The organism is Pauljensenia sp. UMB3104 (genome assembly GCF_030217285.1).
Lineage (GTDB): Bacteria > Actinomycetota > Actinomycetes > Actinomycetales > Actinomycetaceae > Pauljensenia.
In genome coordinates this window covers 1-57,671 of the sequence record NZ_JASONN010000012.1, presented here as the reverse complement: position 1 = coordinate 57,671, position 57,671 = coordinate 1, and the positions used below count along the sequence as shown (strand labels likewise).

At 64.9% G+C, this 57,671-nt stretch carries 53 protein-coding genes and 2 tRNA genes (1 of these 55 running past the window's edge); 45 read left to right on the top strand and 10 right to left on the bottom strand.

Features of this window, described 5'->3' with window-relative positions; genetic code table 11:
- The 5 genes from QP415_RS07180 to QP415_RS07160 all read left to right on the top strand — a co-directional run.
- A protein-coding gene (locus QP415_RS07180; protein ID WP_285099556.1) for an aminopeptidase C crosses the window boundary here: on the top strand, nt 1-1,182 show its 3' portion. The gene continues 150 nt to the left of window position 1, outside the view; the window shows 1,182 of its 1,332 coding nt (coding positions 151-1,332); the start codon falls outside the window, past its left edge; its stop codon occupies nt 1,180-1,182.
- A 127-nt stretch (nt 1,183-1,309) separates the two neighbouring features.
- Nucleotides 1,310-2,326: an adenosine deaminase gene (gene add / locus QP415_RS07175; RefSeq protein ID WP_285099555.1), complete on the top strand. Its 1,017-nt coding sequence runs from the start codon at nt 1,310-1,312 to the stop codon at nt 2,324-2,326.
- A 177-nt stretch (nt 2,327-2,503) separates the two neighbouring features.
- The gene (locus tag QP415_RS07170) at nt 2,504-3,286 is read left to right on the top strand and encodes a gamma-glutamyl-gamma-aminobutyrate hydrolase family protein (protein WP_285099554.1); all 783 of its coding nucleotides are present in this window, start codon (nt 2,504-2,506) and stop codon (nt 3,284-3,286) included.
- Nucleotides 3,283-3,960 (top strand): sugar O-acetyltransferase, encoded by a 678-nt coding sequence (locus QP415_RS07165; RefSeq protein ID WP_285099553.1) that lies wholly within the window; start codon nt 3,283-3,285, stop codon nt 3,958-3,960. Before QP415_RS07170 ends, QP415_RS07165 begins: the two co-directional genes overlap by 4 nt.
- Nucleotides 3,957-4,589 carry a peptide deformylase gene (locus QP415_RS07160; RefSeq protein WP_285099552.1) on the top strand — a complete coding sequence of 211 codons (633 nt, stop codon included), beginning with the start codon at nt 3,957-3,959 and terminating at the stop codon, nt 4,587-4,589. The genes QP415_RS07165 and QP415_RS07160 overlap by 4 nt, the downstream gene beginning before the upstream one ends.
- A 37-nt stretch (nt 4,590-4,626) precedes the next feature.
- Here QP415_RS07160 and pflA read toward each other — a convergent pair whose 3' ends face one another.
- From pflA to pflB, 3 genes are all read right to left on the bottom strand, one after another.
- On the bottom strand, nt 4,627-5,505 hold the full coding sequence (gene pflA / locus QP415_RS07155) for a pyruvate formate-lyase-activating protein (protein WP_016461179.1): 879 nt from the start codon (nt 5,503-5,505) through the stop codon (nt 4,627-4,629).
- Between the two features lie 135 nt (nt 5,506-5,640).
- Nucleotides 5,641-5,892 (bottom strand): autonomous glycyl radical cofactor GrcA2, encoded by a 252-nt coding sequence (gene grcA2, locus QP415_RS07150; protein WP_009056454.1) that lies wholly within the window; start codon nt 5,890-5,892, stop codon nt 5,641-5,643.
- 122 nt (nt 5,893-6,014) lie between these two features.
- On the bottom strand, nt 6,015-8,120 hold the full coding sequence (gene pflB, locus QP415_RS07145) for a formate C-acetyltransferase (protein WP_016461178.1): 2,106 nt from the start codon (nt 8,118-8,120) through the stop codon (nt 6,015-6,017).
- 275 nt (nt 8,121-8,395) lie between these two features.
- On the opposite strand from pflB, the gene QP415_RS07140 reads away from it, so the two are divergent.
- From QP415_RS07140 to QP415_RS07000, 29 genes are all read left to right on the top strand, one after another.
- Nucleotides 8,396-9,703, top strand: a complete 1,308-nt coding sequence (locus QP415_RS07140) for a homoserine dehydrogenase (protein WP_048674746.1) — start codon at nt 8,396-8,398, stop codon at nt 9,701-9,703.
- A 1-nt stretch (nt 9,704) separates the two neighbouring features.
- The gene (gene thrB, locus QP415_RS07135) at nt 9,705-10,655 is read left to right on the top strand and encodes a homoserine kinase (protein WP_016461176.1); all 951 of its coding nucleotides are present in this window, start codon (nt 9,705-9,707) and stop codon (nt 10,653-10,655) included.
- A 219-nt stretch (nt 10,656-10,874) separates the two neighbouring features.
- Nucleotides 10,875-12,608 carry a transcription termination factor Rho gene (gene rho, locus QP415_RS07130; protein ID WP_285099551.1) on the top strand — a complete coding sequence of 578 codons (1,734 nt, stop codon included), beginning with the start codon at nt 10,875-10,877 and terminating at the stop codon, nt 12,606-12,608.
- Between the two features lie 191 nt (nt 12,609-12,799).
- Complete coding sequence (locus tag QP415_RS07125) at nt 12,800-13,891, top strand: DUF5129 domain-containing protein (protein WP_285099565.1); 1,092 nt, start codon at nt 12,800-12,802, stop codon at nt 13,889-13,891.
- Nucleotides 13,892-14,075: 184 nt separating this feature from the next.
- Entirely contained in the window at nt 14,076-15,650 is a 1,575-nt protein-coding gene (locus QP415_RS07120; protein ID WP_285099550.1) for a DUF5129 domain-containing protein, read from the top strand.
- Nucleotides 15,651-15,701: 51 nt separating this feature from the next.
- Nucleotides 15,702-16,901 carry a DUF5129 domain-containing protein gene (locus QP415_RS07115; protein WP_285099549.1) on the top strand — a complete coding sequence of 400 codons (1,200 nt, stop codon included), beginning with the start codon at nt 15,702-15,704 and terminating at the stop codon, nt 16,899-16,901.
- A gap of 259 nt (nt 16,902-17,160) precedes the next feature.
- Nucleotides 17,161-17,382, top strand: a complete 222-nt coding sequence (gene rpmE / locus QP415_RS07110; RefSeq protein ID WP_016461171.1) for a 50S ribosomal protein L31 — start codon at nt 17,161-17,163, stop codon at nt 17,380-17,382.
- Between the two features lie 94 nt (nt 17,383-17,476).
- Nucleotides 17,477-18,571, top strand: a complete 1,095-nt coding sequence (prfA, locus tag QP415_RS07105; protein WP_016461170.1) for a peptide chain release factor 1 — start codon at nt 17,477-17,479, stop codon at nt 18,569-18,571.
- 11 nt (nt 18,572-18,582) lie between these two features.
- Nucleotides 18,583-19,479, top strand: a complete 897-nt coding sequence (locus QP415_RS07100) for a N5-glutamine methyltransferase family protein (protein ID WP_285099548.1) — start codon at nt 18,583-18,585, stop codon at nt 19,477-19,479.
- Entirely contained in the window at nt 19,476-20,150 is a 675-nt protein-coding gene (locus QP415_RS07095; protein WP_285099547.1) for an L-threonylcarbamoyladenylate synthase, read from the top strand. Before QP415_RS07100 ends, QP415_RS07095 begins: the two co-directional genes overlap by 4 nt.
- Nucleotides 20,147-21,253, top strand: coding sequence for an MraY family glycosyltransferase (locus QP415_RS07090; protein WP_285099546.1), 1,107 nt, complete (start codon nt 20,147-20,149; stop codon nt 21,251-21,253). The genes QP415_RS07095 and QP415_RS07090 overlap by 4 nt, the downstream gene beginning before the upstream one ends.
- Nucleotides 21,250-21,543, top strand: coding sequence for a hypothetical protein (locus tag QP415_RS07085; protein WP_048776536.1), 294 nt, complete (start codon nt 21,250-21,252; stop codon nt 21,541-21,543). Before QP415_RS07090 ends, QP415_RS07085 begins: the two co-directional genes overlap by 4 nt.
- Nucleotides 21,544-21,626: 83 nt before the next feature.
- Nucleotides 21,627-22,517 carry a F0F1 ATP synthase subunit A gene (gene atpB / locus QP415_RS07080; RefSeq protein ID WP_193389154.1) on the top strand — a complete coding sequence of 297 codons (891 nt, stop codon included), beginning with the start codon at nt 21,627-21,629 and terminating at the stop codon, nt 22,515-22,517.
- A gap of 41 nt (nt 22,518-22,558) precedes the next feature.
- Nucleotides 22,559-22,768: an ATP synthase F0 subunit C gene (atpE, locus tag QP415_RS07075; protein WP_285099545.1), complete on the top strand. Its 210-nt coding sequence runs from the start codon at nt 22,559-22,561 to the stop codon at nt 22,766-22,768.
- A 5-nt stretch (nt 22,769-22,773) separates the two neighbouring features.
- A complete protein-coding gene (gene atpF / locus QP415_RS07070) occupies nt 22,774-23,334 on the top strand; it encodes a F0F1 ATP synthase subunit B (protein WP_021610561.1) in 561 nt (186 codons plus the stop codon).
- Complete coding sequence (locus tag QP415_RS07065) at nt 23,331-24,149, top strand: F0F1 ATP synthase subunit delta (RefSeq protein WP_285099544.1); 819 nt, start codon at nt 23,331-23,333, stop codon at nt 24,147-24,149. Before atpF ends, QP415_RS07065 begins: the two co-directional genes overlap by 4 nt.
- 46 nt (nt 24,150-24,195) lie before the next feature.
- Nucleotides 24,196-25,833, top strand: coding sequence for a F0F1 ATP synthase subunit alpha (gene atpA, locus QP415_RS07060; RefSeq protein WP_016461162.1), 1,638 nt, complete (start codon nt 24,196-24,198; stop codon nt 25,831-25,833).
- A 3-nt stretch (nt 25,834-25,836) separates the two neighbouring features.
- Entirely contained in the window at nt 25,837-26,766 is a 930-nt protein-coding gene (locus tag QP415_RS07055) for a F0F1 ATP synthase subunit gamma (RefSeq protein ID WP_048674776.1), read from the top strand.
- A 25-nt stretch (nt 26,767-26,791) separates the two neighbouring features.
- On the top strand, nt 26,792-28,240 hold the full coding sequence (gene atpD, locus QP415_RS07050; protein WP_048674779.1) for a F0F1 ATP synthase subunit beta: 1,449 nt from the start codon (nt 26,792-26,794) through the stop codon (nt 28,238-28,240).
- Nucleotides 28,240-28,512, top strand: a complete 273-nt coding sequence (locus tag QP415_RS07045) for a F0F1 ATP synthase subunit epsilon (RefSeq protein ID WP_048674782.1) — start codon at nt 28,240-28,242, stop codon at nt 28,510-28,512. The genes atpD and QP415_RS07045 overlap by 1 nt, the downstream gene beginning before the upstream one ends.
- Nucleotides 28,513-28,537: 25 nt before the next feature.
- Nucleotides 28,538-28,942 carry a DUF2550 family protein gene (locus tag QP415_RS07040; protein ID WP_016461158.1) on the top strand — a complete coding sequence of 135 codons (405 nt, stop codon included), beginning with the start codon at nt 28,538-28,540 and terminating at the stop codon, nt 28,940-28,942.
- Between the two features lie 22 nt (nt 28,943-28,964).
- Nucleotides 28,965-29,657: an endonuclease NucS gene (nucS, locus tag QP415_RS07035; protein ID WP_285099543.1), complete on the top strand. Its 693-nt coding sequence runs from the start codon at nt 28,965-28,967 to the stop codon at nt 29,655-29,657.
- Nucleotides 29,657-30,763 (top strand): DNA glycosylase AlkZ-like family protein, encoded by a 1,107-nt coding sequence (locus QP415_RS07030; protein WP_285099542.1) that lies wholly within the window; start codon nt 29,657-29,659, stop codon nt 30,761-30,763. The genes nucS and QP415_RS07030 overlap by 1 nt, the downstream gene beginning before the upstream one ends.
- 26 nt (nt 30,764-30,789) lie before the next feature.
- A complete protein-coding gene (locus tag QP415_RS07025) occupies nt 30,790-31,980 on the top strand; it encodes an N-acetylglucosamine-6-phosphate deacetylase (RefSeq protein WP_285099541.1) in 1,191 nt (396 codons plus the stop codon).
- A 50-nt stretch (nt 31,981-32,030) separates the two neighbouring features.
- Nucleotides 32,031-32,273, top strand: coding sequence for a hypothetical protein (locus tag QP415_RS07020; RefSeq protein ID WP_285099564.1), 243 nt, complete (start codon nt 32,031-32,033; stop codon nt 32,271-32,273).
- Between the two features lie 152 nt (nt 32,274-32,425).
- Nucleotides 32,426-33,889, top strand: a complete 1,464-nt coding sequence (locus QP415_RS07015; protein ID WP_285099563.1) for a hypothetical protein — start codon at nt 32,426-32,428, stop codon at nt 33,887-33,889.
- Nucleotides 33,889-34,887 carry a hypothetical protein gene (locus QP415_RS07010; protein WP_016461153.1) on the top strand — a complete coding sequence of 333 codons (999 nt, stop codon included), beginning with the start codon at nt 33,889-33,891 and terminating at the stop codon, nt 34,885-34,887. Before QP415_RS07015 ends, QP415_RS07010 begins: the two co-directional genes overlap by 1 nt.
- A gap of 99 nt (nt 34,888-34,986) precedes the next feature.
- Complete coding sequence (locus QP415_RS07005) at nt 34,987-35,889, top strand: tetratricopeptide repeat protein (RefSeq protein WP_285099540.1); 903 nt, start codon at nt 34,987-34,989, stop codon at nt 35,887-35,889.
- 42 nt (nt 35,890-35,931) lie between these two features.
- Entirely contained in the window at nt 35,932-36,105 is a 174-nt protein-coding gene (locus QP415_RS07000) for a hypothetical protein (RefSeq protein WP_048674800.1), read from the top strand.
- A gap of 105 nt (nt 36,106-36,210) precedes the next feature.
- On the opposite strand, the gene glgB is transcribed toward QP415_RS07000, so the two are convergent.
- From glgB to glgX, 5 genes are all read right to left on the bottom strand, one after another.
- Entirely contained in the window at nt 36,211-38,406 is a 2,196-nt protein-coding gene (gene glgB, locus QP415_RS06995; RefSeq protein WP_285099539.1) for a 1,4-alpha-glucan branching protein GlgB, read from the bottom strand.
- A 164-nt stretch (nt 38,407-38,570) separates the two neighbouring features.
- Nucleotides 38,571-40,613, bottom strand: coding sequence for a maltotransferase domain-containing protein (locus QP415_RS06990; protein WP_285099538.1), 2,043 nt, complete (start codon nt 40,611-40,613; stop codon nt 38,571-38,573).
- A gap of 182 nt (nt 40,614-40,795) precedes the next feature.
- Nucleotides 40,796-41,053 (bottom strand): hypothetical protein, encoded by a 258-nt coding sequence (locus QP415_RS06985; protein ID WP_048674806.1) that lies wholly within the window; start codon nt 41,051-41,053, stop codon nt 40,796-40,798.
- Between the two features lie 29 nt (nt 41,054-41,082).
- Nucleotides 41,083-42,183, bottom strand: a complete 1,101-nt coding sequence (gene trpS / locus QP415_RS06980; protein ID WP_016461147.1) for a tryptophan--tRNA ligase — start codon at nt 42,181-42,183, stop codon at nt 41,083-41,085.
- 47 nt (nt 42,184-42,230) lie between these two features.
- Nucleotides 42,231-44,519 (bottom strand): glycogen debranching protein GlgX, encoded by a 2,289-nt coding sequence (glgX, locus tag QP415_RS06975; RefSeq protein WP_048674809.1) that lies wholly within the window; start codon nt 44,517-44,519, stop codon nt 42,231-42,233.
- 192 nt (nt 44,520-44,711) lie between these two features.
- On the opposite strand from glgX, the gene QP415_RS06970 reads away from it, so the two are divergent.
- The 11 genes from QP415_RS06970 to QP415_RS06920 all read left to right on the top strand — a co-directional run bounded on the left by QP415_RS06970 (nt 44,712) and on the right by QP415_RS06920 (nt 55,201).
- Nucleotides 44,712-45,515, top strand: a complete 804-nt coding sequence (locus tag QP415_RS06970) for an electron transfer flavoprotein subunit beta/FixA family protein (RefSeq protein ID WP_048674812.1) — start codon at nt 44,712-44,714, stop codon at nt 45,513-45,515.
- A gap of 1 nt (nt 45,516) precedes the next feature.
- On the top strand, nt 45,517-46,494 hold the full coding sequence (locus QP415_RS06965) for an electron transfer flavoprotein subunit alpha/FixB family protein (RefSeq protein ID WP_285099537.1): 978 nt from the start codon (nt 45,517-45,519) through the stop codon (nt 46,492-46,494).
- Nucleotides 46,491-47,696, top strand: a complete 1,206-nt coding sequence (locus QP415_RS06960) for a cysteine desulfurase family protein (RefSeq protein ID WP_285099536.1) — start codon at nt 46,491-46,493, stop codon at nt 47,694-47,696. The genes QP415_RS06965 and QP415_RS06960 overlap by 4 nt, the downstream gene beginning before the upstream one ends.
- Nucleotides 47,697-48,788 carry a tRNA 2-thiouridine(34) synthase MnmA gene (gene mnmA, locus QP415_RS06955; protein WP_285099535.1) on the top strand — a complete coding sequence of 364 codons (1,092 nt, stop codon included), beginning with the start codon at nt 47,697-47,699 and terminating at the stop codon, nt 48,786-48,788.
- Between the two features lie 78 nt (nt 48,789-48,866).
- Nucleotides 48,867-48,947 (top strand) — tRNA-Leu (locus QP415_RS06950).
- Nucleotides 48,948-49,000: 53 nt separating this feature from the next.
- A complete protein-coding gene (locus QP415_RS06945; RefSeq protein ID WP_016461141.1) occupies nt 49,001-49,474 on the top strand; it encodes a peroxiredoxin in 474 nt (157 codons plus the stop codon).
- Between the two features lie 71 nt (nt 49,475-49,545).
- Nucleotides 49,546-50,340, top strand: a complete 795-nt coding sequence (locus QP415_RS06940; RefSeq protein ID WP_285099534.1) for a hypothetical protein — start codon at nt 49,546-49,548, stop codon at nt 50,338-50,340.
- A gap of 347 nt (nt 50,341-50,687) precedes the next feature.
- Nucleotides 50,688-51,434, top strand: coding sequence for a hypothetical protein (locus tag QP415_RS06935; protein WP_285099533.1), 747 nt, complete (start codon nt 50,688-50,690; stop codon nt 51,432-51,434).
- A gap of 104 nt (nt 51,435-51,538) precedes the next feature.
- Nucleotides 51,539-52,342, top strand: coding sequence for an ABC transporter ATP-binding protein (locus QP415_RS06930; protein ID WP_285099532.1), 804 nt, complete (start codon nt 51,539-51,541; stop codon nt 52,340-52,342).
- The gene (locus tag QP415_RS06925) at nt 52,327-54,021 is read left to right on the top strand and encodes a hypothetical protein (RefSeq protein ID WP_285099531.1); all 1,695 of its coding nucleotides are present in this window, start codon (nt 52,327-52,329) and stop codon (nt 54,019-54,021) included. Before QP415_RS06930 ends, QP415_RS06925 begins: the two co-directional genes overlap by 16 nt.
- 259 nt (nt 54,022-54,280) lie before the next feature.
- Entirely contained in the window at nt 54,281-55,201 is a 921-nt protein-coding gene (locus QP415_RS06920; protein ID WP_285099530.1) for a hypothetical protein, read from the top strand.
- A gap of 236 nt (nt 55,202-55,437) precedes the next feature.
- Here the strand turns inward: QP415_RS06920 and QP415_RS06915 are convergent, their stop codons facing one another.
- A complete protein-coding gene (locus tag QP415_RS06915) occupies nt 55,438-57,153 on the bottom strand; it encodes a cell wall protein (protein WP_285099529.1) in 1,716 nt (571 codons plus the stop codon).
- Between the two features lie 444 nt (nt 57,154-57,597).
- Nucleotides 57,598-57,670, bottom strand: a tRNA-Lys gene (locus tag QP415_RS06910).
- Nucleotide 57,671: the final 1 nt, after the last annotated feature.

The window sequence follows — 57,671 nt, the reverse complement described above, 5'->3', positions numbered from 1 at the left end:
TCCCACAAGGTGGACGACTGGAAGGTGACGTCACAGAAGAAGTCCGGCCGCTGCTGGCTCTTCTCCTCCCTCAACCTGCTGCGTTCGACGACGCGCACCCACCTTGGCCTCAAGGACTTTGAGTTCTCGCAGAACTACGTGCTCTTCTGGGACAAGTTCGAACGCGCCAACTTCTTCCTGACCGACATCATCGCCACCGCGAAGACCGAAGAGCTTGACGGTCGTCTCCTGCAGTTCCTGCTCGGCGACGTGCTCTCCGACGGCGGTCAGTGGGACATGGCGGTCTCCCTCTATCTCAAGCACGGCCTCGTCCCCAAGGTCGCGATGCCCGAGACCGAGTCCTCCAGTCACACCGCCCCCATGAACGCCCGCCTGAAGGTCGTCCTGCGTCGCACTGCCCTCGAGCTGCGCTCCCTCGTCGAGGCCGGTGCCTCCGAGGAAGAGATCAACGAGGTGAAGGAAGCCGCTCTGGCCGACGTGTGGCGCATCCTCGTCATCTGCCTGGGCGAGCCCCCGGCCTCCTTCGAGTGGGAGTGGCGTGACGATAACGGCGAGTTCCACCGCGACGGCGTCCTCACCCCACGCGAGTTCTACCAGCGCTACGTGGACGTGGACCTCACGCAGTACGTGTGCCTTGTCGACGACCCGCGCGCCGAGCACCCGAAGGGCCACACCCTCACGGTCGATCACATGGGCAACGTCGTCGGCGGCCGCCCGATCCTCTACGTGAATACCCCGGTTGAGCAGATCCGCGAGATCACGGCTTCCGTCCTGGCTTCGGGTCGCGCCGTGTGGTTCGGCGCCGACTGTGGTCAGCAGTCCGACCGCGCCTCCGGCCTCTTCGTTGATGGCCTGTACGACTACGACAACCTCTTCGGCGTGGACTTCTCCACCTCGAAGGAGCAGCGCGTCAACACCGGCGAGTCCGCGATGAACCACGCGATGCTCTTCACCGGCGTCGACATCGACGAGGACGGCAACGCTCGCCGCTTCCGCGTGGAGAACTCCTGGGGCGAGGAGCCCGGCGAGAAGGGCTTCTTCACGATGGACGCCGCATGGTTCGACGCCAACGTCTTTGAGGTGGCCGTGCACGTGGACGACCTGCCCGAGGACCTGCGCGCCGCTATCACTGAGGAACCGCTGCACCTGCCTGCATGGGACCCGATGGGTGCGTTGGCCTGAGTCGAGCCTGACACACTGAACGGGGCATGAACATCATCCCCGTTCGATATATGGCCTCCCTGAGCGCGGGGCGGGTGGAGTGGGACAATTGTTCCGCGATACCCGCCCCGTTATCTGTGGAGGACACATGAGCACTGACGTGACCCGCGACTTTGCGTTCGGCCTGCCCAAGGCCGAGCTGCACCTGCACCTGGAAGGTACCCTCGAGCCCGATCTCAAGCTGGCACTCGCTCGCAAGAACGGCGTCGACATCGGCCAGAGCACGGTCGAGGAGGTCCAGGCCACCTACCAGTTCAATGACCTCACGTCCTTCCTGGCCGTCTACTACCCGGCCATGGACGTCCTCCAGGACGAGGATGATTTCCACGATCTGGCTGCCGCCTACTTTGAGCGTGCCCGCGCTAACGGTGTCGTGCGTGCCGAGTGCTTCTTCGATCCGCAGGCCCACACCTCTCGCGGCATTGCGATCGAGACGGTCATCCGCGGTTACTACCGCGCTGTCGTCGAGGCGCGCGAGGGGGGCCTGTCCGCCGACCTGATCCTGTGCTTCCTGCGCGATATGAGCGCCGAGTCTGCCCTCGAGACGCTGCAGGCAGCGCTGCCCTACAAGGACATGTTCATCGGCGTGGGCCTGGACTCCGACGAGCGCGATAACCCGCCCACCAAGTTCGCCGACGTCTTTGCCCTGGCCCGCGAGGCCGGCCTGCACGTGACGATGCACTGCGACATTGATCAGATCGGCTCGATCGATAACATCCGTGCGGCCCTCACCGAGCTGGGCGCCGAGCGCCTCGACCACGGCACGAACATCGTCGAAGACCCCGAGCTGGTCGCCTACGCGCGCGATCACGGCATCGGCCTGACCTCGTGCCCGCTGTCCAATTCCTTCGTCACCGAGGAAATGAAGGGCAAGGAAATCATCGAGCTGACTGCCGCCGGCGTGAAGGTCAGCCTCAACTCCGACGATCCTGCCTACTTCGGCGGCTACATTGGCGACAACTACCTGGCGTTCGCCGAGCGCTTCGACCGCAGCCGCGCCGACCTGGAGCGCATCGCCCGCAACTCCATCGAGATCGCGTGGATCTCGGAGGAGGAGAAGGCCGAGCTGCTCGCCCGCGTGGATCGCTTCGTGTCTGAAAACTGAGCACAGATGAACGAGGCCGGGGCACTGGGAGCGCACGCGCGCGGACCAGCCCCGGCCTCGTCGTTCGTGGGCGAGCGCTATTCTCAAGCCGTTGCGAGAGTGGACGCCCGCTGTCACAATTGGCCACCCCGTGAACGCGCCGAGCACCGTGCCGACGAGACTGCCATGATAGGAACCATGACGAACCACACGAAGCCGACGTTGTTGATTTCCAACGTCCTGCCGGCACGCCCGGGGGACGAGGCATACAACAACATCTGCATGCGCCTGTGGGATCGTCTCCTTGAGGCCGCGCTGCCGAACTGGAACGTCATCCGCGAGTACGCGCAGGAAGACGGCGCCGAGGGTGCAGCCCTGCGCGCACAGCACGCCGACGCGATCATCATCATGGGCGGCGAGGACGTCCACCCCAGCCTGTACGGTGCCTCGCAGGGATATCAGGCCGAGGGACGCCACTGGTACCGCGCCGATCGCGGACAGATCGCCCTCGTCGACTACGCCGTGCGCACGGGCACGCCGCTCCTGGGGATCTGCCGCGGCATGCAGATCATCAATACGGCCCTGGGCGGCACGCTCGAGCAGCACATCGAGGGCGCTGACGGCACGCACACGAACAGCCGGATCCTGTCCGACCACCGCTTCATCCGTCACAGCGTGCGCGTCGGTGGGGGAACGAACCTTGAGCGTGCCCTGGCTCCCGTCCTCACCAACTCTGAGCTGATCATCTCCTCCGCCCACCACCAGCGCGTGGCACGCGTGGGCGAGGGCCTGCAGGTGAGCGCCTATGCCCCGGACGGCACCATCGAAGCCATTGAGACGATCGATGCACCCGTCCTCGGCGTGCAGTGGCACCCCGAGGATCCCGCCGCCGACATTTCCCAGCTGCGCGCCCTCTTCGGCCACCTCGACGCGCGCCGCGCCCCCCGCCTCGAGAGGGCCTCGACTACCCTGGTCGCATGACCATTTCCCCGGGAACGAATTTCGACGATCCCCGATTCTGCGACGACGAGCGCACCCCCGTGCAGCGCATGCGTGATGGCGACTATTACATCGCGGATGATGAGCTCTCGGCACTCACGAGGCGCGCGGTTCGCCTCCTGTCCCTCTACGAGCAGGCGCATCCCACCGATCCGGATATCGCCCGCTACCTGCTCTCCCAGGTCCTCGGCGAGGTGGGGGAGAATGTCGACATTCGACCGCCCCTGCGCGTTGACTACGGGTACAACATCTCCATTGGGAATGGTTCCTGGGTCAACTACGGCCTGACAGTGCTCGACGTTGCCCAGGTCGTCATCGGCAAGGACGTCCTCATCGGCCCCAATTGCTCACTCTACACGGCGATCCATCCGACCGAGCCCGGGCCTCGTCGAGCAAAATGGGAGTCCGCAGCACCGATCACCCTCGAGGACAACGTGTGGCTGGGCGGCTCCGTCGTCGTGTGCCCGGGAGTGACCATCGGCGAGAACTCGATCATCGGCGCGGGCGCCGTCGTCACCCGATCGATCCCAGCCAACTCCATCGCGGTCGGCAATCCGGCCCGCGTCATCAAATACCTGGACCCGACCACCCCACGCGCCCTCGAAGCGGCGGGCGTCGGTGTTATTCCGCACGGACACACGGGAGAAGAAGCATGAGCATCCTGCCGATCTGCATCACGGGCGAGCCGGTCCTGCATCGGGTCGCGGATCCCGTCGACTCCTTCGACTCCGAGCTGAGCGACCTTGTCGCCGACATGATCGAGACGATGCACGCCGCGCCCGGGGTCGGCCTCGCGGCACCGCAGGTCGGTGTTGGATCGCAAATCTTCGTGTGGCGCTACGCCGGGGGCGGCGCGTTCGACAGCCGCTACCGCGATGTCCTCCAGCTCGACGAGGGACCCCAACGCGGCTTCAACACCATGCTGAGCGGTGTCGTCGTCAACCCGACCCTCGACCTCGTCTGGGATGACGAGGGCGCGGGAGCAATCCTGCCCACCCACCCCGATGCCACCTGCGAGTCCGAGGGATGCCTCTCCGTGCCTGGGTGCGGCTACCCGCTGCGTCGCGCACTCGGCGCCGTCCTACGCGGATACGACGTGTCGGGCACGCCCATCGAGGTCGCCGCCCGCGGCTGGCTCGCGCGCATCTTCCAGCACGAATACGACCACCTGCGCGGAACCCTCTACGTCGACCGCCTCGCGCAGCCCTACTCGGACGAAGCCCAGCAGGTCATTCGTGAGCGCGGGTGGGGGACCAGCGGATATACGTGGACCCCGGGGGAGTGAGCCTCACTCACGTCCTCCCGGGGCCGCGACGTGAGCGTCAGTGGACCTCGAAGCCCAGCGACCGGAAGTAGTTGCGCACTTCCTCCGTGGCCTCGGGCGTGGGAGCCTTCGTGTCCTCCAGCTGGTAGTCCAGACCCAGCGAATGCCACTTGTCCTTGCCCAGCTGGTGGAAGGGCAGGACCTCGATACGATCGATGACGTCCTTCCAACGCGAGACGATCTCGCCAACCTGACGGACGTTCTCCGGATCATCGGTCAGGCCCGGAACGAGGACGAAACGAATCCAGATGCGCGTCGCGCCACCGCGCGCGGCAATGCGATCACCGAACTCGATCGTGGGTGCCAGGGCGCGTCCCGTTGCCTTCTTGTAGGTCTCCTCGTTGCCGCTCTTGACGTCCAGGAGCACCAAGTCGATCGCGTCGAGCATCTCGTCATCGCAGTTCGCACCCAGGAACCCGGAGGTATCGATGCAGGTGTGCACGCCCATCTCCTTGGCGCCCATCAGGATGCGCTTGGCGAACTGGGGCTGCATGAGGACCTCGCCGCCGGACAGCGTGATACCGCCCTTCGTCGTGCGGAAAATACGGCGGTAGCGCGCGATGCGGGAGAGGAGCTCCGTGTCAGACACGGGAGCGCCGTCCTTCATGAGGAACGTGTCGGGGTTGTGGCAGTACAGGCAACGCAGCGGGCAGCCGTTGAGGAACACCGTCATGCGCGTACCGGGGCCGTCAACGGCGGTGACGAGCTCCCAGGAGTGAATGGACCCCAGCGTGCCCTCACGCATGCGGCGCAGGCGCTCGGAGCGCTCCAGATCCGTGATCTCCTCCAGGCCCTCGACGCCAGCGCCGACGGTACGTGATTGGGGAGCTTGGAAGTCCTGCTCGCGGAACGTGGGGAGAGCGAGGGTCTGCGACATGTTTCCTTCTTCGCGGTTGAGTGGGAGGTGTCCGTGATGGGAACGAGGCCGGGGATCGTCAGCGTAGATCGCCGACGAACGCAGGCATAGCAGTGGGGCGCCGAGCGTTGCCCGACGCCCCACTCCAATCAGCGATCAGGCCGAGTGGTGGAAGGTGCGGGACAGAACGTCCAGCTGCTGCTCACGGGTGAGCTTGACGAAGTTGACGGCGTAGCCGGAAACGCGAACGGTCAGGTTCGGGTACTTCTCGGGGTGCTCCATGGCGTCCTTCAGCGTGGACTCCTCGAGAACGTTGATGTTCGCGTGGTAGAGGCCATCCTTGTCGCCGCGCTCTTCGCGGGCGGCCTTCATGTCGGCGAGGCGCTCTTCGTAGGTCTTGGTTGCCATAACATTTCTCCTTTTGTGAAACTCCGGGGGTACCGGATTGGGTGGGTCGCGGTGCGGCACACCCACGTGTGTGGTGGGCGGGGATCAATACGGGTGACGCATCGATCCCCGCCGATGGTGGATCAGTAGCCCTTGGTGCCGTCGTAGGCGCAGGAATCGTCCGGAACGAAGCCAGCGTCGAGGATGCCGACCAGGTTCTGGATCTGCTCTTCCTTGGAGCGGCCCAGGCCCTGCGGGGTGATCGTGTTCGTCAGCGAGATGCCGTCGAGTGCGTCGTTGTAGTCCAGCTTGCCGACCGACAGCATGGAGGCAACCATGCCGTGCGTGTCGATGCCGTTCTCCGGGTTCGCGCCGGGGGCGAAGGGGGTGCCCTTCTGGTGGCCCGACGGGAAGGAACCGGTGGCCTTGCCGTAGACGACGTTCGAGGTGATCGTCAGGACCGACTGGGTCGGGATCGCGTCGCGGTACATGGGGATCGCGCGGATCTTGTCCATGACGGTGTGGACGACGGTCGCGGCGATGTCGTCGGCGCGGTCATCGTCGTTGCCGTAGGTCGGGAAGTCGCCCTCGGTTCGGTAGTCGACGACCAGGCCGGTCTCGTCGCGGATCGGGTAAACCTTCGCGTACTTGATGGCGGCCAGCGAGTCGGCAACGATGGACAGGCCTGCGATGCCGCAGCCCATGGTGCGGACGATCTCAGCGTCGTGCAGAGCCATTTCGATGGCCTCGTACGCGTAGCGATCGTGGCAGTAGTGGATGATGTTGAGGGCCTCGACGTAGGTGCCAACGACCCAGTCCAGCATCTCCTCGTAGCGCTTCCACACGTCATCGAAGTCGAGCGGGCCGTCACCCTGGACGGGCTCGTAGCCTTCCATGACCTGCTTGCCGCTCATCTCGTCGCGGCCACCGTTGATGGCGTAGAGCAGGGCCTTGGCGGCGTTCACACGCGCGCCGAAGAACTGCATCTGCTTGCCGACCTTCATGGGGGAGACGCAGCATGCGATGGCGGCGTCGTCACCCCAGTGGGCGCGGATCTGCGGATCGGACTCGTACTGGATCGAGGAGGTCTCGATCGAGATACGGGCGCAGAACTCCTTGTAGCCGCGGGGCAGGTTCTCGTCCCAGAAGATGGTGATGTTCGGCTCGGGGGCCGGGCCGAGGTTCACCAGCGTCTGGAGCAGGCGGAAGGAGGTCTTGGTGACCAGCGTACGGCCGTCGTCGCCGAAGCCGGCGTCCGACCAGGTGGCCCAGTAGGGGTCGCCCGAGAAGATCTGGTCGTAAGCGATGGTGCGCAGGAAGCGGGTGATGCGCAGCTTGATGACGAGGGCGTCGATGATCTCCTGTGCGCCGGACTCATCCAGCGTGCCGTTCTTCAGATCGCGCTCGAAGTAGCAGTCGAAGAAGCCCGACAGGCGGCCGATCGACATGGCGGCGCCGTCCTGAGACTTCACGGAGGCCAGGTAGCCGAAGTAGGTCCACTGCACGGCCTCGTGCGCGTTGGTGGCGGGGCCGGAGATGTCGTAGCCGTACGAGGCAGCGAGGTTCTTCAGCTTCTTGAGGGCCTTGATCTGCTCGGAGTGCTCCTCGCGGTAGCGTGCCCAGTGCTCGGAGAAGGGCTGGTCGGCGTAGCGATCCTTGTCCTTTTCCTTCTCGGCGATGAGGTGGTCAACGCCGTAGAGCGCCACACGGCGGTAGTCGCCGATGATGCGGCCACGGCCGTAGGCGTCCGGCAGGCCGGTGATGATGTGGGAAGAACGAGCTGCGCGGATGCGCGGCGTGTAGATATCGAAGACAGCGTCGTTGTGGGTCTTGCGGTACTTGGTGAAGATCTTCTTCACCTCGGGGTTGTATTCCTTGCCGGCCTCGTGGATGGCCGTCTCGACCATGCGCCAGCCGCCGTTCGGCATCATCGCGCGCTTCAGGGGGGCATCGGTCTGCAGGCCGACGATCACGTTGTCGTCCTCGCAGATGTAGCCGGGCTTGAAAGCATCGATGTCGGCGGGGGTGTCGGTGTCAACGTCGAGGATGCGCACCTTGCGCTCTTCGGAGAGGTACTTCTCTTCGAGAGTGTTCCACACGCGCAGGGTCTTCTCGGTCGGCCCTGCCAGGAACGAGGCATCGCCCTCGTACGGGGTGTAGTTCAGCTGGATGAAATCACGAACGTCGATTTCATCGCACCAGTTACCCTTTACGAAACCTTCCCAGGCCTTCTGGTCTGCTGTCGTCATTCTTCCTCTTCTCGGATGTCCGTATCCCGTTGTGGGGACGGTGTGTTAGGAGCGGAGCTCCACAGTGCGTCGGATTCCAACGCTTAGGCCTATTGTCCTACGGCTTGGGGGGTCTCCACAACCCATATCAACCGACAGTCTATGTTCTGCGTCTCAGGATATGGAGCCAAAGTCTCTAGCGGGTAAATTGTGGGACCAAGGTCCTTAGGAGAAGAGAGCTGGCTTGACCCCCTACACTGGTACCAGTGCCCGTCCCACAAAGGAGAAAAATCCTAATGTCTGCACCCCGCCCCGTCCTTGGAGTTGGCGTTCTTGGAGCCGGAACCGTCGGTAGCCAGGTCATTCGTATCCTTCAGTCGAGCCGCGAGGATTTCGCGGCTCGCTCGGGCGCGGAGATGGAGGTGCGCAAGGTCCTCGTCCGCAATGTGGATGCTCCCCGAGACGCTCCGATTGATCGTGAGCTGCTGACGACCGACCCCGCTGAAGCGATCGACAACATGGACCTCGTCGTCGAGCTGATCGGCGGCATTGAGCCCGCCCGCACCCTCGTGCTGCGTGCGCTCAACCAGGGCATCTCGGTTGTCACGGGTAACAAGGCCCTCCTGGCCGCCCACGGTCCCGAGCTCTACGAGGCCGCCGCAGCCAATGGCGCTGACCTTTACTACGAGGCCGCTGTGGCGGGTGCTGTTCCTGTCGTTTACGGCCTACGCGAGTCCCTCGCCGGCGACCGCATCACGACGGTCATGGGCATCGTGAATGGCACGACCAACTTCATCCTCGATGCGATGAGCACGAAGGGCCTGAGCTACGAGGAGGCGCTCAAGCAGGCGCAGGATCTCGGTTTTGCCGAGGCCGACCCGACCGCAGACGTCGAGGGCTTCGACGCGGCCGCCAAGTGCTCCATTCTTGCCTCGCTCGCCTTCCACACCCGCGTCGGTATCGACGATGTTGCGGTTGAGGGCATCACGAGCATCACGAAGGAGGATATGGAGGAGGCAGCGCGCATCAACCATACGATCAAGCTCCTCGCTATCGCTGAGCGCCGCATCGGCGAGGATGGGCGTGAAGGCGTCGCGATGCGTGTGCATCCGGCGCAGGTTCCCGCCGATCACCCGCTTGCGTCCGTTGACGGCGCCTATAACGCGATTCTTGTCGAGGGCGAGGCCGCGGGCCGCCTGATGTTCTACGGTCAGGGCGCGGGTGGCGCGCCCACGGCCTCGGCCGTTCTGTCCGACCTTGTCGCGGCCGCGCACCACCGCGCCTTCGGTGGTCACGCCCCGCGCGAGTCGGTCTACGCGCACCTGCCGATCCTCGATCCCGGCTCGACGCACACTCGGTACCAGATTCGCCTGCAGGTGGAGGACCGCCTCGGCGTCCTGTCCGATGTTGCCGGCATCTTTGCCCGCCACGGTGTCTCGATCCAGTCCGTCCATCAGCGTAACGACGAGGTTCCCGGCGCCTGCGTCATCGTCGTGACCAGCCACCGCGCCCGCGAGGCCGACCTGCGCGCCGTTGCCCGCGCGCTCGCCGTGTCCGACGCCGTGCGTGAGGTGACCTCCACGATCCGCGTTGAGGGTGAGTGACGTGCGGCTGCGAGATGATTTTGTCGCGGTGAAGGTCCCCGCGACCAGCGCGAACCTGGGTCCGGGATTCGACTGCATGGGCCTGGCCCTCGACCTGTGGGACGAGGTCTCGGTTCACGCGACGACTGGGCCCACCTCGGTCGTCGTTGAGGGGGAAGGTGCCGGAAACGTCGAGCAGGGCGAGGACAACCTCGTCGTGCGTGCCCTGCGCCTTGCGCTCGACCGCGTGGGTGCCCCTCAGGTGGGCGTGCGCATGCACTGCACGAACCGCATCCCTCATTCCCGAGGCCTGGGTTCCTCTGCGAGTGCGATCGTCGCCGGCGTGACGCTGGCACGTGCCCTCATCGGTGACGCCGATGTGCTCGGCCGCCAGGAGATCCTCGAGATCGGATCCCACATGGAGGGGCATCCCGACAACGTGGCTCCCGCCGTTTTTGGCGGCGCGACCGTGTCCTGGATGAACGAGGAGACCTCCGAAGTGGGCAGCGTGCGCCTCACCCCGCCCGAGGGCATCAACCCCGTCGCGTTCATCCCCGACTTCGAGCTGCGCACCGCCGCCGCGCGAGCCGCCCTGCCTGCAACCGTTCCCCACGGTGATGCGAGCTTCAATGTGGCGCGCGGTGCCCTGCTGGCCGCCATCCTGTCGGGTGGTGCCCAGGCGAGTGGGGGAGTGAACCTGCATGCGCTCCTCATGGAAGCCACGCGCGACCGCCTCCATCAGGAACAGCGCCGGGCCGCGATGGAACCCTCACTGGCACTCGTTGACTGGCTGCGCGGTGCCGGTTTTGCTGCCGTTGTCTCCGGTGCGGGGCCGACCGTTCTGTCTCTGGAGAAGGTGGGGGCGGATATTCGCCGCGACGCAGCTGGTGCGGGCTGGCGTGTCGTGCCGCTGGCCGTGGCCGCATCGGGCGTGCAGATTACCCGCGGAAGCCTTGCGAAAGTTGAGTTTTAGTCGCTCGGCTTCGCTGTGAGTTTGTTGGCAACTACCGCCAGCCTCGCCGTCTAAGTGACAGCGGGCTGGCGATCTTGCTATATTTTTTTCAGGTCCGAGCCGATTGCTCGACTCCGACCGTTGCGGTGCGCCTCTGTCGCGCATCTTCCTGATCAAGCTTTTTGTTGTGCTTGAGTAATCACCTCGCCCGCTGTGGCGCATTCCAGTAAGGATCACTTCGTGAGCAACGAAACCTCCGCCGAGACGACCGCGTCGCTGTCGGCGATGAAGCTGCCCGAGCTGAAGGCTCTGGCCGCCTTTCGCGGCCTGAAGGGCATTTCCCAGCTTCGTAAGCCCCAGTTGATCGAGCTGCTGAGCAACGGCGCCGGCGCCTCGACCCCGCAGGAAACCGCTCCCCGTGAGGACGCTCCTGCCTCGTCCAAGAAGAAAGCCGACAAGCCGGCCGCCGAGAAGTCGGCAGAGGAGGCTCCTGCGGCTGAGAAGTCGGCTTCTGAGGCTCCTGCCGAGGCGCCGCGCCGCTCCCGTCGCCGTCGCGCGGTGAGCCAGGGCGCCGTTGAGCCCGCGCATGTCACTCTTGACCTGCCCCTGCCCGCCGCAGAGCGCGCCGAGGCCGCCCCGGAGTCCGATACGACCGTCGTCGAAACCGTCCTCAACATCGAACTGCCCGACGGTGATGACACCGAGGCTCGTCGCCCTCGCCGTGAACGTGGCCGCCGGGGCCGACGTGACCGCGAGAACCGTGAGAACCGCGAGAATCGTGAGGGTCGTGAGAACCGCGAGGGCCGCGAGAATCGCGAGGGCCGTAACCAGCGCGGCGGCGAGGAGAACCTCGCCCCGATCGCCGGCATCCTCGACATCCAGGAAAACCACGCCTTCGTGCGTACCTCGGGATACCTGCCCGGCCCGAACGACGTCTACGTGACGCTGGGCAACGTGCGCCGCTGGGGCCTGCGCGCCGGTGACGCGGTCGCCGGTGCCGTTCGCCTGCCCCGCGAGGGCGAGCGCCAGCGCCAGAAGTACAACGCCCTCGTGCGCGTTGACTCCGTGAATGGCATGACGATCGAGCAGGCTCAGGCGCGCCGCGAATTCGGCAAGCTGACCCCGGTCTACCCCTCGGAGCAGCTGCGCATGGAGACCTCGCCGAAGGCCTACACGCCGCGCGTCATCGACCTGGTCGCCCCCGTGGGCAAGGGTCAGCGTGGCCTCATTGTCTCCCCGCCCAAGGCAGGCAAGACCATGGTCATCCAGCAGATGGCCAAGGCGATTGAGCTGAATAACCCCGAGGTGCACCTCATGGTCGTCCTGGTGGACGAGCGCCCTGAAGAGGTCACCGACATGCGTTCGATCGTCAAGGGTGAGGTCATCGCCTCGACCTTCGACCGTCCCGCCTCGGATCACACGACGGTTGCCGAGCTCGCAATCGAACGCGCCAAGCGCCTCGTCGAGCTGGGCCAGGATGTCGTCGTCCTCCTCGATTCACTCACGCGTCTGTCGCGCGCCTACAACCTGGCTGCACCGGCCTCGGGCCGTATCCTCTCCGGTGGTGTCGATGCATCCGCCCTGTACCCGCCCAAGAAGTTCTTCGGCGCCGCCCGCAACATTTCCGAGGGCGGCTCGCTGACGATCATCGCCTCCGCGCTGGTGGAGACGGGCTCGAAGATGGACGAGGTCATCTTCGAGGAGTTCAAGGGCACCGGCAACATGGAGCTGCGCCTGTCGCGCCAGCTCGCCGAGCGCCGCATCTTCCCCGCGATCGACCTCAACGCGTCGGGTACCCGTCGCGAGGAGCTGCTCTTCAAGCCCGAGGAGCTGCGCATCATGTGGAGGCTCCGCCGCGTCCTGGGTACCCTCGACCAGCAGCAGGGCCTCGAGCTGGTCCTCGACAAGCTCAAGGAAACCCAGTCCAACGCTGAGTTCCTCATGCTCATCCAAAAGACCACGCCCTCCGAGTGATCGGCGGGTAGGCGCGGGGCGAGTGGCGAGAGCCGCTCGCCCCGTTTTCTGTTGAGACGTACGTGCGAGTACCGGACAACTGATAAGGCCTGTGCCAGAATTGGCGCATGGTGAACATGACACCGAATGCGGCCAATTCGCGGGCGCCACGGGGTACCTCGCGCCGATCCTGGAGTGCTGCGCGCGGATTTCTGCGCCTCGTTATCGGTCTCTTTCTCTCGCTGACGGCTCCCCTTCAGCTGCTAATCGCGATCTACGAGCAGGCCCATCATGGGATGGGGGAGGCGGTTGACTGGCCGAATTGGACCGGCTGGGTTATGGCGCTGTGCGGAATCGGTGTGCTGTGGGGAGGGGTCAGTTGTCGGCGCTCGAGGCGTCGGAAAATGACGACGATCGCGCAGACGTGGGCATCCTTGGAACAGCAGCGGGCGCAGGTTGAGCGCGTGTTCTCCGCGCTCGTCGGCGCCGGGCACTACGAGAGCGGGCTCATGGCCCGCTATGAGTGTGCCCGAGCCGAACGCGTCAGGGTTGGCGCTCGAATCGAGGAGTACAGGTCGCCCGGTTTCTTCGCATCGCTCAGCGAGGCATCGGGAGGGGCAGAGGATGAGATCCTTGCGCAGATGGCCGGCCTGGCGGATGCGGATACCGCGATCATGGCGGCGCGCGACTTGTTTGACCTAGCGCCCGGCTGGCGCAATGTGTGGAACAACGAGATTGGCCCGATCATCGCAGACTTGGACGTCCTCGATGACGTCGCAGACAGCCTCGAAGCAATCTGCACGGATCCGCACATCCTGACGGACATTGAGGCGTTCCGAGAACATCTGGGGGATGACAAGGACACGGTGATCAGCCTGGGAGAACGCCTCGAGGGCAGGCAGCTCGGTCCTGCCCAGGCGCTGGAAGAACTCGACCGGATAGCCAACGAGGCGCGAGCGCGCACCGCCGAGCTCATCGAGGCGACTCTCGCCACCGATGCCTCGTCGCAGGGACGCGCACGCTACGCGCGGTGGAAGGGCACGGGAATCAGCCTGACCGCGGCTAACGCTGAGTACGACGGGGTCTACTGGAGCGAGGACGCAGACACTGACGTCGAGTACAATCCGGCAGCCACGATCCGACTGATTGCAAACTCCGCAGGCGTCGACCTGAACGGGCTGCCAGCACCGGCGACCGGTGTCCTGACGGCTGGCCGCGCATCCATCTATCTACTGCCGATGTATCTTGATCGATACGTGACTGGCGACGTGGATACGGCAGGCGACGGCTCATCCTCGGACTGAGTGGGTGGTGGGGGCCGGTTGCGCCGTTGCTGCGTCTCGAAAATGCTGGTGCCACCGTGCGTGAGCCTGACCGTCATGTCAGAGTGAAGGTATGACGTCTTCGACGAGCGATGCAATGAACTCAGATCCCACGAGCCAGAATTCCCGGAATACTCGGCTGGATGTACGCGGTCTCCTGCGTATCGTGCTGGGGGCTATTCTGGTCCTCTTCACGCCCGCTTGGTTGGCGGTGGCAGCATACGAATACTCGCAGCCGACCGCCTCGGCGACGAGCCTCGTCTCACCCGTTGTGGAGGTCCGCGACGAAACCAGCAGCTTCCAGAGCGTCGACGGCCGCCCGCTCAGCGTCGCCCTGGAGGGGATCGGCTTTCTGCGCCCCATCCACCTCGTCGTCTTGTCCACGGACAACCTGACTGATGATAACTTGGACGAGGCGACCCTGAAGTATGCGCGCGCGAAGCATCCCGAGTGGATTGCGCGCAACGGCTACAAATGGGCCGACGGCTACTTCATCCTCGCGGTGTCTCCCACGCACCGACAGGTCGGCACCTATTTCGGTGAAGATATTGCGCCGGTTCTGTCGATCCAGAGCGAGATTCAGGACGCCGCGAAGGATGATTTCCGCGAGGGGCGCTGGAGCCAAGGTGTGGTTGCGGCGGTCAGCACGGCGGCGTCCATCATGCCCAACGAGGCCGGGATGAGCCTGGAGAACCGGCCGGTGTGGCCCGACTGGAAGGGCGCGCTCGCCACCCTCGCGGGAATCGGCATTCTCGCGCGTGGAAACAGCCTGCACCGTAAGACGCGCGAGAACGCGAGCAAAGTGGCCGAGGAGTGGCAGGCTTTGGAGAGGCGCCGCGGTGAGGTCGAGCGCGCGTTCGTCGCTCTCCTCGAAGCCGGGGACTACACGAGCGGTCTGTCCGCGCGCTACGAATCTGCGCGCGCCGAATACGAGAGGGTTCGGGAGCGGATTGCGCAGACGCAATCGACGCATTTCCTGGGAACGCTGAGCGCGCAGGCGTCGGACGAGACGGATGAGATCCTTGAGGATCTACGCGCACTAGCGGACGCGGACCATGCGATCATGGCGGCAGGTGATTTCTTCGCGCTGAGGCCCGGCTGGCGCGCCATCTGGGACAACGAGGTTGGTCCGATCTTCGAGGATCTGCAAGCAGTCGATAACGTCGGGGTCACGGTGCGCGACCACGTGAAGAACCCCAAGGTGCACGGGGCCACCAAGTCGCTGTTCCAGTGGACGAATGAGCAACGTGCGCTGCTGCTCGGCCTCGGCACCCGTCTCGAGCGCGCCGAGGTCACCCCGGCTCAGGCTCTCGAAGAACTCGACCGAATCGCGAATGAGAGCCGCACGCGCCTGGCGGACGTGGTGACGAGTGCGCTAGCGCTCGATTCCTCGACGGAGGGGAGACTACGTTACGCGAGGTGGCAGAGCCCACCGACCGAACTCGTGAATGCAGCCGAGATGTTCTACAAAGGCTCCTACCTCAGCCAGGGAGCCACGCACGAGTACAACCCGGCGTCGACGATTCGACTGACCGCGAATTCCGCCGGTGTTAACCTCGCGGCATACCGGGCCAACACGTCGAGTCGTTTCAAAGACTACGACAGCTACATCTACGTGAGGCCCCTGTATCTCGACGAATATGTGATCTCTAGCGGCACTACCTCGTCGAGCACGTCGAGCGCGAACTACGGTTCCTCTTCGGGTGGTTTCTCGGGCTCCGGTTCCTCCTCGTCCTTCTGATGGACATCAAGGCGCCGAGCGGATGGGGACGAAGCATGCCAGAGTGGAGGCATGACATCCTTCGAGACAGGTGGGCTGGATAACGCTCCTGCGCGCCCGGGCATGTTCTGGCGATGCGCGCGCGGATTTCTGCGCATCCTGGCGGGCATGCTTCTGTTCCTTGTGACTCCCGCGTGGTTTGTGATCGCGTCCGCCGTGGATGTGCCGCAGATTCTTGCGTGGCCGGCATGGTACGCGTGGGTCACCTCGTTCATGGGTATCGTGCTCTGGGGGCGCGGATGGATGCTGCGCCGCCAGGCACGCGATAACCTCAGGCGGGCCTGCGACGAGTGGGAACCATTGGAGAAACGGCATCAGGACGTCGAGCGCAGCTGCGTTGCGCTCCTGGAATCTGGGCGCTACTACCGCGGGCTCGCCGCGCGCTGGGAGGCTGCTTGCGCCGAACGCGACAAGCTGCGCGCCCGGATCGCTTCGGGGTCGTCGGTTCCGTTCCTCGCTTCGCTGAGTGCGGCAACGGCACGGGAGATGGATGCGATCGTCGAGCATTTCCACGGTCTGATGGATGCGCACGTCGCGATGATGGCGGCTCGCGATCTCTTCGCGCTTGCTCCCAGCTGGCGCGGGATATGGGATAACGAGACAGGGGTGGTCTACGAGGACCTGACCGTCCTCGAGACCCTCACGGAAAGTGTCCAGCGGCGCAGTCGAGAGCCGATGGTTCTCAGCGCAGCGGCGTCCCTCGTGGCGTGGGTCAATGAGCAGCGCCTGGCTGTGCATGATCTAGCGGCGAGCATTGAACGTGCGCAGATGGACCCCGCCGAGGCGCTGACGCAGCTCGATCAGATCGCTGACGAGGCCAGAGTGCGCCTGGTGCGACTGATCGAGGTGGCTCTCGCAACCGACACGTCCACGATCGGGCAGAGGCGGTATAAGCGTTGGAGAAGGGGCGCGGGGGAGAAGCTGCGCACCAACGAGACCCTCTACCTGGGCGCGTACCGCATCTCCGGCATGACGTATACCTACAATCCCGCCCAGGCGATTCGCCTGACTGCAAACAGTGCGGGTATTGATTTCAAGGGTAGTGCGGCTCATTCCACCGCCCTGTTCACAGCGTTTAACGCCACCGTCTACGTGCCTCCCGCGTATCTTCATCGTTACCTTGTGTGGGATGGAACCTCGCGGTACGGATCATCGCGGGCGAACTACCTGACGTCCGCCGCGAACATCGGTCCGGACGGGCGGACACGCTAAGCGCGGTCCTGTGAGCCGACCTCGTGCTCACGGGGAGTCTGGGTGGCCATGCGTGTTGTGCGCCCATTGCGGATCTCACGTGTGCTGCTTCCTTTCTTCATTGAAGGGGAAGGGTGCGTGTGCGATAATGTCGTGTCGGCTTACCGGTTCACCGGCATGCCCCAGGCGCTTGTTGGCGCGCTGGAAGGTGAGTCCCCGCCAGATGCGGGGGACGCTGCATGTCCGGACCCGGGGCACCAAACGATCCAGGAGAAACTCCATGAAGAAGGGTATTCACCCCGAATACGTGGACACCGTCGTGACCTGCACGTGCGGCAACAAGTTCCACACCCGTTCCACCATCACCTCCGGTGAGATGCGCGTGGACGTGTGCTCGGCCTGCCACCCGTTCTACACGGGCAAGCAGAAGATCCTCGACACCGGCGGCCGCGTCGCCAAGTTCGAGGCTCGCTACGGCAAGCGCGTGCGCCCCTCGAAGTGAGGGTGAGCAGCTAGCTCAACGGCGGTGTCGTTGGCCTGATGGCCGACGGCGCCGCCGCTTTGTCAACTGTACGGATCGAAGGATGTGGTGAATAGTGGCTGCGACGGACGAGCTCGGCGCCCTTGGACCGCTGCTGGAGGAATACGAGCAGGTCGAGGCGCAGATGGCGGATCCCCAGACGTTGGCGGACCCGCAGCTGATGCGCCGCGTGGGACGCCGCTACGCTGAACTTGGTCGCGTGAAGGCCGCCGCAGATCGGCTCGCTGCTGCCTCGGGAGATCTTGAGGCTGCCCGTGAGCTCGCGGCCGAAGACCGGTCCTTCGCCGACGAGATTCCCGCCCTCGAAGAAGAGGAAACTGCTGCCCACGAGGCCCTCGTCAAGATCCTGGCCCCTCGTGATCCTGAGGACGCGATGGATGTCATTCTCGAGATCAAGGCCGGCGAGGGCGGCGAAGAGTCCGCGCTCTTCGCATCCGATCTGGCGCGCATGTACGGTCGCTACGCCGAGGCGCACGGTTGGAGTGTCACCGAGATGAGTGCGACCCATACGGAGCTCGGCGGCTTCAAAGACATCACCCTGGCGATCCGCGCGAAGGGCACGCCCGCCCCCGATGAGGGCGTGTGGGCTCACCTGAAGTATGAGGGCGGCGTGCACCGCGTGCAGCGCGTTCCCGTGACCGAGTCCCAGGGTCGCATCCACACGAGTGCCGTCGGCGTGTTCGTGATGCCGGAGATCGAGGACGACGAGGAGATCGTCATCGACCCGAACGACCTGCGTATCGACGTGTATCGGTCGAGCGGCCCCGGCGGGCAGTCGGTAAACACGACGGATTCGGCCGTTCGTATCACCCACTTGCCCTCCGGCATCGTCGTGTCGATGCAGAATGAGAAGTCGCAGCTGCAGAACAAAGAAGCCGCTCTGCGCGTGCTTGCATCGCGCCTGGCCGCGGAGGCGCGAGCGAAGAAAGAGGCCGAGGCCTCGGCTCAGCGCCTCTCCCAGGTGCGCACCGTGGACCGCTCGGAGCGTATCCGTACCTATAACTTCCCGGAGAACCGGATCGCGGATCATCGCACGGGCTTTAAGGCACACAACCTCGACGCGGTCCTGTCGGGCGCGCTCGATGCCGTTATCGCTTCGCTGCAGGAAGCTGATGAGGCCGAGCGTTTGGCCGCTGCCGCGCAGTCATGACGGGAGGCGACATGAGCGAATGGCCCTTGAACGAGGCCCGATCCTGGGCTCGGGAGCGCCTGAGCGCTGCCGGGATTGAATCCGTCGACGCGGACGTGCGCGAGCTGCTGGAGTGGGCGTGCGACGCCTCGTCCCAGTGGGACTTGCCGACGCAGTTGAACGAGGAACAGGCCGAGAAATTGCGCTCCGGGGTGGGGGAGCGGGCCCTGCGTATCCCGCTCCAGCACGTCACCGGTCGCATGTTCTTTCGCTCGCTCACGCTTCAGTCGGTGCCCGGCGTGTTCATCGTGCGTCCCGAGACCGAAGTTCTCGCCGGTCTCGCCATCGACGAGGCCGGGGCTATCGTGCGTGAGCGCGGAGAGGCGCGCGTGGTCGATTTGTGTACGGGATCGGGTGCCATCGCGTTCGCCGTCGCCCTGGAGGCAGCATGCACCGAGGTGTGGGCGGTTGAGAAGGAAGCGGATCCTTTCGCCCTGGCGTGTCGAAACCGGGATCTCGTCGGAGCGCGCAGCGTACATCTCGAGCGTGCAGATGCCACGGCGCGCGCAACCCTGTCCCACCTTGACGCGATGGTTGACGTCGTCGTGACGAACCCGCCCTACGTGCCGGCAGACGAGATGCCGACTCAGCCTGAGGCGAGCGCGGATCCTCACGTCGCCCTGTACGGCGGTAGCTCGGACGGTACGGCGATTCCCGTGCGTATCATTCGTCGCGCCCGAACCCTGCTACGTCCCGGCGGCACGCTGCTGATGGAGCATTCTCCGAGCCAGGATGCGGCGTTGCGCGACGCCGCTCGCTCAGCTGGATTTGTCGACGTGGAGACGTTGCCTGACCTGGTGGGACGCTCGCGCTTCCTGCGTGCTCGCGCGCCCCGTTCGACGAAGCCCACCGCAACCGTGACACAATGACAACGATGAGCACTGAGACGATCCTGCGCGCAGCCCCCTCACTGAGCGAGGCCGACCTGGCGCGCGCCCAGCAGGAACTGCGCGACGGGAACCTCCTCGTCGTTCCCACGGACACCGTGTACGGCATCGGAGCTGACGCCGCGAATCCCGAGGCCGTCGCCGCGGTGCTGGCCGCGAAAGGACGCGGACGGCAGATGCCACCCCCCGTTCTCGTTGCATCCGTCGAAGCGATCGACTCGCTGTGCGTCGATGTTCCCGATGCCGCCCGCACGCTCGCGCGTGCCTTCTGGCCCGGCGGACTCACACTCATTCTGCGAGCCCGCCCCGACCTCGGGTGGGATCTCGGTGAGACCGGCGGAACGATCGGCGTGCGCATGCCGAACCAAGGCGCGCTCCTGCGACTGCTGCGCGACTTCGGGCCCATGGCCGTGACGTCAGCGAACCTGACAGGGCAACCTCCGGCGACGTCCGTGGAGGCGGCCATCGGGTATTTCGGTGCACGCGTTGCCGCCTACCTTGACGGCGGACCCACCGAGGGATCCACGGCCTCGTCGATCGTGGACTTTGCCCACGACGCACCGCGCGCGTTGCGGCTGGGAACGATCTCGCTGGATGACCTGAGCGCTGGCGCCGGCGTCGCTATCGCACCCGTGCAGGGGAGCGCTTCGTGAAGGTCTACCTCCTGCTCGGTGCCATTGCGATGGCTCTGACGATTCTGCTCACCCCTGTCGTTCGCTGGACGTGTCTGCGCTTCAACATCCTGCCCCCTCTGCGCGGCCGCGACCTTCAAAAGACACCGATCCCGCGCCTGGGCGGTGTCGCCATGACCATCGCGTTGATCGTGACCATGCTGGTCGCCTCACGCATCCCCTACATGGCACCCCTGTTTACGACAACAGTCCCATGGGCCGTCATGGCCGGCGCCGCCGCCATGTGCATCCTCGGCATCATTGACGACATTATCGAATTGGACTGGATGGCTAAGCTCGGTGGCCAGGTGCTGATCGCCGGCGGTATGGCCTTCGGAGGCGTCCAACTCGCGTCCTTCCCGATCTTCGGTATCACGCTCGGTTCCTCGCGCCTGTGGCTCTTCGTCTCCGTCTTCTTCATCGTCGGCATCATGAACGCCGTCAACTTTATCGACGGTCTCGACGGCCTGGCAGCGGGCATGATTGCGATCGGCGCGGGATCTTTCTTCGTCTACTCCTACATCATCACCAGACTGATGGGAGCGGCTTCCTACGCGACGACTGCAAGCCTCATCGTGATCGCGTTGCTTGGCGTGTGCGCGGGCTTCCTCTGGTTTAACTTCCACCCTTCCTCGATCATGATGGGCGGGGGAGCGGAGACCATGGGACTCGTCCTGGCCGGCGCCGGCATCATTGTCACTGGCAAGATCGATCCGACGCTGCTGGGCCGCCAACAGATGATTGTGTCCGCGCTGCCCCTCATCCTGCCGCTGTCCGTCATTTTCATGCCGGTCCTCGACCTGGTCGTCACCTCGATCCGTCGCATGAGCCGTGGGAAAAGCCCATTCGTCGCAGACCGCTCGCACTTCCATGATCGCCTGCTCGTTGCTGGACACTCCCACCGCGGAGTTGTCGCGATCCTGTGGATGTGGACCGCCATCGTCTGCGTGCCGGCCGTCGGTCTCCTCGTCTTCGAATGGTGGAGCGTCGCCTTTGTTGCTGTTGTCGCGGCGGCGGTTGGCGTGGCCGTGACGACCCGAGAGTTTCCCAAGGAAGACACCGTCCACGAGGAGCTTTCCGCATGAGCTACCTGCTTGCCGTCCTCATGATCGTCATCATCTGTGTCGCGCAGTGGTTTTTCACCTCCCGCGCACTGCGTTCCCCCTCCCGTTTCATCGGATGGGTCAGTGGCGGGTACGCGGCGAAGATAGGACTTCTCGCTCTTGGCCTGTACGTCCCACGTGCTCTAGGAATCGACGTGCGCATCGGCGCGATCGGGACAATTGTTGCCATTATCGTTTCCTCGAGCGTGGAGATGGTCGTCATGATGCGCAAGCGGACGATGAACGTCGACGTACCGAACGACACTGAGTAACCCTTGCGCGCGCCGGGGACTCCCATCTCTGTGTAGAATGGGTAAAGTTGCTATGACAGCAGAGACAAGCCAATGGAGTTGAGATGAAGGAGGCACATTCAGTGTCCGATCACGCGCCTGCTCGCCGCACCGCGCCTAAGCCGCGCTGGTATTGGGTGAGCCTCGCGATCCTCCTCATCGTCATTGCCCTGACCGCCTACCCGGCGTTCACGCAGCACCCTCACCAGCCGGCTCTTGAGGACTTCTTCCCGACCGTGATCTTCGGTGAGGGAACATTCTTTGAATTCAACCGCCTGACGCTTGCCCGCGTCATTATGGGTCTGCTCGTGTGCGTGGTTCTCGTCCTCGTCGCGCGCAATTCCAAGCTGGTTCCGACCCGCGGACAGATGGCCGTCGAGGCCATCGCCGGCTACATCCGCGACAACGTCGCCCTCGACATGCTGGGTCCGAAGACGGGCCGCAAGTTCTCCGGCTTCATCGCTTTCCTCTTCTTCGGTGTCCTGTCCATGAACATCGCGGGCATCATCCCGGGCATCAACATCGCCGCCTCGTCGGTGGTCGCCGTTCCGATGTTCTTCGCTCTCATCACGTACGTCACCTTCATCGGTGCGGGCATCGGCAAGCAGGGAGTGGGCGGCTTCTTCGCATCCCAGCTCTTCCCGCCTGGGCTGCCCGTTCCGATGTACCTCCTGATCACGCCGATCGAGTTCCTGTCGAACTTCATTGTTCGCCCCGTCACGCTGACGCTGCGACTCCTGTGCAACATGATCTCCGGACATCTGCTGCTCGGCATGACCTACTTCGGGACGGCAATTCTGCTCCACGAACTCTCCGTCCTGTCTGCCGCCTCCGCGCTGACCGGTGCCGCCATGTTCGTGATGACCGGCTTCGAGGTCTTCGTGGCCTTCCTGCAGGCATACATCTTCACGATCCTGTCGACCGTGTACATCAAGCTTTCCGTCGAACATCACTGACCCCCAACGCCACCCGGCGTTACTAACAGAAGGAAACCACTATGGGAACCGCAGCATTCGCCTACATCGGCTACGGCCTCGCCACCCTGGGCCCCGGCCTCGGTATCGGCATCATGGTCGGCAAGAACCAGGAAGCGACCGCCCGTCAGCCCGAGGTTGCTGGCCGTCTCTTCACCAACATGATTATCGGCGCCGGCATGGTTGAGGCCCTCGGCCTCATCGGCTTCGTTATGCCGCTCATCGTTAAGTGATCGCCATGCACCAGATTGTCGCCGCTGCGGACCAGGAGGTCGGCGGCCTCGCCGTCATCCTGCCGCCGCTGTATGAGATTTTCTGGTCGGCTGTCGTTCTGCTTATCGTCCTGCTCCTCGTCGGACGCTACGCGCTGCCTCGCATCTACCAGACGATGGACGAGCGTGCTGCAAAGATTGAGGAGGGCCTCGGCGCCGCCGAGCAAGCGAAGGCCGATCAGGCTGCCGCTGCGCGCGAGCGCGAGGAGATCATTCGTGAGGCGCACGCGCAGGCGCACACCATCCGTGAGCGCGCCAACGACGAAGCGAAGGCCATTGTGGCGGCCGCCCGTCACGAGGCAACGAGCGAAGCTAACCGTATCGTCGAGGCCTCGCAGCGTCAGATCCTCGCTGAAAAGCAGGCCGCGCAGATCTCCCTGCGCTCCGAGGTGGGCCTTCTCGCCTCTGAGCTGGCAGAGAAGATCATTGGTGAGCAGCTTACCGACACGGCGCTGACCTCCCGCGTGGTTGATCGCTTCCTTGACGAGCTCGAGGCCGACTCCGCGCTGGTTGAGGAGAAGCGATGACACAGATGCGCACGATCGAGTCCGTCCCCTTTGCGAAGGATCTGGCGGCGGCGCTTGCCGTACCCGGTACCGACGCGATGCGGGTGGCCGAGGATTTTTTCGGTTTGGCCGACCTGTTCAAGGAGAACACTCGTCTCGCGCGTGCAGTGACCGACCCGGCGCGGTCGGTCGCAGATAAGCAGGGCCTGGTGTCCGACGCGTTCGGCTCCCACGTCACGCAGGCGACGATGTCCGTCGTCAACGGCGTTGTCGCGGACCACTGGCGCCATCCGGCCGACGTCGCCGACGCGCTTGAAGTGCTCGGCATTCTCGGTGTGCTCAATGCGGCGGGTTCCCACGGCGCCCTCGATCAGGTCCGTGAGGAGCTGTTCCAGGTTCGTTATTTCCTGGCGCACCACCGCGAGGTGCGTGTTCGTCTGTCGGATACGGCCAAGGGCAACTCCCATGAGCGTGGGGATATCGCCACCAAGCTCTTTGGTCAGCGGGTCAGCGTCTGGACGATGCGCCTGCTGCGCCGTGCGGTCGGTCGCTCGAACCACGGTCGTCTGCTCCACAACCTGCGCCGTTACGCCCAGTGGGCTGCCACCATGCAGGACCGACTCTTCGTCACGGTCGCTACGGCCGCGCCGATGAGCGACGCCCAGGTTGAGCGTCTGCGCGCCATCCTCTCGAAGCGCTACGGCACTGCCGTTGACCTGGCGATCTCGATTGATCCCGAGGTCATTGGTGGGTTCCGCCTGCGCGCGGGCATGAGCGCGATTGACGCCTCGCTGGCCACTCGTATCGCCGCTGCGCGTACCGCGATCGCCAGCTAGTACCTCTCATACACACACAATTTTCTTTTCTTAGTTAGGAATCCTCATGGCTGACCTCAGCATCTCCCCGGAGGAAATCCGCGGAGCACTGGACTCCTTTATGGAGTCCTACCGTCCGGCGGACGTGGCCACCGAAGAGGTGGGTCACGTCATCGAAACGGCCGATGGTATCGCGCACGTCGAGGGCCTGCCCGGCACCATGGCGAACGAGCTGCTGCGTTTCGAGGACGGGACGCTGGGCCTGGCCATGAACCTCGACCAGCGCGAGATCGGCGCCGTCGTCCTCGGTGACTTCGGCGGTATTGAAGAGGGCCAGGTCGTGCACCGCACGGGCGAAGTTCTCTCGGTCCCCGTCGGTGACGGCTACCTCGGCCGCACGGTCGACCCCCTCGGCCGCCCGATTGACGGCCTCGGTGATATCACGGACCTGGATGGGCGTCGTGCACTCGAACTGCAGGCCCCCGGCGTCATGGCACGTAAGAGCGTGCACGAGCCCCTCGCCACCGGCCTGAAGGCCATCGACTCGATGATCCCGGTTGGCCGTGGCCAGCGTCAGCTGATCATCGGCGACCGCAAGACCGGTAAGACGGCGATCGCGCTCGACACGATCCTTAACCAGCGCGACAACTGGAAGAGCGGCGACCCGAATAAGCAGGTTCGCTGCATCTACGTGGCGATCGGTCAGAAGGGTTCGACCATCGCCTCCGTGCGTTCCACGCTGGAGGATGCCGGCGCCATGGAGTACACGACCATCGTCGCCTCCCCGGCCTCGGATCCCGCAGGCTACAAGTACATGGCTCCCTACACGGGTTCCGCCATCGGCCAGCACTGGATGTACCAGGGCAAGCACGTCCTCATCGTCTTCGACGATCTGTCCAAGCAGGCCGAGGCCTACCGTGCGGTGTCGCTGCTGCTGCGTCGCCCGCCGGGCCGCGAAGCCTACCCCGGTGACGTCTTCTACTTGCACTCGCGTCTGCTCGAGCGTTGTGCAAAGCTTTCCGACGCCCTGGGTGGCGGTTCGATGACCGGCCTGCCGATCATCGAGACCAAGGCGAACGACGTGTCGGCCTACATTCCGACGAACGTTATTTCGATCACCGACGGCCAGATCTTCCTGCAGTCCGACCTGTTCAACTCGAACCAGCGTCCTGCCGTCGACGTGGGTATCTCCGTGTCCCGTGTCGGTGGTGCCGCCCAGCCCAAGGCGATGAAGAAGGTCGCCGGTACGCTCAAGCTGACGCTCGCGCAGTACCGCTCCATGGCCGCCTTCGCGATGTTCGCCTCCGACCTGGATGCGGCGACGCGCCGTCAGCTGACGCGTGGTGAACGCCTGATGGAGCTGCTCAAGCAGCCCCAGTCCACCCCGTACGCGATGGAGGATCAGGTTGCGTCGATTTGGATGGGCACCAAGGGCTACCTCGATGACATCGAGGTCGAGGACGTCCTGCGCTTCGAACGCGGCCTGCTCGACCACCTGCACGCGAACTCGACCGTGCTCGACACGATCGCGGCGACCGGCGACCTGACCTCCGAGACGGAGGAAGCGCTCAAGAACGCCGTCGAGGAGTTCCATCACCAGTGGATCAGCGCCGGGCGTGGCGCTGCAGACCTGGAGGATGGCGAGGTCGTGGCTGAGCGCACCCGCGAGGAGATCTCGCGCGGTCGCACGAACGAGAAGGCCTAAGCGATGGGCGGACAGCAGAGGATCTACAAGCAGCGTATCGCCTCGACGACGACGCTCGCGAAGGTCTTCCGCGCCATGGAGATGATCGCTGCGTCTCGCATTGGTGCGGCGCGGCGCGCTGCCACTGAGGCGGGGCCCTACGAGAAGGCCCTGACCCAGGCGGTCGCGGCGGTTGCGGTCCACACGGATCTCGACCACCCGCTGACCGAGGAACGTGAGGACACGAGTCGTGTCGCCGTCCTGGTTGTGGCATCGGATCGCGGTATGGCCGGAGCCTACTCAGCGACCATCCTGCGTGAGTCGGAGAAGCTGATCGCGGACCTGCGTGAGGATGGCTACGAGCCCGTTCTCTATACCTTTGGACGCAGGGCGTCGGCGTACTTCCGCTTCCGCGGTGTCACCATTGAGCGGGAGTGGGAAGGCGAGTCTGACTCGCCCTCTCCCGACACTGCACGCGAGATGGCGCAGGTGCTGCTCGAGCGCTTCATGGACCCCGATCCTGACACGGGCGTCGGTGCGCTGCACCTCGTCTACACGCGTTTCAAGACCGTCATGAGCCAGGTGCCCGAAGTGCGCCAGATGCTCCCGCTGACGGTTGTGGATGCCCCCGAATCGGACGAGGAACGCACGACTGAGCGCGGCTTCGCGGACGACCCTGCATCGGCTCAGCCCGAGTACGAGTTCATTCCGTCGGCCCAGGCCGTGCTCGATACGCTCCTGCCTCTTTACGTGGAGGCGCGCATCCACAACGTGCTGCTCCAGTCCGCAGCGTCCGAGCTCGCATCGCGTCAACGCGCCATGCATACGGCGACGGACAACGCGCAGGAACTCATCACCAAGTACACGCGTCTGGCGAACTCGGCCCGCCAGGCGGAAATCACCCAGGAAATTACCGAAATCGTGGGCGGGGCCGACGCTCTGGGCGCGAGCTAAGCCCTTCGAGACACGGAGTAACACTATGACTGATACCCAAGCAATTGCCGAGGGACGCGTCGCCCGCGTCGTCGGCCCTGTCGTCGACGTTGAGTTTCCCCCGGACCGCATCCCGCCGCTGTACAACGCGCTGACCGTCGAGGTGAACCTTGCCGGTCAGGGTGAGGGTGAGTCGTCCTTCACGATGACGCTTGAGGTTGCCCAGCACCTGGGCGATAACCTCGTGCGTACGATCGCGCTGAAGCCGACCGACGGCCTCGTTCGTGGTGCACCCGTTACGGACACCGGTGCACCGATCTCCGTCCCCGTCGGTGATGTCACCAAGGGCCACGTGTTCAACGTGACCGGCGATGTCCTCAACCTCGAAGAGGGCGAGACCCTTGACGTCAAGGAGCGTTGGCCGATCCACCGCCAGCCCCCGGCCTTCGATCAGCTCGAGGCGCGCACCAAGATGTTCGAGACCGGCATCAAGGTCATCGACCTGCTGACCCCCTACGTGCAGGGTGGCAAGATCGGCCTCTTCGGTGGCGCGGGCGTCGGCAAGACCGTCCTCATCCAGGAGATGATTCAGCGCGTGGCTCAGGACCACGGCGGCGTCTCCGTGTTCGCCGGCGTCGGCGAGCGCACCCGTGAAGGCAACGATCTGATCGGCGAAATGGAAGAGGCGGGCGTCTTTGATAAGACCGCCCTCGTCTTCGGGCAGATGGACGAGCCGCCGGGCACGCGTCTGCGCATCGCCCTGACGGGCCTGACCATGGCGGAGTACTTCCGCGATGTTCAGCACCAGGACGTCCTGCTGTTCATCGACAACATCTTCCGTTTCACCCAGGCGGGTTCCGAGGTCTCCACGCTGCTGGGCCGCATGCCCTCCGCCGTGGGTTACCAGCCCAACCTGGCCGATGAGATGGGTCTGCTTCAGGAGCGCATCACCTCGGCTGGCGGCCACTCGATCACCTCGCTGCAGGCGATCTACGTTCCCGCCGACGACTACACCGACCCGGCTCCGGCGACGACCTTCGCTCACCTGGACGCGACGACCGAGCTCTCCCGCGAGATTGCGGCCAAGGGTATTTACCCCGCCGTGGATCCGCTGGCCTCGACCTCGCGTATCCTCGACCCGGCCCTCGTGGGCCGCGAGCACTACGACGTCGCCACGCACGTCAAGGCTATTCTGCAGAAGAACAAGGAGCTGCAGGACATCATCGCCATCCTCGGTGTCGACGAGCTGAGCGAGGACGACAAGGTGACGGTCGCGCGTGCGCGCCGCATTGAGCAGTTCCTCTCGCAGAACATGTACATGGCTGAGAAGTTCACGGGCGTGCCCGGCTCGACCGTGCCGCTGTCGGAGACCATCGAGGCGTTCAAGCGCATTGCCGAGGGCCACTACGACGATGTTCCGGAGCAGGCCTTCTACAACTGCGGTGGCATCGACGACCTGGAGCGTAACGCTCACGAGCTGGCCAAGGAAGCCTGATGGCATCGGGTAAGTCCTTGCAGGTCGAGGTCGTCTCCCACGAGGGACGACTGTGGCACGGTGCGGCGCTCTCTGTTCAGGTGCCGACGGTGGATGGAAGCCTGGGCGTTCTGCCCGGCCGCCAGCCGCTGCTTGCCCAGATGGGCGAGGGTACCGTGACGGTGACGTGCGCGTCCGAGGTCATGTCTTTCGAGGTCAGTGGGGGATTCGCCTCAGTCGACTCGGATTTCGTCACGGTTGTGGCTGATCACGCTACAGTGACAGAACAGTAATTCGACGCTACGCGAGGAGGACCTCATGAGCCTGATGATGATCGTGATCTGGTGTGTGGTTCTCCTCGCGTGTGTCGGGGCGATCCTGTGGGCGTACATGAATGTGCGCGCCCGCAGGATCGTTTCGCGTTTGGGGGCGTTTCGGTGTTGGTCGCGTCCGGACGTACATGCGGGGTGGACGGCTGGTATCGGCGTGTACGGCGTCGAGGAACTGTCCTGGTACCGCCTCGTGGGACTGAGCTTCAAGCCGGTCTATTCGATCCCGCGTCGGGGCATGGAGGTCTCGGCTCCGATTGCGCACTCGGCTGACGGTTCAGTGGTCGAGGTGCGCCTGGCGTATGGTGAGCATCGTTACGAGGTTGCCGTGGAACGCCTGACATATAACGGATTGGTCTCCTGGGTGGAGTCCGGTCCTCCGCGCCTCGTGTGAGCAAGGTTGGTAAGCTCGCGGGGTGCGTATTGTTATTGCTTCCTGCACCGTTGATTACTCCGGTCGGCTGAGCGCCCACCTGGATCCGGCTAAGCGCGTCATCATGCTCAAGGGTGACGGGTCGGTGCTCATCCACTCCGAGGGCGGCTCATACAAGCCGCTGAACTGGATGACGGCGCCGTGTACGGTCTCCATGGGCGAGCCCGGCGACGACGAAGAAGGCGTCGAGCAGGTCTGGACGGTTCAGGCCGATAAGACCGATGACAAGCTCATCATTCGTATCCACGAGATTATCGCGGACGTGACCGAGGACCTGGGCGTCGACCCGGGCCTCGTCAAGGACGGTGTGGAGGCGCACCTGCAGGAGCTTCTTGCGGAGCAGGTGCCCCAGATTCTTGGTGAGGGCTGGGAGCTGGTGCGCCGCGAGTTTCCCACCCCCGTGGGCCCGGTGGACCTGATGGTGCGCGACGCGGATGGCAACCACGTGGCGATCGAGGTCAAGCGCCGCGGTGGTATTGACGGTGTCGAACAGCTCACGCGCTACCTGTCGCTGCTGGGGCGCGATGCGCTCCTCGGCGATGTGACCGGTATTTTCGCAGCCCAGGAGATCACGAAGCAGGCGCGCACCCTGGCGCAGGACCGTGGGATTCGCTGCGTGGTCCTCGACTACGACGCGATGCGCGGGGTGGATGACCCCGAGTCTCGCCTGTTCTGATGACGTTGTCCCGGCGCGTGAGCCTTGGGCGAATTGTCGCCCAGGGTCTCGTCTCAGCGACCGCGGCGCGCTCGCCGCTGGATGCCGTGGAGAATCTCCTGGCGCTGCAAGGCCAGCAGGCGAGCGCGATCCCGTGGGCGATCGGCGTGCGCTGCGTGGGCGTGCCACGGGCACAGATCAGTGCCGCGTTCGACTCGGGTGCCCTCGTTCGGTCGTGGCCGATGCGCGGGACCGCGCACGTGACGAGCGGGCGCGACCACCACTGGCTGCGGCGCCTGCTGCGCCATCGGCGTGCAGCGTGGGAACGTCAGGCGTCTTCTCTGGGCCTGTCGGATGCGATCGTCGACCGCGCGGCTCAGGTCGCGTGTGACCTGCTGGAGAACTCGCCCGGGGGAGTGAGCCGCGTTGAGCTCGTCGAGGCGTGGGAGAACAGCGGCATTGACACTGTGACGGCGTCGTCCTCACAGGCGGGTCTGCGGCGCCGCCATCTCGTCATGCGCCTGCACCTGGACGGGGTGCTCGCCGGAGGTCCTCTGCGCGCGGGGGAGCATCTCATGGTTGATGCGCGAGGGCTGCCTGGTGCACCGGGCGTCGCGCAGGGGGAAAGCGGGCACGACGAAGCCCTCGCGGTTTTGGCCGCGCGTTACGCTTGGGGGCACGGTCCTATTGACGAGGCCGACCTGGCCAGGTGGACCGGGTTGACTCTCACACAGGCACGTCGGGCGATGGCCGGGGCGCGCGAGGCGGGGAGCAGCATCGGCTTGCCCATCGCGGAGTTTGAAGGTGGCCTGGCTCGCGCTGACCTCGCTGACCTTGTGGAAGCCTCCAGCGATGAGGCCGAGGCGATGCTCGCGCTGCCCTCATTTGACGAGTTGCATGTCGGCTATAAGGACCGTTCCTGTCTGACGGACCAGGCGGGCGAGGCTTTGATCTGCCCGGCGAAGAACGGGATGTTTCGTCCGATTGCGGTTGCAGGTGGACGCTTGGTTGCCGTGCGCGCCCCCGGCAGCCAGGTTGTGAGCGCCGACGGCTGCGGGACCTATGAGGAATCGGCGCGACGGGCGTTCGGCGACTGGGAGAAATGGTTGTCCGAGACACAGCGCTAAAGTGTCATGTGTGCCACAATGTGTGTATGACTATTTCTGTGCTGCGTGGCCGCCTTGTTCTGGAGGATACCGTCGTTGAGGACGGAATCATCGAGTTCGACGGCGCGACTATTACCCGTGTGTGTCCCGTTTCCGACTATGAGGGCGAGGTGCCTGAGGCCAGCGATTCGACCTACCTTCCCGGCCTCGTCGATGTTCACTGCCACGGTGGCGGTGGAGAGTCCTTCCCCAATGCTGAGACTGAAGAGGCGGCCCTCGTGGCTGTCCTCGAGCATCGTCGTCATGGGACGACCTCGCTCGTTGCGTCGTGCGTGACCGCTTCCGCTGAGGTGCTGCGAGCGCGCGCGAAGACCCTGGCTGAGCTGGCCAAGGCTGACGAGCTCGCCGGCATCCACTTTGAGGGGCCGTTCGTTTCTCATGAGCGCTGCGGTGCGCAGGATCCGACCTACATCGTTGATCCCGACGCGGACCTGACTCGCACGCTGATTGATGATTGCCAGGGCTACGCGCTGTCGATGACGCTGGCCCCTGAGAAGCCCAATGCCTACGGTCCCGGTTCGGTTGCCGAGGCCCTTATCGATGGGGGAGCGGTACCTTCCTGGGGCCACACGGATTCCAACTCGGTGAAGGCGCGCGAGGCTCTGGCCTACTCGCGTGAGCATTTCGCGCAGACGGAGACCAAGCGAGGCCCCCGTGCGACGATCACCCACCTGTTCAACGGCATGCGCCCGCTGCACCACCGCGACACCGGCCCGATCGCCGAATTCCTCTCGGACGCTGCGCGCGGCGGCGCCGTCGCCGAGCTGATCTGCGACTCCATCCACGTCGATCCCACGCTCGTGCGTGACGTGTACGAGCTGGTCGGCCGCGAGCACGTCGTCCTCATTACCGACGCGATGGCGGCCGCTGGAATGGCCGATGGCGAGTACACGCTCGGCCCCCAGGACGTCATCGTCAAGGATGGAGTTGCCCGCCTGGCTCAGGGCAATGCCATTGCCGGAGGAACGGCCCACCTGATGGACTGCGTGCGCGTTGCCGTCACCAAGGGTGGGATCCCGCTTGTCGACGCCGTGTACATGGCCTCCGTGCAGGGTGCCACGATCCTGGGTGACGACACGATTGGGTCTCTCGCAGTCGGAAAGAAGGCTGACATCGTCGAGGTCGATGACGACCTCACCGTGCGCCGCGTCTGGCGACGTGGCACTGTGGTTGCGTGAGAGGCAAACGAAGCAAGAAACGACCGTGGGGCGAGGCGCGTCCATTGCAGATGGAGCGCCTCGCCTCCGTGCCGCGTACGGAGCGAGGACCGGACGGGCTGGACTATCAGGTGCGTCGTCTTCCCAGCGCGGCCAAGGAATATACCTGCCCGGCTTGCCTGCGTCCGATTCCGCAGGGCAGCGCCCACATCGTTGCGTGGCCTGAAGAGGCACCTTTTGGCCTCCCTCAGGGTGTTGACGGTCGCCGTCACTGGCACTCGGAGTGTTGGCGTCGTGGCCTGCGACCGCTGTGACGTGCGGATGTGATGTATCACTGCCCGGGGTGCGGATTCGGCCATGCTCGCGGTGAGCACGTAAAGTGGGGACTGAAGAATGCCCGCAGTGTGGGCATTGGACGTGAGGAGCAACCGTGGAACTCTTTAAGCGATACATGGCGGCATCGTCAATGGGCGTTGTCGCTCTTGTATGCGTGCTCGTCGGGCTGCTCGGCGTGACCGTGCTGCGGCCGCCGACGCATCAGGTGTCGTCCGTTGAATCTGCGACGGATCTGATCATGACCCGCGGCAACGTGCTGTCGATCGTGAAGGATGACGTGACGGTCACCGCGACGTCGAAGTCCGGCGCCCCCGTGACTCTGAGCATTGGCACGACGCAGGATGTGAAGGGCTGGATCGGCGATGCGGCCTACACCGAGGTCATCGGCGTCGAGTCGGATCGCACGAAGCTCAAGGCTGAGTCTCACGCTGCGGTCGCCTCTGGTCAAACTGTCCCCGCAGCTCCTTCCACGCCCGCTCAGTCGGGCGCTCAGTCCGGTGTCCAGTCGGGTGCCCAGCCCCTCGCCGATCCGACTTCCGCCGACCTGGTGGCGCAGCTGGCTTCGTCCGATATGTGGTTCAAGCAGGCCAGCGGTCAGGGGACCGTCAGCCTGGATCTGGAGAACGTTCCGTCCGGTCGTTCCGCTCTGGCTGCCTCCGCGGCCGGTCCGGGCGACCTCACGCTGACCCTGACGTGGCAGGTCGAACAGACCAACACCCTGGCAATCATCGCTTTCCTGGCTGCCTGTGTCTTCGCGCTGATCGCTCTCGCGCTGTTCCTCACGCGCTGGCAGCTCCTGCGTTTGCGCAAGATCCGCGAGGCCCGCATCGAAGAGCGCCGTAAGGCGGATTCCCTGGAGACATCGTCGATTAACTCCGCGGCTGTCGCGGAGCGTATCGCCGCCGCCCGTGACTCGTCCCCGGCACCTGCTCCCGTCCAGGCTCCCGTCAAGGACGCCGAGGCCGTCAATGAGGCCGATTCCTCGAAGGATTTAGCTGGTTCCGCTCCCGATGAGAAGCAGGCCGAGGAGAAGGCGCAGTGGGGTGCGGCCGCGTACACGCCGACTGGCGAGGAACCCGCAGGTGATACCCCGGTCGAAGAGCAGCCCGCGCAGGGCACACCCCTCGTTGACGAGCGCTCTCAGGACGCCAGCAGTGCCGCCGAAGAGAGTGCGCCTGCCGTCGAAGAAAACACCGGCAAGCCCGCAGCCGAGTCGGCGCCCCAGGACGAGTACGTTCCCGACCCGCTCACGGACACCTTCGAGCGTCGCGGACGCCACGGCCTCGACAATGGGCCGATCGATCAGGATCCGCCCGAGCGCGCCACGACCGATACCGGCGTCATCGACCTGTCCGGTATTCGTGGCGGTCGCACGCTTCCCTCGCGTCGCGCGCTGCGTGAGGCCCGCAACAACGGTGAGCAGACGGTCGTCGTTGACGGCCAGGAATTCAACACGGGCCTGATTCCGGTCACGCGTCCTCGCACGGCCGAACCTGCCGCTCCGACCTCGGCGCCTGATGACGATGCGTCGAAGACCGGCGGCTGGACCTCGATCATGTCCGGTTGGCTCAAAGACCGCGAGGAAGGCAAGTGATGAAGAGACGGACCGCAGCGGTAGCGACCGCCGCCCTCCTGATGGCATCGACGCTCGGGCTGAGCGCATGCTCCAACGAGATCGTCGCCCAGTCGGGCGAGGAGACGCAGAGCGCCGCGAACCTGGATCTCGAGCGCATCTCCTCCGTCCTCGACGCGACGGGCAGCGCCATGACGACCGCAGACGCGTCGCTGAACGCACAGGATCTGTCGGGCCGCGTTTCCCAGGGGGCGCTGGCCTACCGCACCGCTCAGTACGCGCTGGCCACGGCCTCGGGCCAGGCCCCGCAGGCCCTGGACTTTACCCCGGCGTCCCTGGCGATCACGAACTCCGATTCGTGGCCGCGCGCGATCTTTAACATCTCCGCGTCCTCCACGACGGCACTGCCCGTCCTGCAGGTGTACGTGCAGGACTCGGCGCGCTCGGACTACCAGCTGACGAACTACGCGCGACTGCTCGGCGGCACCCAGCTGACGCTGCCGCCCGTCGGCACTGGCTCGGCTTACGTGACCGGCGACTCCGAGGGATTCGTCGTGAGTCCGCAGGCCGCTCTGTCGCAGTACATTACGATGCTCAACTCGGGCAGCCAGGATACGTCGCAGTTCCCCGCGGACGACTTCACGAAGACCTACTTGACGGGCATCAGCGACCTGAACTCGTCGGTGAGCGCCGCAGGCTCCGTGACTGCCGCGGCGACCGCGACGGACTACCCGATCTCGGGACTGGTCCTGCAGGATGGTTCGGCTCTCGTCGCCGCCAACTTCAAGTACACCCTGACCTACCAGCGCACCGTCGCAGGCGCGACGATGAACCTGGGTGGAAAGACCGCGACGATGAGCCCTGGTGGCACGACGGTGGAGGGGACGGCAACCGCGGATTACCTGGCGACCGTCCTCATGCGCATCCCTTCGAAGACTGCCGGTGGAACCCCTCAGGTCGTCGGCGGCGAGTACACGATCGTGTCCGTGGCGCTGGATCCTTCCTCCAGCCCGGGCTGATTTTCACCCACAGCGCACATGTCGTCCCCGTGTCTTTGAGTCGCGGGGACGACGCATATCATCGTTGATAGAAACACTTCAGCCACGAAGAGGACCATCATGACCACGCCTGACCCCCGTCCCGCATCCGAGGCGACGCCCATGCCCGCAGACTCGCACGGAGCCGTCGACCTCTCGGCCCGCCAGAGCACTCCTGGCGCCGCGCAGGAGAGCGCTCCGGCAGCGGGGGAGGGCCTGCACATCCCGCTCATCACCACCACGGACGAGGAGAACTTCCAGGACGTCATGTCCACCTCGCAGGCCGTGCCGGTTATCATGGTCATGTGGTCGCCGCGTTCGCTCGAGTCCAAGCCCACCCTGGCCATGCTCGAAGAGATCGCGCGTGAGAACGGGGGGAAGTTCCAGCTGGTCGAGGTTGATATCGACAAGGCTCCCGCGATCGCTCAGGCCTTCCAGATTCAGGGCGTGCCCACGGTGGTCGCTCTCGTGGGTGGGCGTCCCGTTCCGCTGTTCCAGGGCGGCGCAGCGAAGGAGCAGGTGCTCCCCGTCATTTCGCAGGTCCTCGAGGCTGCGACGCAGATGGGCATCACGGCGCGCATCGCCGTGGCCGCCGAAGATACGGTCGCTCCTACTCCGCCCGAGCACGAGGCCCCGCTGGCCGCCGAGGCCGCCGGTAACCTCGACGAGGCCATCGCGGGTTGGGAGAAAGTTATCGAGCTGAATCCGCGCGACGAGGATGCGAAGTCTCACCTGTCGCGCGTGCGCCTGGCCGCCCGCAGTGCCACAGCCGATACCACTGACCCCGCGGCCCGTGCGGATGCGCTGTTCGCCGCGGGCGATGCTTCCGGTGCCTTTGACGTGCTGCTTGACCTGCTGGCCGCCTCCACGGATACCGAGGAGCGCGACGCGCTGCGCCTGCGTCTCCTGGACCTCTTCCGTGTCGCGGGATCGACGCCCGAGGTTTCCAAGGCACGTACGCGCCTGGCGATGCTCCTCATGTGATACTGTGCGTTCATACGCACTGTCGCGGAAGGGGCCATCGTCATGCCTGCATGGATCATCGTCGTTCTCGTGTTCATCTCCGTCGTCGTGTGGTACGGATGGCATTCGACGCACAACGAGCTGACGAAGAAAATCGACCGGGAGTCCGACCCGGAGGCTCGACGCGAACTGATCAAGCTGCAGGGGCAGATAGACCGGGGCAGGGCGGGCTTCTAAGGACCGCCCGCGTACACCGCCGCGCGCCGCATCCGCAACGAGCAGATAACGAACGAGGCCGGAGCAGGAAACCCTGCCCCGGCCTCGCCGTATCAACCTATGGCGTCAGCGCACCTGCGAGGCGGGCACCAGCCACACGGCACCCAGCGGCGGCACGCGCAGCGACGCGGAGACCGGACGGCAGTTCCACGGGGTGTCCTCGGCGATGATGGTACCGACGTTGACGACGCCCGAGCCGCCGAACTCCTCCGCATCCGTGTTGAGGATCTCGACCCACTCGCCGCCAAACGGCAGACCCACGCGGTAGCCCTCGTGCGGGTTGCCGGCGAAGTTCGAGATGCACACGACGACCTCGCGGTTACCCGCATCGTCCGATCCCTTACGCAGGTAGGAGATCAGGTTGTGGTCGCCGTCCGATGCATCGATCCACTCGAAGCCCGTGTAGTCGTCGTCCCACATGGCGGGGGAGGAGGCGTAGATCGCGTTGAGGCGCTCCACGAGAGCCGCGACGCCTGCGTGACCCTCCTGGTCCAGCAGCCACCAGTCGAGGGAGTAGGACTCGTTCCACTCCTGCTCCTGGCCGATCTCCTGGCCCATGAAGATGAGCTGCTTGCCCGGGTGGCTCCACTGGTAGGCGAAGAGCGAACGCAGGCCCGCCAGGCGCTGCCACTTGTCGCCGGGCATCTTCGAGATCAGCGATCCCTTGCCGTGCACGACCTCGTCGTGCGACAGGGGCAGCACGTAGTTCTCGGAGAAGGCGTACACCAGGGAGAACGTGAGTTCGCCGTGATGCCAGCGGCGGTTAACCGGATCCTCGCTCAGGTAGCGCAGGGTGTCGTTCATCCAGCCCATGTTCCACTTCATGCCGTAGCCGAGGCCACCGCCCGAGGTCGGGGCGGTCACGCCGGGCCACGCCGTGGACTCTTCGGCGATCATGACGATGCCGGGGTGACGACGGTACGCGGTCGCGTTGGCTTCCTGGATGAACTCGATGGCCTCCAGATTCTCGCGGCCACCGTACTGGTTGGGACGCCACTGGCCGTCCTTGCGCGAGTAGTCCAGGTACAGCATCGAGGCCACAGCGTCGACGCGCAGGCCGTCGATGTGGAAGTCTTCGAGCCAGTACAGGGCGTTGGCGACCAGGAAGTTACGCACCTCGCGGCGACCAAAGTTGAAGACGTAGGTGCCCCAGTCGGGGTGCTCGCCGCGCAGCGGGTCCGGATCCTCGTACAGCGGGGTGCCGTCGAAGCGGGCCAGCGCGAAGTCGTCCTTCGGGAAGTGGGCGGGAACCCAGTCGAGGATGACGCCGATGCCCGCGCGGTGGAAGGCGTCCACGAGGTAGCGGAAGTCATCCGGGGTGCCGTAGCGCGAGGTGGGGGCGTAGTAGGAGGTCACCTGGTAGCCCCACGAGCCACCGAAGGGGTGCTCGGCGAGCGGCATGAACTCTACGTGCGTGAAGCCCATCTGCTTGACGTAGGGGACCAGCTCGTCGGCCAGCTCACGGTAGCCCAGGCCCTGGCGCCACGAGCCCGCGTGGACCTCGTAAATCGACATGGGGCCGGTGTGGACGTTGCGGTCCTTGCGGGTGGACATCCACTCCTGGTCGGTCCACTCGTGGAAGTAGTCGGTCACGACCGAGGCGGTGGCCGGGGGGATCTCGGTGGCGCGGGCCAACGGGTCGGCCTTCTGGAACCAGTTGCCGCCGGGGCCCTGGATTTCGAACTTGTAGCGCGCACCCACGCCGACCTCGGGGACGAAGATCTCCCACACGCCGGAAGAACCCAGCGAACGCATGGAGGTCTGCGTGCCGTCCCAGTAGTTGAATTCGCCGACGACGCGCACGGCGCGGGCGTTGGGGGCCCACACGGCAAAGGCGGTACCGGTGGTCTCGCCGAGCTCGTCGGTGTAGGTCTTCACGTGCGCGCCCAGGACGTTCCAGAGGTTCTCGTGGCGACCCTCAGAAATCAGGTAGGTGTCCATCTCGCCCAGGGTCGGCAGGTACCGGTAGGGATCATCGCGCACGATGGTGTCGTCGCCGTAGGTGACGGACACGCGGTAGGCGGGGATCTCCTTATCGGGCAGGGCAGCAACCCAGATGCCGCCGCGCTCGTGGGAAGCAGCGTAGGCGCCCGTCGGCGTGATGATGTCGACCGCGTCGGCCAGGTGCGCGACGACGCGGATGGTGACGCCGTCGTCGCCAAGGTGGGCGCCCAGCACGGAGTGGGGCGAGTAGTAGGAGCCTGAGGCAACGGCGTCGAGGATGTCGTCATTGACCGGGATCGGCGTAAGTTCGCAGCTCATGGATTTTCCTTACTCCAGATGGGTGAACCGCTCAGTTCACTGGTGTTGATAAGTCTAGCGTCTGACCGGCAAAAAAGGGGGCCGGGTCTCATATTGGTGGGTGTTATGGAGGGCTTGCGTGCGCCCGGCGCGCCCACATGGTAACGCCGGGCGCACAAGCCTCGTTAGGCTTGCGCCCAGGGGGATGTGTGGGCGGGCTCGACCTTGAAGACGTGGCCGAGGCGCGTCACGGGGGACAGGGATACCCAGTTGGAGGATCCCCACACGTAGGAGCGTCCGTCCAGCTCGTCGACGACCGTAATGTGACCACCGGGGGTCGCTAGGCCCATCGCCTCCAGATCGAGCTCGACCGTGGCATCCACGCCCTCGTGCGGATCCAAGGAGATCACGCAGATGACGGTGTCGGGCTTGCCGTCGGAGGTGAACTTGCCGGGAATGTGACGCGAGAACGCGATGAGGCGATCCGAGGACGTCGGGTGGATGCGGATCTGGTGGAGCTGGCGCAGCGCGGGGTGCTTGGCGCGCGCGGCGTTCAGCAGCGTGAAGAGGCGCGAGATACCGATCGATTCGGCGTCCTCCCAGCGGCGTGGGCGGAACTCGTACTTCTCGTTGTTGTTGGGCTCCTGGTAGGTGCCGCGCGGCTCGTTCTCCACGAATTCGTACCCGGAGTAGATGCCCCACGTGGGTGCGCCCAGAGCGGCGAGCATCGCGCGGATCGCGAAGATCGCAGTGCCGCCATCCCACATCTGCGGGGTGAGGATGTCGTGCGTTGTGGGCCAGAAGGCCGGGCGCATGAGGTGGGCGGTGTCTTCGGAGACCTCGCGCAGGTACTCCTCGATCTCCTGCTTGGTGGTCCTCCACGCGAAGTACGTGTAGGACTGATCGAAGCCGATTGCGCCGAGGGTGCGCATCATGGCGGGGCGCGTGAATGCTTCGGCCAGGAAGAGCGTGCCCGGGTACTGCGCCTTGATGTCGGCGAGCAGGCGCTCCCAGAAGGGGATGGGCTTCGTGTGCGGGTTGTCGACGCGGAAGATCGTCACGCCGTGGTTGATCCACAGTTCGATGACGTCGCGCACGGCCCGGTAGATGCCCTCAGGGTCGTTGTCGAAGTTCAGGGGATAGATGTCCTGGTACTTCTTCGGAGGGTTCTCCGCGTATGCGATCGTGCCGTCGGCGCGGGTCGTGAACCACTCGGGATGCTCCTTGACCCACGGGTGGTCGGGGGAACACTGGAGGGCTAGGTCGAGGGCGACCTCCAGGCCGAGGCCTCGGGCGCGCTCGACGAAGCGGTCGAAGTCAGCGAAGTCGCCGAGCTCGGGGTGGATAGCATCGTGGCCACCCTCGGGGGAGCCGATGCCGTAGGGGGAACCCGGGTCGCCGGGAGCGGCTTCCAGGGCGTTGTTCTTGCCCTTTCGGTGCGTCGTGCCGATCGGGTGGACCGGGGTCAGGTAGACGACGTCAAAACCCATGCCTGCGATACGCGGCAGGTCCTCCGCCGCCCCCGCGAGAGTGCCGGATACCCACGTGCCGTCGGGGTGTTGGAAGGCGCCCGCAGAGCGCGGGAAGATTTCGTACCATGCGCCTGCCAGGGCCTTTGTGCGGGCCACGTCGAGGGGGTAGGCGCGTGACGAGCCGATGAGGTCGCGCAGCGGATGGTCGCGGAAGATGAGACGCACGCGCGAGGAGATGCCCGCGGAGAGGCGCTGCTGGGCGGAATGACTGGTGTCGCGCAGGCGGCGCGCCGCGTCGGTCAGGACGTCAATGTCCGAGGCCGGGGGACGCTTCTGGGAGGGGTTACCGTAGGCCGTGCCTTCGGCCGCGCGCTCCATGAGGCGAGCGCCCTCCTCGAGCATGAGCTCGACGTCGACGCCGGCGCCGACCTTCACGGTCGCATCGTGGCGCCACGTCGCGTAGGGGTCCGACCAGGAGTCCACGCGGAAGGACCAGGCGCCGGGCGTGTTCGCGGCCACCCAGGCCTCGTACCTGTCGAGGCCGGGGGCGATGTCTACCATGCGCGTGCGGGAGTATTCACCTCCGTCCGGGCGCAGCAGAACGGCCTCGGCGGCGAATGCGTCGTGCCCTTCGCGGAACACGGTCGCACGAACGGGGAAAGGCTCGCCTTCGGTCGCCTTAGCGGGAAGCGTGCCGTCTTCGATGACGGGGAACACTTCGATGATCGGGATACGGGGCAACAGTTTCTCGCTCACGAGACCCACACTAGCCTATGGATGCGTCCGGGAGAAAACGATGCCCATGCCTCGGCGATACGGAGGGCGCTCTCATGGTCTGTCAAGATTTTAACTGTCGTCCGAAACGTTAGAATTCCGCTCCCATAGAAGGAGGGTAGCCCCTGAATGTCCAGGAACTACCCTCCGTGTGAGGATCGTCGTCAGTAGCCGCTGTTCTGCAGCCCTGCCATGATCGCACCACCAAAGAGGACGAACATCAGGATCGTCGCGACGATGCCGATGATCTGCCAGATGAACAGGGCGCGCGCAAAGTTACGCTTCGAGGGTGAGCCGCCCGAACCGAGCGCGAGCACCAGCAGGTAGATGAAGCCGACCAGCGGGATGCCGGCGACGAAGAGAGTGAGCATCCACGAGCCGACGGAATCGTCGGGATGCTCGGGGAACTGGTTGTATGCCATGGTGGCCTCCAAGGGGAGAATGTGTGGAATCAGTAGTTCATCTGCATGGCGGTGCGCACCTCGGACAGGGTCTGGTCGGCCTGTTCGTTGGCACGCTCGTTACCGGCGTGCAGGATGGACAGCAGGTAGTCCTCATTCGCGATGAGCTCGGCACGGCGCTCGCGCAGGGGAGCGAGCATCTCGTTCAGGGACTCAGTGACGAGGGCCTTCAGGGTGCCCGCGCCCGCGTCACCAATGCGATCCGCGATCGCCTCGGGGGCCTCGCCCGTGGCCAAGGAAGCCAGCATCAGGAGGTTGGAGACCTCGGGACGGCCCTCCGGGTCGAAGGTGATGCGGCGCTCGGCGTCGGTCTTCGCCTTCTTGAGGATCTTCGCGGTCTCGTCGGCGCTCATGCGCAGCTCGATCGTGTTACCGCGCGACTTGGACATCTTCTGCCCGTCCGTGCCCAGCAGCAGCGGGACCTCGGAGAGGAGTGCCTCGGGGCGGGGGAACACGGGGCGCTCGGGGGTGGCGCGGCCGTATCGCTTGTCGAAGCGCTGCGCGATCAGGCGAGCCTGCTCCAGGTGGGGGAGCTGATCCTGGCCCACGGGCACGATGTTCGCCTTGCAGAAGAGGATGTCGGCGGCCTGGTGGACCGGGTAGGTCAACATGAGACCCGTCATCGCGCGGCCCTCGGTCGCCTCCAGCTCAGCCTTCACGGTCGGGTTGCGGTGCAGCTCCGACTCGGTGACCAGGGAGAGGAAGGGCAGCATCAGCTGGTTGAGGGCCGGAACCGCCGAGTGGTTGAAGATCGTGGAGCGCTCGGGGTCGATGCCCGCGGCCAGGTAGTCGGCGACGAGGCCGAGGACACGCTCACGGATCGGACCCACGCCATCGCGGTCGGTGATCACCTGGTAGTCGGCGACCAGAACCCAGGTCTCAACCCCGCGGTTCTGCAGGAGCACGCGGTTGCGCAGCGTGCCGAAGTAGTGGCCCAGGTGCAGGTGGCCCGTCGGACGGTCACCCGTGAGGATACGGAAACGCGAGGGGTCCTGGTCGATCGCCAGGTCGATCTCGGCGCTGCGGGCCTTCGAGCGGGCCAGCGAGGCATCGGAGGTTGCGGTTTCCAGGGCATCTTCACTGCGAGTCATGCGTCAATCCTAACGAGTGGGTGGGGATGAATGAAACTTGAGCCCGCTCAGTGCTCGGGGTGGAATGCGACGTCAGAGAGCAGGATGGTCACGGACAGCGGTTCAATCGACAGCGTGGAGCGCGGAGCGACGTGCTCAGCCTCAAGGGAGAGCTCGCTCGGGTTACGTGTCTCGCCGACGCCGCCCTCGGAGGGCGTCGCCCACACGGTCGAGTAGGCGACCAGCCAGTCGAGATCGTGGCCCTCGGGCAGCGTGACCTCGGCGCCGTCCAGGTTCGCGTTGATGATGATGAGGGCGTCGCGGTCGCCCCACGTCACGCCGGAACGCAGCATCTGGAATGTGCGGTGGCGGGCGTCCGTCCAGCCGTAGTCAGGCATCGGCGTGCCCTGCGCCGTGTACCACGACAGGTCAGGGATTGTGTCCCCGCCGTGCGGGGTGCCGGTCGCGAAGCGGTCGGGGCGCAGGACCGGATGGGCCTGACGGAGAGCGATGAGCCAGGACACCGTGTCGATCTGCTCGAGCTGTCCTTCAGCCAGATCCCAGTCGACCCACGAGATCGGATCATCCTGGCAGTAGGCGTTGTTATTGCCGTACTGGGTACGACCAAATTCGTCACCGCCCGTGAGCATCGGCGTGCCCGAGGAAACGAACATCGTCGTGAGGATGTTGCGCTGAGAGCGCGCACGCAGGTCCGCGATCGTCATGTCGGACAGGATCGCGTAGGGCGTCATCGCGTTGGGGTGAGTGGCGTTGACAGCCAGTGTGCCCTCGACGCCGTGGTTCCACGAGCGGTTATCGTCCGAACCGTCGCGGTTGTTCTCCAGGTTCGCGGTGTTGTGCTTGCGGTCGTAAGCCGTCAGGTCCGCCAGCGTGAAGCCGTCGTGTGCCGTCACGAAGTTGATCGAGGCGCGTGGGCCGCGCAGGCGACCCAGCCCGTGCTCAAACACGTCCTGGGAGCCAGACAGACGCGTTGCGAGGTCGTTGGGACCCGACACGATATGGCCCGAGGCCTGGGCACGCACGTCCGCCAGCCAGAAGTTACGCAGGGCGCCGCGGTAGTGGTCGTTCCACTCGGAGAAGGGGACCGGGAAGTTGCCCGTCTGCCAGCCGCCGGGGCCCACGTCCCAGGGCTCGGCGATGAGCTTGACGTGCGCGAGCAGATCGTCCGTGGCCATCGCGATGAGGAGCGGGTGCATCGGGCTGAAACCGGTCGCAAAACGGCCCAGCGTGGCCGCCAGGTCGAAGCGGAAACCGTCCACGCCCATCTCGCGGACCCAGTAGCGCAGCGAATCCAGCACCATCTGAATGGTCTTCGGATGATCCATGTTCACGGTGTTGCCGGTGCCCGTCACGTCGATTGCCTGGACGGGGCGAGAGGTCGTGTGGCGGTAGTACAGGTCGGAATCCAGGCCGCGCCACGACAGTGACGGGCCGGCGTCTCCACCCTCACACGTGTGGTTGTAGACGACGTCGAGGATGACCTCAATGCCAGCCTGATGCAGCAGAGAGACCATGCCGCGGAACTCGTCGACGACCGCCTGGGCGCCGCGCTCACGCGAGGCCTCGGTCGCGTAGGAGGGTTCGGGAGCGAAGAAGGAGAGGGTCGAGTAACCCCAGTAGTTCGTCAGGCCGCGTTCGGTGAGGAAAGGCTCGTCGCACTTGGCGTGCACGGGGAGCAGCTCGACCGCGGTGACGCCCAGGTCCTTCAGATACGACACGGAAGCCGGGTGAGCCAGTCCCGCGTAGGTGCCACGCAACTCCGGGGGCACGCCGGGCATGTTCTTCGTGAAGCCCTTGACGTGGATCTCGTAGATGACCGTCGTCTCCCACGGCGTATGTGGCTTGGGTTCGATCGGGAAGGAGGGCTCCACGACGACCGAACGCGGCATGTAGGGAGCGGAGTCAATGGGTGAGCGGCGCAGCGGGTACTCGGAGGGGTAGAGATCCTCGTCGACGCAGTGCGCGTAGACGCCAGGCTTCATATCGACGACGCCGTCGACCCCCCGGCCGTAGGGGTCGAGGAGGAGCTTGTGCGAGTTGTAGAACTTGCCACCGTCCGGATCCCATGGACCGTGAACGCGGAAGCCGTAGCGGGTCCCTGCGCCAAAGCCCGGGATGTGGCCGTGCCAGATGCCGGTATGAGGGCCGATCAGGGCGTAGCGTGTCTCAGCCCCGACCTCGTCGAAAATGCACATATCCACGCCGGACGCGCCCCGCGCGACCACGGACACATCGAGCCCGTCGCCCGAACGGAAAACTCCCAGGCGGGAGGGGACGGGGTTCGGTTCGGTGACGCGCACGGTGGGGACGCAGGGCGAGCCGGAGCGCTCGGACATAAAAGAGTGCCTCTTTCTGACGAATTATTGACTGCGCCCAAGCCTGATAGATGCAGTCAGTCTCCATCATACGTGACCGTTAATTAAGCGGTCGGATTAGGAACTGGTAGGGACTATGAACAGCGGCACGCGCTGGTGAGGCAACCCTCATATATATGGGCGTGAGGCGCGGAATGTGGCACGCTAGAAGGCATGAGAATTGTCGTGTGTGTGAAGCATGTCCCCGACATGCAGTCCGAACGCCGTTTTGAGGGCGGCCGCCTGGTGCGCGGTGAGGACGATGTGCTGAACGAACTGGACGAGAACGCCATTGAGGCTGCCGTTCAGCTCAAGGAGTCCGAAGAGGACGCAGGCCGTGAGGCTGAGGTCGTCGCACTGACGATGGGTCCCGAAGACGCCGAGGACTCCCTCATGCGCGCCCTGCAGATGGGCGCGGACCGTGCCTACATCGTTTCCGATGAGTTCCTGGAGGGCTCTGACGTCATTACGACCGCCTCCGTCCTGGCCGTTGCGATCGCGAAGATCAGCGAGGAGTGCGGCCCCGTCGACCTGGTGATCACCGGCATGGCGTCGCTGGACGCGATGACCTCCATGCTGCCCGGCGCACTGGCCGCCAAGGCCCACATGCCCCTGCTGGGCCTTGCCCGCTCCCTGAGCGTCGCGGACGGTGCCGTGACGATCGAGCGTGCCGTCGACGGCTACACCGAGACCGTGCGCGCCGCGCTGCCCGCGGTCGTCTCCGTGACCGACCAGATAAACGAACCGCGCTACCCGGCCTTTGCCGCCATGAAGGCCGCCCGCAAGAAGCCGCTGGACCAGTGGGGCATCGATGACCTCGTCGAGGTTCCCGGCGGGGAGGGCCTCGTGATGCGCCGCGCGCTGACCGCCGTGACCCACGGCGAGGAGAACACCCGCGACGGTTCGGGCACGATCATTCAGGACGCCGGCGAGGGCGGGCGCGCTCTGGCCGACTACATCCTTTCGGTGGTGAAGTGACATGACGCAGCAGATGAGTTCCCCGATTCTTGTTCTGGCCGATCAGGCGGGCGATCACCTGACGCCCCTGGCCCGCCAGGCCGTGACGCTGGCTGCGTCCCTGACCAGCGCTGACGTCGTTGCCCTGTCCCTGGCCACCACGCCCGACGTGGCAGCACTGTCCGAGCTGGGCGCGACCCAGCTGCTGCATGCCGACCTGGGTGACGCCGGGCGTTCCTCGGTCGTCGCCTCCGACGCGGTGATCTCCGCGCTGGCCACTGCCAGCTTCGGCCTGGTGCTCCTGTGCTCGGACTACCGCGGTCGTGAGATCGCCGGTCGCGTCGGCGCCCTCACCGAGGCCGGCGTGGTCTCCGGTGCGTCCTCCGTCGGCTTCGACGGCGGTGTCCTCCAGATCGGCAAGACCGCCCTGGGCGGCTCTTGGTCGATGCGCATCGTCCTCGAGGGACAGACTCCGATCGTCGGCATCGCCTCCGGCATCATCGACGAGGCCCCGGTGGCCTCTCCCGTCGCCCTGACCGGGCAGGCCCTGTCCGTCGAGCTGAGCCCCGAGGCTTCCTCGATCCAGGTTGTTTCCAGCGTGCCCGACGAGGAGGAAGGCGTGTCCCTGACCGACGCCTCCACCGTGGTGTGCGGTGGCCGCGGCGTGGACGGTGACTTCGAGTTGGTTCGCTCGCTCGCCGATGCGCTGGGTGGTGCCGTGGGCGCGACCCGCGTCGCCTGTGACGAGGGTTGGGCCCCGCGAGCCGAGCAGATCGGCCAGACGGGCCTGACGGTCACCCCGAACCTCTACATCGGCCTGGGCGTCTCCGGCGCGATTCACCACACGGTGGGTATGCAGTCTGCCGCCCACATCGTCGCCGTGTGCGATGACCCCGACGCCCCGATCTTCGAGATCGCAGACTTTGGTGTTGTCGGCGACGTGACCGAGGTCGTGCCCGCGGCCCTGGCCGCCATCGAGGAGGCGCGCTCCCAGGCGTGAGCGTCTATCTCGACCAGGCGGCCACCACGCCGCTGCGCGAGTGCGCCCTCGAGGCGTGGACGCGTGCCCAGCGTGACCTGGCTGCCACCCCTGGCAATCCCGCCGCCCTCCACTTTGGAGGGCGGCGGGCCCGTCGCATGCTCGACGACGCGCGCGAACAGGTTGCGTGCGCTCTCGGGGCAGATATCCACGAGGTGATCTTCACATCCGGTGCCACGGAGTCCGACGCGCTGGGCGTGATGGCTGCGGCCCGCGGCATGCGTGGGCGCGATGGCGGTCGCAGTCTCATCGTCGTTTCGGGCCTTGAGCACGACGCAGTCGCCCACCAGCGCGAGGTCGCGTCCCGTGAGTGCTTTGACTGGGAGGTTTTGCCCGTGGATGCGGGTGGCGTGTCGGTCCTGCCTGCCGTTTCTGGTGACGAAGCACCCGCCGCGTGGGACGGGCGTCTCGCGCTTGGTTCCATGACGCTCGTGTCCTCCGAAATCGGCACAATCCAGCCGGTCGCCAACTTCGCTGCGCTCGTGCACGCCAGCGGCGGCCTCGCGCATTCGGACGCTGCCCAGGCGATCCCGACCCTGGACGTGTCCTTCTTAGAGCTTGGCCTTGATCTCATGAGCGTGGGTGGTCACAAGGTCGGCGCACCCGCCGGCACCGGTGTCCTTGTCGTACGGCGCGGCATTCCCATGACGACCGACCGCCCCGGTGGTGGCCACGAGCGCTCGATCCGCTCGGGCACGCCAGACGTCGCGGGTGCGTGCGCACTCGCTGCCGCCCTCGCCGAGGTTGTCGCCGAGCGCGCCGTCTTCGCGACCCGCGCGGCGGACCTGCGCGCCCACTTGCTGTCCCACCTGCCGGACGGCGTGAGCGCGACGGTGGGGGAGTCGGCCTCGTCGAGTGCGATCATCCACTTGTCCCTGCCGACCGCCCGCCCGGAGGCCGTGCTCATGGCCTTCGACATGGCTGGCATCGCCGTGTCCGCCGGGTCCGCCTGCCATGCGGGGGTGACGCGCCCCTCCGACATCGTCATGGCGATGGGGCGCAGTGAAGAGCAGGCCCTCGGCGTCCTGCGCGTCTCGCTCGGCCATGAGACGACGCGCGATGACATCGACGCCTTCCTGGCCGCCCTGCCGATGGCGATCCGTGCGGGTGCCGCCCTGGACGGCGTCGCCCACGTGCGCAACGAACGAAACGAGGAACGCTAGATGCGAGTTCTGGCAGCACTGTCCGGTGGCGTGGACTCCGCCGTCGCCGCCGCGAAGGCCGTCGAGGCCGGGCACGACGTCGTCGGCGTCCACATGGCGCTGTCGTCCCAGCCCCAGGAGTGCCGCATCGGCTCGCGCGGATGCTGCTCGATCGAGGACGCGGGCGACGCTGCGCGCGCCGCTGAGATCATCGGCATCCCGTTCTACGTGTGGGATCTCGCGAGCGAATTCGAGCAGACCGTCATCACCGACTTCGTCGCCCAATACAAGGCCGGTCGCACCCCCAATCCGTGCGTGCGCTGTAACGAGTTCGTGAAGTTTCGAGAGCTGGCCAACCGAGCCCGCGCGCTCGGCTTCGACGCGGTGTGCACCGGCCACTACGCGGCCATCAAGGATGGGGCGGCAGGGCCTGAGCTGCATCGCGGAGCTGACGGCCTGAAGGATCAGTCCTACGTCCTGGCTGTCATGGGCCCAGAGGAACTGACCCGGGTGGTCCTGCCGCTGGGCGATGCCCCCAACAAGGCGTGGGTGCGCTCCGAGGCCGAGCGCCTGGGCCTGGGCGTGTCCAACAAACCCGACTCCTACGACATCTGCTTCATCCCCGACGGCGACACGCAGGGGTTTCTGCGCTCCCATTTGGGCGCCGCTGAGGGTGAGATCGTCACTCCCGATGGAGAGGTACTCGGCCATCACGAAGCCTATTGGAACTACACCGTCGGCCAGCGCAAGGGCCTCGGCATCGGCGCGCCCGCACCCGACGGCCGTCCGCGCTACGTCCTCGAGACCAGGCCGGAGAGCAACCAAGTCGTCGTGGGTGCCTCGGAACTCCTGTCTATTTCCCGGATTATGGCCACGGATGCCGTCTGGCTCGCATCGGATGATGACGGGGTCGACGCGACCGACCTTTTCGTGCAGCTGCGCGCGCACGGAACGCCCATTCCTGTCGCGTCGCTCACTCGCGACGGTGACGCCCGAACCATCAGCGTTGTCCTTGCGGACAGCGCACGCGGCGTCGCCCGCGGCCAGTCGATGGTTGTCTATCGTGGCAGTCGAGTCCTGGGCGAAGGGACTATCGACGCAACCGGGCGCTAAGGCCTCGCGCGACGTCGGCGCGGACGTGGGCGAAGGCATGCGGACGGCCTCGCCCGCATCCGTTACACTGGGGTGCGCGCGCGAGTGGCGGAATTGGCAGACGCGCTGGATTTAGGTTCCAGTGTCTTTGACGTGTGGGTTCGAGTCCCATCTCGCGCACGATGGCTCATGCCCGGTCGCATTGGGGGAGTGGCCCTCGATAGACTGAGGTCATGAGCGTTTTGGACATTGGCCAGCAGGCCCCCGACTTTACCGCTGAGACCACCCAGGGAACCCTGTCCCTGGCGGATCTCCTCGCAGCCTCCTCCCGTGGCGTCGTCGTCTACTTCTACCCGAAGGCCTCCACGCCCGGCTGCACGAAGGAAGCGTGCGACTTCCGCGATTCCCTGGCTTCCTTGCAGGGGGCCGGTTACTCGGTCATCGGCGTGTCCGCCGACTCGATGGCCGCCCTTGAGCGTTTCACTGAGAAGCAGGCCCTCACCTTCCCGCTGGCCTCGGACCCGGACCATCAGATTCTCGAGGCCTGGGGTGCCTGGGGCGAAAAGAAGAACTACGGCCGCACCTACGTGGGCATTATCCGTTCGACCGTGGTTGTCAACCCTGATGGGACGGTGGCTCTGGCCCAGTACAACGTGAAGGCGACGGGGCACGTGGCGCGCCTGCGTAAGGCTCTCGGTATCGACTGATCGGTTGCTTTCGGAGTAACTAGTACATATGATTGTCAAGAAACTGACAGCTAGTTACTCGTGGAGGACTTATGGCGGCTACGACGCCTGACGCGTATCGAATTGGTGCGGGACAGGTGGCGCAGGACTATCCGGCCGACGCTGCACCTGTGCGTGCGCGCAAGCGGCCGAGCCTGCCCACGATGGCCCGCGTGCCCGAGTCTGTCTCCTCTGATGAGCAGGTCATCACCGCCGAGGTTGCGGTGGTTCGTCGGAAGGCTGCTGTGACGCCCAGTGCTCCGAAGGGCTCTCGCCCCTCGAAGGATGCGGCAACGGTGGCTCGGCAGAGCGCTGCTACCCGTGAAGGTGTCCCCGGGCAGGGAGGTCACGTCGCGCAGTCGCCCGCTCTCGCGCGTGAATATGCTCAGAAGGATGAAGTCGGCGTGACCTTTGAGTCCGACCAGCATCCCGGTGTCGCCGTTCATCGCGATTGGCATCGAACGACCATGCGGGTCGTCGGCCACTCCGATGAGGTACGCGGCGGAGCGCAGGGGATTCCTTCCGGGGCTGAGGGGGTGCCCGTGCGCGAGGGGATGCGCTCCTCCTCTGTGGGAGGCGCGTCGCGGCGCGAGGCCGAAGCTCGTCGCTCCGGTCACATCGAATCGCGGCTGGATCGTCGCGAACGCCCAGCGCGTCGTAGCAGCCGGCACCACGGCCTGGTCATGTTCCTCCTTGGCTTCCTCTCGGCTCTCCTCCTCGTTGCGGCGTTCGTTGCGGGTCTCTACCTGTCGCGCTCGACCGGGGCATCTTCGCGAGGTGTTATTGAGTCTTCCGTTGGCGTGTCGACTGGTGCTAATACTGTTTCCGGGGGCTTTGTCGAGAATTAGTCTCTCGCCTTCATTCTGTTCCGCGTGCGGGGTGCTCGCGGTGGAGGCGAAGGTGCTCGTTGAGCCTCTGTGAGTACTGTCTGCGCGGTTGTGGATTGGCGTGCATGACAGTGGTGCAGTGTGTGTTGGCTGTGCAGGTTTCTAGTGCTGGCAGGCCCCTTTGCTTTTCGAGTAATCCTTGGGTACGCTTATTGAATAATCGACAGCTTCCCGCCAATGGAGGACTCATGGGAGCACATACACCGGATGCGTATCGCTATGGTGACGGCCAGCTACCGCGGGAGTACCCGAGGCCGGGGGCAAGGTCCACTCCTTCGCCTAGTGCCACGGGCGCACCGCACCGTGGTGTGGGTGAGGAAAGCGAATCGTCGGTAGTGCAATCGAGTCCTTTTGCTCCCCGTGAGCAGCAGACGGTATCCGAACGGGAATACGCGCATCGCGACGAGCATTTGGCTGGGGTCTCTCCCGACTCATCGCCATATGGCAGTCGCAGTCGACACGATGAACGCTTTGGTGGAGACCGTGTTGGTAGTGCTTACTCGGCGGCCGCTGCGCGACCTGCACCGCGTCTGGTATCGGTCGAGCAGATGTACGTACCCGCCGAGGAGGTAGAGGAGGCTCGACGTCGCCAAGCCATGGCCTATCGGCATGATGAGGCGCGTATGCGGACGGACCAGCATGAGCCGCCGCGTCAGAAGCGGCGTTGGAAGCTGGGGCTTGGAATGTTTTCTCTCGGTTTCTTCATGGGGATTATTGCCACTGTCGTTTCGGTTGTCGCATTGGCTGCACTCATGGCCGATGGATCCACGAACTTTGTGGCTGCGGTGAATACATGTGAGGCCTTTCCTTATGCGCAAGTTTCCTCCGATGGAACGAGCATGGAAATGACGACCTCTGGGAAGAAAGAACCGGGGATGAGTGTGCGCACGCTCGGGTGCCTCCTTGAGGAACTGGATGCCCCAACATCGTTGAAGCAACGCATGGAATCAACGCGAGCCATCGACGGTACTCAGGAACAGACGTGGGGCTCCTATCGGGCAACGTGGACCTATCACCCGGATCATGGACTTCATGTTGTGATTAGTCATGAGTAGGTCGTATGCCTGCAGGTAGAAGCGGTTATCTGGACGCGCTCCTGGGCGTTGGCTTGTATCTCTCGTAAAATGGGGAGGTATTTCAATGCCTGAAGGAGAATTTCGTGTCCGATTCGCAGCCCGCCGCACCTGCGGTACCCGCCACCCCCGTCGGGGATGATGTTGCACTGGCCATCCGAGGCCTCGTCAAGGTTTATGGCAACCTCATCGCCGTCGCGGACCTGTCCCTCGACATCCCCACCGGATCCTTCTACGGGATCGTCGGGCCGAACGGCGCCGGCAAGACGACGACGCTCACCATGGCCACCGGCCTGCTCACCCCCGACCGTGGCACCGCCTTTGTGCACGGCGTCGACGTGTGGGCGCGAACCCAGGAGGCGCGCGCCCTGCTTGGTGTCATGCCCGATGGAATGCGGTTGCTCGACCGTCTCTCCGGCCCGGACTTCCTTGTCCATGTCGGTATGCTCCATGGACTGGACGCCTCCGTCGCCCGCGAGCGCGCTCACGAGCTCCTGGCGGCCCTCGACCTGGCCGAGGCCGGTAAGAAGCTCATCGGCGACTACTCGGCGGGCATGACGAAGAAGATCGCTCTGGCTGCCGCGCTCATTCACTCACCGCGCGTCCTGGTTCTTGATGAGCCTTTCGAGGCCGTGGACCCCGTCTCTGCGGCCAACATCCGCCAGATTCTCACCGACTACACCAAGCGTGGGGGCACGGTCATCCTGTCCTCGCACGTGATGGCGACCGTCCAGCAACTGTGCACGCACGTGGCCATTATCGACAAGGGGCGTGTGCTCGTCGCCGGTACCACCGACGAGGTCGCCCAGGGTGGAGACCTGGGGGAGCGCTTCACCGCTCTGGTCGGCGGCGTCCACTCCGAGGAAGGTCTGTCGTGGTTGGGCAACTGATTCGCCTCAAGCTTCGCATCATCTGGAACACTGTTCGCAAGCAGACGGTCGTTCTCGTTCTTGCCGTCCTTGGCGCTTTGTACTTTGGCGCAATCTATGCTTCCGCGCTCGTGGGCACAGCTTTCCTCGCGCGTTCAGATGAAGCCTCCCTGGCTGCGCCCGTGATGCCGATTGCCGGCCCCTTCATTTTCTTGCTCTGGCTGGTCCTCCCGATCATTTTTGCGTCGATGGATAACTCGGTGGACCCCGTGCGCCTGTCTCCCTACGTGGGACCCAGCAAGCGCCTCGGGGCGGGGCTGGCCGCGGCGACGGCCGTAGGCCCCGGCGGTCTGCTATCTGCCATGGTGCTCTTCCTGCCCGTCTGGTTCGCTCTGTGGCGCGCCCAGTGGATTGAGGCGCTCGGCTGGTTCATTGCTGGTCTCGTGACGCTTCCCCTCGCGGTTGTGTGGGCGCGCGCGGTTGGAACCTGGTTCGCGGTGCGCCTCGACACCTCGGGAAAGAAAGACGCTGTGACCGTTCTGGGTGCCGTCGTCTTCATGATGGTGCTGACCCCCATGGGCTACTGGATGTCTGTGCTGAGTCAGAACTTCTCCGTCGAGGTCTTCCAGGCGGGATTGAACGTCGCGCTCTGGACGCCCTTCGGCGCTCCCTTCGGCGTTGTTGCCTCGTTGCTTGAGGGCGCATGGGTAGCGGCGGCTCTCCGCGTGCTCATCGTGGTCGCGACCGCGCTCGTCGGCTGGCGTGCCTGGCTGGCGGTCCTACGCCCCGTCATGAGTGGATACGCCGGCGAGATTAGTGCTGACGCTCAGCGCGCCATCGACGAGGGACGCCACCTCATCGACGAGTCCCTCGAAGAGGAAGAGCGCGGTCGTCGTTCCGCCCAGTCGCGAGCCGCCGGCCTGCGCAGCGTCGACCTATTCACGCGCCTCGGCCTCGGAGTGCGCAGCGCCTCCCTGGCCGCGCGCACGCTGCGGTACTGGATCATTGATCCTCGGCTCAACATGAACATGCTGCTCGCTGTCCTGTTCCCCGTCGTCGCAATCTTTATGGGGCGCATGGCGGCCGAGGGGCAGTCATTCGAGTTCACGTCGGGTATCTTCCTCTACCTGGTGCCCATCACGACGGGCCTGACCACCGGCGCGCTCATGCAATACGACTCGACGGGCGCCTGGATCGTGGTGTCGTCGGGCATGAGTGGTCGAGAAGAGCGTCGTGGGCGCCTCGTGGGGTCGCTCATCGTGTTCGTGCCCCAGGTTATCGGCTACCTCATTCATGATGCCGTGGCAGGTGCGAGTGCCTCCGATTTCGTGTTCCACCAGGTGATGGGCGTTGTGCTCTTCGCGGGGGCGGCCGGCACGACCCTCGTCGTGAATGCGCGCTGGGTCTACCCGGTGCAGCCTCCGGGCACGTCACCGCTGGCAACGAAGGGGACAGGCTCCTTCCTCATGACGATGCTGCTGCAGCTCGTTGGCTTTGCGGGTACCGCGGTCCTGCAGCTCCCGTCCTACGTGCTGCTCGCGCTCGCGTCCTTCGGTTTCGTCCCGGACTGGGTTGCCTACGTCGTTGGCATCGCCTGGTCGGTCCTCGTCCTTGAGGCTGCCGTGCGGATTGGTGGGCGCGTGTGGGACCGGTACGCGGTCGCCGCTCTGACGTCGATCCGCAGCTGGCCGGGACACTGACTTCCTTCTTCGTGGTCGCGAGGCCGGGGTTGCCCACTGGGGTGCCCCGGCCTCGTCCCTTTGTGCCCGAGAATGTTGCTGCCTGGTACCGGTGTAATGGCCGCTGATGATGAGCGGTGTCATGTGCGCTCCTGACCAGGCGTTCGTTACATCGTGGTGCGCTGGATTGACGAAAAACTGGGCATAGCGTGTAGACAAGAATGCAGATACTCGGTAATGTGATGCTCATAACCTGACCATCGATGGAGAGGAATCTTCCATGCGTATCCCGTCACTGTCGCGTTCTCTTGTCGTAGCGGCTGCACTGAGTGCCGCTGCTCTTCCTGCCCTCATGCCTGCGCCCACGTATGCTGCTGACGTCGCGGGACCGGCGACCTGCTACCTCGCCGACGAAAACGGCACCATCGTCGAACCCCGCCAGGAATACACTCCGCGCGAAGGATCCGGTGGGCTCCCGATGCTTCCTAGTCCCGTCGTCGCCGGCCAGTACACGCTGGAAGTGAGCGCTCCGGCAATGAACTTCGATCCGGATCAGCCTGACATGCACTTTGCGTGCCAGGTCTTCTACGCGCCCCTCGGCAGCGTGCGTCTCGTTGATGCCGATGGCACCGTGCGGGCGACGCAGCGTTATGGCAACGATCAGAATGACCCGTCGCGCGCCGCGCTCACGGCGCTCCCGGCGTTGCCCGATGGGTACGAAATCGTCCCGGGCCAGACGATCCGAGGCTTCGACGCTACCGCTCGCACGGTTGATCCCAATGATCCCGCGAACGCGCGTGCTGTTGGCGCCGATACGGACATCCGGATCCGTCAGATCACCGCGCAGCCCACGCCGGCTCCTACTCCGTCCACGCCGTCTACTCCATCCACACCTTCTACCCCGTCTACTCCTTCCACACCGTCTACTCCTTCCACACCGTCAACTCCGTCCACGCCGTCAACTCCGTCCACCCCGTCTACTCCTTCCACGCCGTCGACGCCTTCCACCCCCGCGACTCTCACTCCTCAGACTCCCGCTGGCGTGACACCCACTGCTCCCGTGACTCCGGTTCGGAGCAAGCCTGCTCCCTCCCACGGGCTGGCGAAGACAGGCAGTGATGCGGCGGTTCTTGCTGGCACGGCTGGCGTCCTCGCGCTCCTGGGGGCGGGTGCTATCGCCGTGAGAAGGGCGCGCGCCTGACACGTTGAAGCGGTCGCGCCATTGCCCGCAGCAAAGGCTGTTGTGTTCAATCGATAGAGATGTCCACACGCAGTGCTTGAAGGACGAGGCCGGGGCTCCCAATTTGGGTACCCCGGCCTCGTCGTTGGTTGGTGTCGTGCAATGCGCCGGAGCGGTTCTGAGGTTTGTCCTTTAACCCACATGAGGCGGGGTGCCGATGGATCACCGGCACCCCGCCTATGACGATGAAACGCGAATTAAGAGCGCTTCCTCCGCAATGTCGCGGCGCCGATAGCGCCTGTCACGGCAGCGAGCATCAGCACATCGCCGGTGAGAGCACCGGTCTTGGCGAGGTGCGTTGCAGGCGTGGGAGGAACTGAGGGCGTAACTGCGGTCGGTGTCGGTGTCGGTGTCGGTGTAGGCGTCGGACCGGGCTTGAAGGACAGTCGCGTCACGTCGGGATGCGCCTCGCTCGTCGTGAACTTCAGGGGGTGCTTCATGAGCGGAGCCTCATCCCATCCGGCAGAAGGGCCAGTCATGGGGGGCCTCCATCCGGCGGTATAAGGGGTGTCTGTAGGGGGACATGCGGGTGATGGGGGATCAAATACTGTTCCAACAACAGAACGAGGCTCGGCCGGTTTGACAGCGTCGTAGTCATCCATCGTCGGAGGGCATGCGGGTGAAGGCTGCCCGGGGATGACGATGACACCGAGTTGTTTCTCAACATCAACCGAGATAGTGCCCTGCGTGAGGTGATCGATCTGGTAATCCGTATCGGCAGCTGCGGATTCGGTGAAGGCTATCTTCTGAATGGTGATCACCGCTTCGCCGTGAAGCGCACCCATCGCATCCTTGAGGGCTTCAATCGTCGTGATCTGATCGGGGTTATCGAAGTCCACGGTGACCGTTGCGGTCTGTCCGTTAACTGCCACTGTCTTCGCTGAGAAGCCCTGGGGAAGCCCAGTCACCGAGATGGCCGAGGGGTCAGAAAACTTCAGCTGCGCAGGAAGAGTGATCTGGGTTGTGAAGCCCAAGTGAGCATTCTTCAGTGCAATATCGTCGAAAGCGTTGGGCGTCTTGTCGTATTTTTCGAGGAGCTTCGCAATGCGTCCACCGCGAAGGTCATCCAAGTGAACGACGTTCTCGATGGTCAGAAGAGAATCTTTGTTCTCGGCGTAGATCTGTTCCGCCTGAGTCGGAGCGTTCCCACCCAGGCCGACCTTAAAATCGGTGTCGATTGTCGGGTCGTCGCCGTTGACCGGAAGGGTGCCAAACACCTTCTTGTACTTGTAAATGCCAGTCAGGCGATCCGACGACAACTCCCACGTGGAGAATTCGTAGTCGGGAATTCCCGCGGCTTGGAAGAAGTTTGGCCCGGTCTTCGAGGGCTGCAAGTCGTGGCCGTCCTCTTCATCAACCCAGCGTGTTGTCCTGGTCGGTGCGGACGCGAAGCAATCGGTAGGCGACTGTGCGAGTGCCAGGGTCTTCGTGTCGAAGTGAAAGACCTGAGCGGGGGAGGTTGAGGAGGCGAAGAAGTTGAACTGACCCGTCACGGTCACCTGTTCGCTGGCCAGTTGAGTCGCTTCCGCGGGGTCAATTGTGCCAACGGCATAGGGGACCTGGACCTTGATCGTGTGCTGGCCGGGGTCGGTTTTCTCTGCATCGTAGATATCGAGCAGCTGCTGCCAGGTCAGATCCTTGAGCTGGATGTTCACAGTGACCTGTGTGCGATCATCGCCCGGGGAGAACGAGGTGTAGGCGAGCATTGACGAGGTGGATTTCGCGCGAGACGTCCCCAGCGTGACTGTCTTAGGGACACTCACGGTCAGCGTGATATCGGCGGTGTCGTTGCTGCCGGAGTCATGAGGGGAGAGCCCCTGTGCAGCCGCAGTGCGGATTTCTGCCTCGTGGCCTGCCAGAAGCGTCGTGATCGGGATGTCCAGCACGACGGTACCGTGATAGGTCGTGATCACAGGGGTCGTGTTGCACACCGTCGTGCTTGTTGATGAGACGTATTGTGAGAGGGAGAAGGGCTGGGCATCGGCTTGTGCGCTGCGTGGCGCAAACATTGATACCGTGCCTGCAGCGACAAGAGCCAAACCAGCACCCGCGGCCAGAACTCTCCGGCTTTTCCTCATGATGTTCCCCAATCGCGGGTGTGCGTATGAAACGCGATGACTAATGATTTTTCAGTATACTCATTGTCGAAAAAATGTACATCGTCTTTTCCGAGCTCAGCCCTGGATTGAGTGCTCTGTCAGGCGTGGTCGTCGCGTACAGGTGATCCCCATGTGCCCCGTTGCGCACTCGACGCCCTCGCCCATCAGCGTGTCGACATGGGAAACAGGGGGATGCGGGTGCTACGTACAACACGAGGGATACGAAAAACCGGCGGCCCGAAGGCCACCGGTTATCTGTGCGTCATGGGGGACTTGAACCCTCAACCCGCTGATTAAGAGTCAGCTGCTCTGCCAATTGAGCTAATGACGCG

Excerpts from the sequence above, each read along its gene's own strand:
- QP415_RS07100 (WP_285099548.1), top strand. The coding sequence starts at position 18,583 with ATGAGCGAATGGCCCTTGAACGAGGCCCGATCCTGGGCTCGGGAGCGC.
- grcA2 (WP_009056454.1), bottom strand. The coding sequence starts at position 5,892 with ATGGCAACCAAGACCTACGAAGAGCGCCTCGCCGACATGAAGGCCGCC.
- QP415_RS06985 (WP_048674806.1), bottom strand. The coding sequence starts at position 41,053 with ATGGCATACAACCAGTTCCCCGAGCATCCCGACGATTCCGTCGGCTCG.
- QP415_RS07040 (WP_016461158.1), top strand. The coding sequence starts at position 28,538 with ATGAGCCTGATGATGATCGTGATCTGGTGTGTGGTTCTCCTCGCGTGT.
- QP415_RS07160 (WP_285099552.1), top strand. The coding sequence starts at position 3,957 with ATGAGCATCCTGCCGATCTGCATCACGGGCGAGCCGGTCCTGCATCGG.
- QP415_RS07115 (WP_285099549.1), top strand. The coding sequence starts at position 15,702 with ATGACATCCTTCGAGACAGGTGGGCTGGATAACGCTCCTGCGCGCCCG.
- atpB (WP_193389154.1), top strand. The coding sequence starts at position 21,627 with ATGAAGGAGGCACATTCAGTGTCCGATCACGCGCCTGCTCGCCGCACC.
- pflA (WP_016461179.1), bottom strand. The coding sequence starts at position 5,505 with ATGTCGCAGACCCTCGCTCTCCCCACGTTCCGCGAGCAGGACTTCCAA.
- atpF (WP_021610561.1), top strand. The coding sequence starts at position 22,774 with ATGCACCAGATTGTCGCCGCTGCGGACCAGGAGGTCGGCGGCCTCGCC.
- QP415_RS07030 (WP_285099542.1), top strand. The coding sequence starts at position 29,657 with ATGACGTTGTCCCGGCGCGTGAGCCTTGGGCGAATTGTCGCCCAGGGT.
- QP415_RS07165 (WP_285099553.1), top strand. The coding sequence starts at position 3,283 with ATGACCATTTCCCCGGGAACGAATTTCGACGATCCCCGATTCTGCGAC.
- QP415_RS07015 (WP_285099563.1), top strand. The coding sequence starts at position 32,426 with ATGGGCGTTGTCGCTCTTGTATGCGTGCTCGTCGGGCTGCTCGGCGTG.
- QP415_RS07065 (WP_285099544.1), top strand. The coding sequence starts at position 23,331 with ATGACACAGATGCGCACGATCGAGTCCGTCCCCTTTGCGAAGGATCTG.
- mnmA (WP_285099535.1), top strand. The coding sequence starts at position 47,697 with ATGCGAGTTCTGGCAGCACTGTCCGGTGGCGTGGACTCCGCCGTCGCC.
- QP415_RS07140 (WP_048674746.1), top strand. The coding sequence starts at position 8,396 with ATGTCTGCACCCCGCCCCGTCCTTGGAGTTGGCGTTCTTGGAGCCGGA.
- atpE (WP_285099545.1), top strand. The coding sequence starts at position 22,559 with ATGGGAACCGCAGCATTCGCCTACATCGGCTACGGCCTCGCCACCCTG.
- QP415_RS06945 (WP_016461141.1), top strand. The coding sequence starts at position 49,001 with ATGAGCGTTTTGGACATTGGCCAGCAGGCCCCCGACTTTACCGCTGAG.
- atpA (WP_016461162.1), top strand. The coding sequence starts at position 24,196 with ATGGCTGACCTCAGCATCTCCCCGGAGGAAATCCGCGGAGCACTGGAC.
- QP415_RS07025 (WP_285099541.1), top strand. The coding sequence starts at position 30,790 with ATGACTATTTCTGTGCTGCGTGGCCGCCTTGTTCTGGAGGATACCGTC.
- QP415_RS07055 (WP_048674776.1), top strand. The coding sequence starts at position 25,837 with ATGGGCGGACAGCAGAGGATCTACAAGCAGCGTATCGCCTCGACGACG.
- QP415_RS07000 (WP_048674800.1), top strand. The coding sequence starts at position 35,932 with ATGCCTGCATGGATCATCGTCGTTCTCGTGTTCATCTCCGTCGTCGTG.
- atpD (WP_048674779.1), top strand. The coding sequence starts at position 26,792 with ATGACTGATACCCAAGCAATTGCCGAGGGACGCGTCGCCCGCGTCGTC.
- QP415_RS07020 (WP_285099564.1), top strand. The coding sequence starts at position 32,031 with ATGGAGCGCCTCGCCTCCGTGCCGCGTACGGAGCGAGGACCGGACGGG.
- glgX (WP_048674809.1), bottom strand. The coding sequence starts at position 44,519 with ATGTCCGAGCGCTCCGGCTCGCCCTGCGTCCCCACCGTGCGCGTCACC.
- QP415_RS06970 (WP_048674812.1), top strand. The coding sequence starts at position 44,712 with ATGAGAATTGTCGTGTGTGTGAAGCATGTCCCCGACATGCAGTCCGAA.
- QP415_RS07005 (WP_285099540.1), top strand. The coding sequence starts at position 34,987 with ATGACCACGCCTGACCCCCGTCCCGCATCCGAGGCGACGCCCATGCCC.
- QP415_RS07170 (WP_285099554.1), top strand. The coding sequence starts at position 2,504 with ATGACGAACCACACGAAGCCGACGTTGTTGATTTCCAACGTCCTGCCG.
- add (WP_285099555.1), top strand. The coding sequence starts at position 1,310 with ATGAGCACTGACGTGACCCGCGACTTTGCGTTCGGCCTGCCCAAGGCC.
- QP415_RS07095 (WP_285099547.1), top strand. The coding sequence starts at position 19,476 with ATGACAACGATGAGCACTGAGACGATCCTGCGCGCAGCCCCCTCACTG.
- pflB (WP_016461178.1), bottom strand. The coding sequence starts at position 8,120 with ATGACGACAGCAGACCAGAAGGCCTGGGAAGGTTTCGTAAAGGGTAAC.
- QP415_RS06965 (WP_285099537.1), top strand. The coding sequence starts at position 45,517 with ATGACGCAGCAGATGAGTTCCCCGATTCTTGTTCTGGCCGATCAGGCG.
- glgB (WP_285099539.1), bottom strand. The coding sequence starts at position 38,406 with ATGAGCTGCGAACTTACGCCGATCCCGGTCAATGACGACATCCTCGAC.
- rpmE (WP_016461171.1), top strand. The coding sequence starts at position 17,161 with ATGAAGAAGGGTATTCACCCCGAATACGTGGACACCGTCGTGACCTGC.
- QP415_RS06940 (WP_285099534.1), top strand. The coding sequence starts at position 49,546 with ATGGCGGCTACGACGCCTGACGCGTATCGAATTGGTGCGGGACAGGTG.
- QP415_RS07010 (WP_016461153.1), top strand. The coding sequence starts at position 33,889 with ATGAAGAGACGGACCGCAGCGGTAGCGACCGCCGCCCTCCTGATGGCA.
- QP415_RS07045 (WP_048674782.1), top strand. The coding sequence starts at position 28,240 with ATGGCATCGGGTAAGTCCTTGCAGGTCGAGGTCGTCTCCCACGAGGGA.
- QP415_RS07085 (WP_048776536.1), top strand. The coding sequence starts at position 21,250 with ATGAGCTACCTGCTTGCCGTCCTCATGATCGTCATCATCTGTGTCGCG.
- trpS (WP_016461147.1), bottom strand. The coding sequence starts at position 42,183 with ATGACTCGCAGTGAAGATGCCCTGGAAACCGCAACCTCCGATGCCTCG.
- QP415_RS06920 (WP_285099530.1), top strand. The coding sequence starts at position 54,281 with ATGCGTATCCCGTCACTGTCGCGTTCTCTTGTCGTAGCGGCTGCACTG.